The following is a 47035-nucleotide window of genomic DNA, read 5'->3' on the forward strand; positions in this document are numbered from 1 at the left end:
CTACACTTTCGTGACCTGATCAACCAGTATCCTCAGGTCACACCTCAATTCCGCGCGGGAACCCGTCGCAACTTCGGGCTAGACGTCGTGGTGTGTCGCCGCGGTGGCCGCTTGTCGATAGTGACCATCAGCGAGGTCGTGGTACCAGGTCGATTCCCCCGGCGCCGGCAGCCCGGCCTCTCGCAGTTCGGTCGACAGTGGCCGGTAGGAGGGCGTGAGCGGTATGTGGTCGACAATGTGGACGATGGCGGGACGCTGGTCGCGGGGGAGGCCGCCCAACGCGGTGGTCAGGCTGGCCCCCAGGCTAGCCCCAGTGAGGACGCCGTCTTTGCCAACCGTCACGGCCGCCACCGCAACATCGTGCGTTTCGGTCGCAACGGGATACACCACGGCCAGGTCGATCATGGTGATGTCGCCGAGCGCGTCGCAAATCGGCTGGCAGAAGACCGGTCCGCGCGCCGACTGGATCACGGTGTTTCTGTTGTCGACGAACCAGTAGTCGCCGGCGGTGTCGCGGCGAAACAGATGGTCTGTGGTGATCCACGTGTCTCCCTTGGCGAATACGCCACGCATTGAGACACGTGCGGCATCGAGTCCGGAGCGCGGCTTCGCCAGCAGCACGCCCACCTCTTCATCCGCGCAGGCGCGCACGAACCCGTGGTCGTCCTCGGTAAACCGGCCCGTCGCGGCGTCGTAGCCTCCGAGCCGAATCTCGGCGCTGCCCGGCAGCGGCCGACCCTTGGCCCCGGTCTTCGTGCCGGCAACATTGGCCAGCACCGCGTCCCCCTCGGTGGATGCATAGAATTCCAGCACGCGGGCGGGAGCGAATCGGTCGGTGACCTTGCGCCACAGCCCGATCGGCATTCCGGCTCCGATGAACAGCCGGATCGGATGATGTTCGGCAAGCTCGGGCGACGCCGCCTCCACCAGTTCGCCCAGCATGGCCCAGGTATAGGTCACCACCGTGACCCCGTAACGGTGGATTTCGTCGGCGAACCGCGTCGGGTTGACCCCCCGGGTCAAGGCGATTCGCGACCCGCCGGCGACCGCGCCGCCGAGGCCGACCATCAGACCCGACGGATGATGCAGCGGGGCCAGGCAATAGACGGTGTCACCGCGGCCGAGCACGGCGGCAGTGGCCGTGCCGTAGGCCGACAGCGCCCACCGATGATTGGTGACCTCCTTGACCACCCGGCGTCCTCCCGTCGTGCTGAAGAACACGAACGCGAGATCGGCTGCACGGCCCGGGTTGGGCCGATACCACTGGGGGAGCGGCGCAACGGACAGGTCGAGGCGGTCCATTTCGACGACCCGATCCGAATCCGTCCGGCCGAGGTTCGCGGTGCGGCCGTGACCGAGGACGAGCACCCTGGCGTCGGTCGCGGTAGCCGCCGCCAGATGGTAGGGGTCCGTGATGATATCGGCTACCTCGCACAGCTGGACGGCGGCGGTGAGGTCGTCGTCCGGGGGTAGTAGCACCGCCACCGCGCCGATCCGCGACAGTGCCGCGATCGCGGTCACGGCGTTGGGGCTGGTGTCCATCAACACACCGATGTGGGCTCCCTGCCGGACACCGACGGCGATGAGGCCGCGCACCGCGTCGTCGATGCTGCGCTCGGCCGCTGCGTTGGTGTGGACCCGATCCTCGAAGAGAAAGCATTCCTCTTCGGGCGCTCTGTTCGCCTGTTCGGCCATCAACCCGCCCAACGACACCCGGGTATGGGGTTGCAGCCGACCGAGTCGGGCGAGCCGGGGAAGAGTGCGTACGGCCTCCCCGGCCATCTCCCTGCCGCTGCGCGCCGCTCCCACCGCGGCATCGGCCAAACCCAGGCCCACGCCGATGCCCAGTTCGGCCAGTACACCGGCCGAGCGACCGATATGCGACGACAGCCCGACCGCGCCATCGACCCCGACGCCGGGGTCGGGCTCCATCGCATGAACGCCATCGGGCCTGGGGCCTCGGCCGTCTTGCCACAGCACCCATTGACCGACGGTGGGCCAGGTACGCGTGGCGGCGGTCGATCCGACAACGAGCCCAAAATGGCCTGCGCGCAATAACGCCTCGGACACCTCGGCCCGGGGGGCGGCCCGCAGGATTCCTCGCACGGACGCGGGTTGGCCGATGTCGTCGATCTCGCCGATGAAAGCAAGGACCGGACAGGTGATTTCCGCGAGCGTGATCAACGTGCCGTCGATCACGGCGCCGCCGGCCATCATGCGGTTATGCACCACGAACTGCCGTAACAGTTCGGCGACCGCAGGGCCCGACCATGCCACCCAGCCCTCCGCCTCAAGGAAGCGGCGTTGCTGTTCCCGGGGCAGCAACGCCTCCCGGTCATGGAGTTGCCGTAGAAAGTCCCATCTCGCCCGGACCGTCTTGACCGGGTCCAGAAGCTGAAACCCGGTACGGGCCATCCATCCGGATACCGAGAGACGGTTGAACACGTGGTCGGCGACCAGCTGGGCGGCACGGCCCGCCAGGGCCGCGGGAATTCCGAACGGCAGACCGCTGAGCGCATCGACGGCGCTACCCAGTGTGATGACGCTGGCCAGGCCCACGGAACGTCGGTAGGCCGCGGTTTGATAGCAGAACATGCCGCCCTGCGAGTAGCCCGCCAAATGCACCTTGCGGCCGGTGTGTGCACGTACCGAGTCGATGACCCGGCTCAGCGCGACGACATGGTCGCTCAACGTACGTTCGAGCCCGCCGGTTTCCCGATCCGGTGAGCCGAAGTCCACCACCCACGGGTCCACACCAAGATCGTGCAGGACACCGACCGCGCCCTGGTCTCTGGTGACGTCAAACACGTTGGCCGACATCATCATCGGCGGCACAAGTACTACCGGCGGCCGTGGCGCGTCGTTCGCCTTGTCGGGGAAGTACCTTCGTAGCCGGTACATGTCGGACCGCTCCACGATCTGAAACGGCGACGGACGGGATCCGGTCTGAAAGCCGCCGAACCGCAGCACCTCGACACCGTTCTGCACGGTGGCGATCACCCGGTTCGCGGGACCCGCTATCGAATCGCTACCCCATCTCACCGCTACCACACATCACCCGGACACTCCTGCTGATCACGCATACATTGGCGTCACCCACGCCCGACAGTACGCGCAGTGGCTGCCGTCGCCGCGGGTCCGCCGACCCCGCGAACTCACGCACTGCGACCCTTCGGCCAGCCGTTGACACGCCCGCAACATCGGCGCCGGTTCGCAGTCGAGATGACCGCGCTGGGGCCATTCTTCAAGGGGGAGATTCCAGACTGTGGTCTTTTCGGATGAGGCAACGGGCTCATGCCGCGTTATTGACCGCATTCATGACAGCAGCGCTCGCGCTGCCTGCGCCTATCCTCAGCCCCGCCCAATCCGGTGCACCAGTTCGTGGCCGCATGCCATGGTTGCGCAGAGGCACGCACCCGCGTCCGCCTTCTCGAGAGGCGGTCTTCTCGAGAGGCGGTGATGTCATGTCCCGACTACCCACCACGACCTACCCCGAGGCGGCCAGCGGTGTACTGTGACAAAGTAGGCATACAACGTAGACAAAGTCATTTAGCAAGCGTTTTGACAGAGTCGTTTTGACAGAGTTACGAACCCGAAATATTCGAAAGGCAGTGCCCACTCGAGTTTGCTGCCGTGGTCGATGCGGTTTGCGATTCTGTCCCGGACATCGGGTGCGGTCACTGCGCAAAGCCGACATGCATCGCGACAACCCCAACTATGCGTGCCCGAACCGCGTGCCCGCGCTGTAGTCAACGAAGAGCGGCCCCGATGGAAAAAGCAGCGCTCGGGTCCGCACCCGGCGCGATCACCGCAGCGGCAATGTCGCCGACTGCGCGACAACCGAAAACGAGACCGCCCGAAATGAGGCCACCCGAAATGAGACCACGATGACAAACTCTGAGGACGAACAACGAGATGTCTTCGGGGGCATCATGCTTCATGTGGGTGCGGGATTCAAAGAGAATGAGCGCCCCCACGTGGTGGAGGCATTGTCGACGCTCGCGCCGCACCTGGGAAGGTGGAATCCTGACGACGTGGTCGTGGATGTCTCCCTACAGGACCGCGGCGGCAAGGAGCAGCGCGTCACATTGCGCACGAGCCTGCCCGGCTTTCCGCCATTGGTAGCGGTTGCTGACAACCCGGACGTAACCCACGCCCTCGGCGAAGCAAAGCACGAGCTGATTCGCCAGATTGAACACCAGAAGGCGGAGCGGGAACCCATGCACAACCGCCGGCTCAGGAACAACACGGTCCGGCATCCTAAGACCCCCACGCCGTGAGCACGCCGTGAGAGAGCTCCCCATCCACAACCGCCTCATCCACAACCGCCCCATCCACAACGTGAGTCAGACACCGCTGCAGAGCGTTATCGACGCGGGCGACTCGGCGAACGCCGCGGGCCCGGCCAGCAGCTCGCTTATGTGGGCAGACAGAGACAAGATGACGCACATCGCCGAAGCGCGAGTTATCACCAACCAGCGGGCCATGGGCAGGTCGATGCCAGCAGCTACCGATCGGCCGTACCTCACCGCCGGGGAAGTCCTCCGGGCGGGCATGCGCCGGGCCGCCGGACGCAAAGAAATGGCTGCCGCGAAGTCAACGTGGGATTCCGAAGGCGGCGCTACGGATCGGCGAACGATCCACCGCTCGGCCGGGGCCGGGCCCGTGGTCGGCTAGGTGCTTGATGACGCAGTCAGCTGGACTATCAGGTTCCGGGCAGGCCGGCGAGCCGGATTCCCACGGCGAGGACGAGGAGGGCAGCCGAATCACCCGTGCGGCAATCTTGGTCAGTGCGCTGGAGATCATCGATCGTGATGGCGTCGAGGGGCTGTCGATGCGTCGCCTCGGCGAGGCGGTCGGCCGGGATCCGATGGTGCTCTACCGGCATGTGCCGAACAAGGCCGCCGTGCTCGATGGGGTGGTCGAGATGGTCTTCGAGCAATTATCGCTGGATACCGCACGTCCGGGCTGGGCGGCCGCCCTGCGGGACCTCGCCCATGACTTCCGTGATTTAGCGTGTGCACACCCAAACGTGGTGCCGCTCTTAGTCACCCGGCCCATTGCGACGCCGCTCGGGATGCGGCCACAGGGCATGCTCCGACAACTCGAAGATGTGCTCGCGCTACTGATTGGGGCGGGCTTCAGCGGGGTCGACGCGGTCTTCGTGTACCGGGCACTGTTCGGGTTCCTCTACGGTCATGTGCTCACCGAGTTGCAGGAGGTCCTCGAACGACCCGAGGAGACCGACGACGTCTTGCGTCTGGGCTTGCACCGGCTGCGGATCAGCGAATTCCCCCGGCTGCGCTCGCTCGCGCCGACTTGGGCCGCCTACGATGGGCTGATCGAACTCGACCGCGGACTTGACATCCTGCTCAGTGGGCTGTCCACCCGACTCGATTTACCCGATGACACAACCGGGTCGGCGCGCACGCCCGGGTCACGATAACTATGCCGCTAAGAACGGACATGACCATGATGGTGCCGCCGCCCGAATCCCGTCCGGCCGCGAGCCGGGCGAATACCCACCTCGTCGAGATACCCGGGATGCGTCGATGGCAATAACGAACGTAGCCGCATACGCCCATCTGAGCGACGCGGACCTCGAGGCGCTCGGAGCCGATTTGGAAGCGATCCGCCGCGACATCGAGGGTTCGCGCGGCAAAGAGGACAGGGCATACATTCAGCGCACCATCGCGTTTCAGCGATTTCTCGAGATCGCGGCGCGCCTGGTTATCGCCGGCACCCGCAGCAAGATGGGCTGGGCGCTCGGTACCCTCGCGCTCGCGGTGGCCAAGAGTGTCGAGAACATGGAACTTGGCCATAATATCGGCCACGGCCAATGGGATTGGATGAACGACCCCGAGATCCACTCCAACACGTGGGAGTGGGACATGGCGGGTCTGTCGTCGCAGTGGCGGTACTCCCACAACTATCGGCACCACATGTTCACCAATGTCATCGGGGTGGACGACGACCTCGGTTTCGGTGTCCTGCGGGTAACCCGCGACCAGGAGTGGCGGCGCAGCAATCTCTTCCAGCCCTTGCGAAACGTGCTGTTGGCCGTCATGTTCGAATGGGGCATCGCGATGCACGGCTTGCATTCGGAGCATGAGCGCGCGGCGACCGACGCGCAGAAGTCTGCCGATACCCGAGCGCTGATCCGCAAGATGGCTCGGCAGGGCGGGAAGGACTATGTATTCTTTCCCGCTCTCAGTCTTCGACGATGGCGCCGCACACTCACGGCGAACGTGGCCGCCAACCTGCTACGCAACGTGTGGGCGTATGTCGTGATCGTGTGCGGGCACTTTCCGCACGGCGCAGAGAAGTTCACCGCGGCCGTGCTGGAGGGTGAGACGAAGCCCGAATGGTATCTGCGACAAATGCTGGGTACCGCGAACTTTGACGCTGGGCCGGTGTTGGCCTTCCTGAGTGGAAATCTTTGCTACCAGATCGAACACCACCTTTTCCCCGATCTGCCGAGCAACCGTTATGCGGAGATCGCCCAACGGGTCCGGGCGGTGTGCGCCACCTACGACCTGCCGTATACGACCGGTCCGCTTGTTCGCCAGTACCTGCTCACCTTTCGCATCATTTCCACGTTGGCACTTCCGGATCGGTTCCTGGCCGGCAATGCCGGCGACACACCGGAGGCGGCGTCAGGAAGGCACATTCCGCGACGTCGACGCACCTTACGTGTCGGGCGAGGTCAATGGCGACACGCGGCGACGGGGATCAGTAACCGGGCGACCTGAGCCGTGGGCATTTGGCGTTGCACCCGCGCAGCGTTGGATTGGCCCGACGTCGGACCGAACTATTGGCGAGTCGGCCGCGGATCGGTAGGACCGTTCGGCCCCAGCCGGCCGAGTTTGGGCCCCGCCGGAACCTAACTCCCTCCACGATGAGGTATTGCGACCCTAGTACGCGGCGGCCTCGACTGGTCGACTCTGACCAGACGGCCGGGAGCGACCGGAAGGATCAATGGTGACGGGCGGTACGGGACCTGGGAGCGTGCGGGGGATTGCGCGACTGCGTCCGCTGATCGAGCCGGTCCTGGTGGTGCTCACGGTCGGCGCGCTGGCCGCCGGCGGGATCGCGTGGCTCACCGGGTGGCGCGAGGTCGCCGACGGTTGCTGGATCGCCGGGACGGTGCTGGCGGTGCTGCCGGCCTTGGTGTGGGTGGCGGTGGCGTTGCGCCGGGGACGGCTGGGCGTGGACGTCATCGCCGTGCTCGCCCTGGTGGGCACCCTGCTCGTCCACGAATATCTGGCCGGGGCGTTGATCGCGGTGATGCTGGCCGGTGGCCGTGCGTTGGACGCGGCGGCCACGCGGCGCGCCTCCCACGATCTGCGGGCCCTGCTGGAGTGGGCGCCACGCTTCGCGCGGCGACGCGACGGCACGCAAGTCAGCGTGATCCCACTGGCCGACGTGGTCGTCGACGACCTGCTGATCGTCGGGCCCGGTGAGGTGGTGCCGGTGGACGGCCGCGTGGTCGACGTGGTCGCGGTGTTGGACGAGTCGGTGCTGACCGGTGAGCCGCTGCAGGCCGAACGCGGTGTCGGCGAACTCGTTCGCAGCGGAGTGGTCAACGCGGGCAACGCGTTCGAGTTGCGTGCCACCGCGACGGCCGAAGACAGCACCTACGCCGGCATCGTGCGGCTGGCCCAGCAGGCGGGCGCGGAAAACGCCCCGATCGTGCGGTTGGCCGACCGCTACGCGGCGTGGTTCCTGCCGCTGGCGCTGCTGCTGGCCGGCGGGGCGTGGCTGGCCAGCGGGTCGGCCGTGCGGGCGGTGGCCGTGCTGGTGGTCGCGACTCCGTGTCCGCTGCTGCTGGCGGCGCCGGTGGCGATCGTCTCCGGCCTGTCGCGCGCGTCCCGGGCCGGGGTGATCATCCGCGGCGGTGGCGCTCTGGAAAACCTCGGGCACGCAACGACTTTGGTGATGGACAAGACCGGCACGCTGACGATGGGCCGTCCGGTGGTCGTCGACGTGATCGCCGCGCCCGGCGGTGATGCGACCGAGGTCTTGCGGCTGTCGGCCTCGGTGGATCAGCTCTCCCCGCACGTGCTGGCCGAGGCCATCGTGACGGAGGCCCTCGCGCGCGGCATCGAGCTGTCCTTGCCCGCCGATGTGCTCGAGGAGCCGGGCCGCGGTGTCACCGCCACCATCGACGAGCGCCGGGTGACCGTCGGCAAACTGCCCGCCGACTCCGTGCGTGGCGCGTGGGCGGGGGGAGTGGTCAACCGGGCGCGTCTGGACGGCGCGGCCATCGCCTGGATGTGCGTCGACGGCGAGCCTGCCGGTGCGGTGCTGTTGCGGGATCCGTTGCGCCGCCAAGCACCCCGCACGATACGCCGGCTGCGTGCGGCCGGCTTCAATCGGCTGGTGATGCTCACCGGTGACCGTGCCGAACCGGCGCGCGAGGTCGCCACGGTGCTGGGCCTCGACGAGGTCTATGCCGAGCAAAGCCCCGCCGACAAGGTCGCGGCGGTGCGCGCCGAGCGGGACCGCGCGGTGACGGTGATGGTGGGCGACGGTATCAACGACGCGCCGGCGCTGGCGGCGGCGACGGTGGGTGTGGCGATGGGCGCCCGCGGGGCCACCGCGTCCTCGGAGGCCGCCGACATCGTGCTGACCACCGATCGTGTCGACCGGCTCGCCGACGCGATGGACATCGCGCGCTGGTCGCGGCGCATCGCCGTGCAGAGCGCGGTGGCGGGTATGAGCCTGTCGCTGTTGGCGATGGTGATCGCCGCGCTGGGCTGGCTGCCGCCGGCCGCGGGTGCGTTGCTGCAGGAGGGCATCGATGTCGCGGTGATCCTCAACGCGCTGCGGGCCCTGCGCGGCAATCCGCACACGGAACTGGCGTTGCCCACCAACACCGAGCAGATGCTGCGGCGCTTCGCGGCCGAACACGACGAACTCCGCGACACCCTCGGGCTGCTGCGCGACAGCGCCGACCGCCTGGCCGAGGGGCCGGACGCCGCGGCACTGGAATCGCTGAGCACCGCGCACGGCTTGCTCACCGAGCGGATCCTGCCGCACGAACGCGCGGAGGAAACCCTGCTCTATCCCGCCTTGGCGCGGCCGCTGGGCGGCGACGAGGCCACCGCGACCATGAGCCGCACCCACGCCGAGATCCAGCGTCTCGCCGAACGCGTCGGCACGCATGTGGCGCTGGCGCAATCGGCCGGAGCGATCCAACCCGACCAGGTCGACGACCTGTTGGCCTGCCTGTATGGCCTGTACGCCCTGCTGCGGCTGCACTTCGTCCAGGAGGAAGAAAACTACTTCACCCTCGTCGAGGACGAAGCCACCGCGCCTGGCACGGGCCGGCGACCCGGCCCGGCGCCTCGTGCCGACTCGGCGGCGGGCTAGATGAGCGCGGTTTTGGCCGGCATCGTGGTGGCGATGGTCGTCACGGCCGGTGGGCCCGCGTGGCCGTGCTCACCGTCGGCCTGACGACTCTGTGCGTTCTTGCCGCGACGTTGGGCCGATGTGTCCGACAGCGTGGAGGAAGAGCAGGTAATCACCGTGGTGGACCAACCCAATTCGGGAACTCGGCGCAGCCGATCGACGACCACTAGCCGGGACAGCGGCAGCGCGGCGAGACGGTGAGGAATGGCATTGACTGAAATGGCAGCAGCACCCGGGCCCGGTACGGCGGAAGTCCGGCGAGTCGAACTCGACCTGAAAGGGTTGTCGTGCGGGGCGTGCGCGCGGCGCGTCGAGAAGGCGCCGAACAGGATCGACGGGGTGCGGGCGTCGGTTGACTTCGGCGCCCGGGTGGCGACCGTCGAGGCCGCTCCCGGCATCGCGGTGTCCGCCCTCTGCGCGGCCGTGCACAAGGCCGGTTATGGCGCTGCGGAACGCTCCGAGGGAGCCGGCGGAAACGATGACTGCGCTGAGCCTCAACAGCTTTCGCCGTTGCGGGCGCTCATCGTCGCCGCGACGCTGCTGCTGCGCTGGCTGATGTCTTCGTGGCATGCCCGTTGACGAAGCCCACCGGCGAATCGACCAGGGCACCGGCGGGACCGTCTGCCAACGTTTTTCGACGGCTCAGAAAGTCTTGCGCCAACAGCGACCGGATCGACGGTGGGCTCGCGGAAAGCTCGGCGACGTGGTCGAGTCCGAGCGCGATGGTCGGAGCCTCGGCAAGGTACTCGGTGTAACGGCGCCCGCCCCATTGCATGCCCAGGCTCACCCAGGCGTCGACCACCGACCACCGTCGCGGATTCATCCTTGCCCAATTGCTTTGGTCGAGCGTGCGCTTCCACTCCGTGACCTCGAGTTCGTCGAGCGCGTAGCCGCCGAGCAACTCCGTGTCTGAGACCTGCTCGCCGTGCACGACGGTGATGCCGCGTCCCGGTTCGGCCGGCCCCGCCGACTCCGGCAGCAGCCCGAGGATCGCCCTCGCCGCGGCCCGGGCCGTGGTGACTTCTTCGGTCAACGTCAGGGTGGGGTAGGCGCCCGACGCGATGCACGCATCGACAACCGAGACCAAAACATCCGCCGTGTCGCGCAATTGGTGGCCCTCGCCGAGGACCCGCGGCAGTCGAACGACGGTGAAGTCGAGCCCGTGCGGTGACCCGGCCACGGCCAACTCCGCGAGCGACCGCCGAGGGCCTGTTTCAGTACCTGCAGCGCGGTGCGGTGTTCGCGATCTGATCGCGGCCTGCGCCAACCGGTTTCGCTGCGGGCAGCTGGTTTTCGACAGCGTCCCGTGGTTGTTGAGCGCGTATTCTCGGCGCCGCGGCTTCAAGCTCAGTGAGGATTACACGGCCCCGCCGATGTCGTTTTCGTTCACCGCCAACCAGTACGACGAGTTGGCCGCGATACCCGGGATCCGCACGGTGCGCGAACTCCGCTACCCCCCGGGGCGCGGCAGGCTCCTGCGGTGGGTTACTCCGCTGTCCTACCGCCTGCCCCAACTCGACCGCCTCCGGGCTCCGGTGACTCTCGTCGAATTCGGCTGACCCGCAGAAGTATCCGACACGCGCACCCGATGCATGTCCCGGGCCGGCGGCCCGCTCAGCCCGTCTGGTCGTCGCGTTGCGCGGCCTCGAGGAGATCGTCGCGGGCGCGCGCGACGCGAGACCGGACGGTGCCGATCGGACATCCGCAGACCTCGGCTGCCTCGGCGTAGGTCAGCCCGAGCACCTGTGTCAGCACCAGCGCGTCACGGCGATCGGCGTCCAAGGCGTCGAGCAGCATCCTGATCTCGACCATGTCTTCGAATCGGGCCGTCCCGCGGCGGCTGTCGAGCAGACCCTCCAGGTCGGCGGCGTAGCTGGTGCGCGGTCGTCTCTGGTTGTGACGGATCTGGTCGATGACGACGCGACGGGCAATGGACAGCAGCCAGGTCCGCGCCGACGAGCGGCCGGTGAAACTCGGCAGTGACCGCAGCGCGCGCAGGAAGGTCTCCTGGGTCAGGTCGTCGGCGCTGGCGGGATCGGCCAGGAATGCCACAACACGCCAGACGTCGCGCTCGGTAGCCCTGACGAAATGATCGAGGGCCCCGGAGTCGCCGCGACCGGCCGCCAGCGCCCACGAGGTGACCTTGTCATCGTCGCCGCGCTCGCCCACGTCAACAACACTAGGTCATCGAAGGGCCGTTCCACGCCTCGGGAAGGCCGATCCGGGTCGCGCGGGCATCGGGCGGCGTTGCCGGCCGCGTCAGGACGGGTAGCTTGGTCAGGTGAGAGCGGTGAATTTCGCCCGGTCGGGAACTCATGACCCTGGAGACGCGACTAGCTGGAGTAGGGCAAAGCGAGCCCAAAGCGAGGAGGACCATGACGCTGACCGCTGCGGCTGGGTCCGACGCGCCGCAGGCTCGCCGGATCGAGCTGGACGTGTCGGGGATGTCGTGTGCCGCGTGCGCCGCCCGCGTGGAGAACAAGCTCAACAAGGTTGACGGCGTGCAGGCGTCGGTGAATTTCGCGACCCGGGTCGCCACCATCGACGCCCCTGAGACGATCGCCACCGCGGATCTGTGCGAGGTGGTGCGCCGGGCCGGATACGAGGCCGGGCCGCGGTCGCACCGGGCGGTTGACCGGGTCGATCCGGATGAGCTGCAGGCCCGCAGCCTGCTGCGGCGGCTCCTGGTCGCCGCGGTCCTGTTCATGCCGCTTGCCGATCTGTCGGTGGTGTTCGCCGTCGTGCCCGGCATGCGATTCCCGGGGTGGGCATGGGTGCTGACCGCGCTTGCCGCGCCGATCGTGACCTGGGCGGCCTGGCCGTTCCACCGCGTCGCGCTGCGCAACGCCAGGCACGGCACCACCTCGATGGAAACGCTGATCTCGGTGGGGGTCACCTCCGCCACGGTGTGGTCACTGTGCACCATCTTCGGCCCGAGCCGGCACCGCGAGGTCCACGGGTTGTGGCAAGCGGTGCTGGCCAGCGACGCCATCTACCTGGAGGTGGCCGCGGGTGTCACGGTGTTCGTGCTCGCCGGGCGATATTTCGAGGCCCGCGCAAAATCGAGGGCGGGCAGTGCGTTGCGCGCGCTCGCGGCGCTGGGCGCCAAGAACGTCACCGTCCTGCTGCGCGACGGCAGCGAGATGGTGATCCCCGCCGACGAGCTCAAAGAGCAGCAGCGCTTCGTCGTCCGGCCGGGGGAGACGATTGCCGCCGACGGCCTGGTGGTGGACGGCGCCGCGGCGATCGACATGAGCGCGATGACCGGGGAGGCCAAACCGGCGCACGCACACCCGGGTGCCAGCGTGATCGGCGGCACCGTCGTGTGCGACGGCCGGCTCATCGTCGAGGCCGCCGCGGTCGGCGCCGACACCCAGTTTGCGGGAATGGTCCGCCTGGTCGAGCAGGCGCAGGCGCAGAAAGCCGATGCGCAACGGTTGGCCGACCGCATCGCCGCGGTTTTCGTCCCCGCGGTCTTCGCCATCGCGCTGCTGGCAGCCGCGGGTTGGCTGCTCGGCGGAGCGGGGCCCGACCGTGCGTTCTCGGTCGCGCTGGCGGTGCTGGTGATCGCCTGTCCGTGTGCCCTGGGGCTGGCCACACCGACGGCGATGATGGTGGCCTCGGGTCGCGGCGCCCAGCTGGGCATCTTCCTGAAGGGCTACCGGGCGCTGGAGACCATCCGCGCCGTCGACACCGTGGTGTTCGACAAGACCGGAACGCTGACCACCGGCCGGCTCGCGGTGACCGAGGTCGTCGCCGCGGACGGATGGGAGCCCGGCGACGTGCTCGCTCTGGCGGCCGCCGTCGAGGCCGCGTCCGAGCATGCCGTCGCGACGGCGATCGTGGCGGGCACCGACGACCGCCTGCCGGTTGCCGACTTCGCGGCGAGCGCCGGGCGGGGAGTCACCGGGACCGTTGGCGAGCGTCGGGTGACGGTCGGCCGCCCGGCCTGGGTGTCCCGCCGGCTGCCGGTTCCCCTGGCTGCCGAAAGAGCGCGCCGGGAAGGCGAGAGCCGGGGCGAGACAGTGGTTTTCGTCTCCGTCGACGACGTGGTGTGCGGCGCGATCGCGGTCGCCGACGCCGTCAGGGATTCCGCGGCCGAAGCGGTCGCCGCGCTGCATCGGCGGGGGCTGCGCACGCTGCTGCTCACCGGCGACAACGCGGCCGCCGCGGGCGCGGTGGCCGCGCAGGTGGGCATCGACGAGGTGATCGCCGAGGTGCTGCCCGAGGGCAAGGTCGATGTCATCCAGCAATTGCGGGACCGTGGCCGGGTCGTCGCGATGGTCGGTGACGGCATCAACGACGGGCCCGCGCTGGCGTCGGCGGATCTGGGGCTGGCCATCGGACGCGGTACCGACGTGGCGATCGGGGCCGCCGACATCATCCTGGTCCGCGACAGCCTCGACATCGTGCCGCAGGCGCTCGATCTCGCCCGGGCCACCCTGCGGACCATCAGGATCAACATGGTGTGGGCCTTCGGGTACAACATCGCCGCGATACCGATCGCCGCCGCCGGGCTGCTGAATCCGCTCATCGCGGGCGCGGCGATGGCGTTCTCGTCGTTTTTCGTGGTGTCCAACAGCCTGCGGCTGCGCAACATCGGCTTGTCCCACGAGCCAAGCGACGACCACGGCGCAACCGACGAACCCGCGGTCAGCGGCGGGACCGCGACAGCTCTTTGAGCATCGCGTTGTAGGCGTCGAGGTCGTCGTCGTAGGACGCCTCGGCGTGACGATCGGCCCGCGACGCGGCGCGCCGATCCTGCTGCGCCCACTGCGTCACCAGTGCGATGATCACCACCAGAATGGGTAATTCGCTCGAGCCCCAGGCGATCGCCCCACCCATGTGTTGGTCGGCGACGACGCTGGACAGCCACGGCAGGTCGACATACGAGTAGAACCTGCCGCCCACCGTCGACGTCATCGTCATCAGCGCGATACCGAAGAACGCGTGAAACGGCATCACCGCGAACAGCACACCCAGACGGCCGATGAACGGTAGCCGGCGCGGACCCGGATCGACGCCGATGATGCCCCAGAAGAACAGGTATCCCGTGATCAGAAAGTGGGCGCTCATGAACTCGTGGCCCCAGTGATACCGGACCAGCGTGTCGAACATCGGCGTGAAGTAGACGACGTACAGGGAGCCGACGAAGAGCACGAAGGCGGTGACCGGGTGCGAGATGAACCGTGTCACCGGTGAATGCACGAGCCACACCAGCCATTCGCGCGGGCCGGGCGGATGACCGCCGCCTGCGGCCGGGAGCGCTCGCAACGCGAGGGTGACGGGTGCCCCCAGCACCAGGAACACCGGAACGAACATGTTGTCGGCCATGTGCTCGACCATGTGAACGCTGAACATCGCCGAGCCGTAAGCCCGGACACCCGACCCCGTCACGAACACCAGCGCCAGACAGCCGATCAGCCAGGCGACCGTGCGTCCCGGAGGCCAGGTGTCGCCGCGCCGCCGCAGGCGCACCACGCCGGCCACGTAGAGCACGGCCAGGACGAGCGCCGCGGTGCCCAGGAATGTGTCGAATCTCCAGAACGTCACCAGCCGCAACGCGCTCGGCGGGCGGGGTAGTTCATAGCCGAGAAAGACGTCCCACACGGTGAACTTGTGCGCCAGCAGCCCCGGTGCGGTCTGGACCGCCATGGCAGACATTGCCGCCACCGCCGTGATGGTCGCCAGCGCACTTGCCGCAGCAGTCCCGCGGCCCGAGTGCAGGCGGCCGGCCCGCCCGCCGATGAGGGCTGCCAGGTCGCCGAGCCAGACCAGGGCCAGCGCGACCGCGCCCAGCATTGCCAGCCGCCCGTAGTCGGAGCCGGTCAGCGAGGTCGGGGGCAGCATCACCCGCAGCAGTAGCGCGCCGTAGAGCAGCGCCACGGCCCCGCTGGTCAGTTCGAGCAGCAACACTCGCCGCTGCAGCGGGCCGCTCGGTGGCGCCAGCATCGCGCAGACCTTCACGCCGGTGAGCACACCGAGGGCAACCGCGAAGACGATCACCGAGCTGGTCGCGTAGTCGTGGTTGGGCCCCTGCCCGGCGTTGCCGCTGACGGGCACGGCGATCACGCCGATCAGCGAGGGAATCAGCAGCACGACATGCCACACCCAGCGCACGGTGAGCCGCAGCGCCAACGCGGTGACACCGGAAAATACGGCAACGGCGATCCAGCCCCGCGCCATCTCCGAGGCGCCGAGGGCGACGCGAAGCGCTTCGGGGTCGGCCAGCCGGGAAACCGCGATGCCCGAGTCGTCAGCCGCCTGGATCGGGATCATCGCCGCCGCGGAGGCCAGCCACACCAACGACACCCGCTCGGCAAAACGGTGGCGACCGAACGAGTCGGCGTCGAGGACGCCGCGGTCGTCGGGGTGTGCCGTCGTCACGACGTAGACGAGCGTGCCGATGACCAGCGCCCCGGCCAGCGTGGCGGTGAAATAGCCGACCGTCTCGGCCAGGGCGGTCAACCATCCCGGAAACGAGTCACCCGTCGCGACGAAACGCCGGCCTCCTGATGCCACCGCGTAGCCGGCGGTCGCGCCCGCCACGGCGAGATAACCGGCAAGTAACACGAATCCGCCCGTGCGCCGTGAGGCTGCCCGACTCGAGCCCATCGTCGTCGCCTTCCGCCGCCCGGCAAATTCAACGCCCAGTCTACGAGTTTTGGTAGTAGCAAAGTCGCGGCTGCCCGAAATCGCTGTGGGCCATGGCGACGCTTCAGGCCGCGGAGCCGTCCGTCGGGTAGAGATGCCCGCGGCGGCGCCCCCGAGTGGCGTTCGCGGGTAACACGAGGTCGTCGTCCGGTCCCGGCACGGCGCCCGACCGGGGACTGGGCTCGGTTCGACGTGCTGCGCGCCAGATGAGCAGCGCCAATGCGGTGCCGACCACGACCGGCAGGTGGGTCAGGATCCGCACGAGGGTCACCGCACCCGAGGTCAGGTCGTTGATCACGAATCCCGCCAGAACCAGGCTGAATACCGCCAGGACCGCGGCCAGCCCGGATGCGGCTGCCGGACGCAACGCCGCAACGATCATCGCCACGCCCAGCGCGGCCGACCATGCCGTCGACTCGTTGAGCAGATGTCCACTCGCCATCCCGTCCTGCCCCCGGGCCGGCATTCCCACATCAGCGCCGAACCCTTGCGCGGTGGCCAAACCGAGCTGAATCACGCCGACCACGCCGAGCGCCCACTGCAGCCCTCTCGCAGTCGCCCACGCCCGAACGGGTGCCCGGGCCGGCGATCGGTCGCGCGGCTCGGGCGCAGCGACGACTTGCGAACGGCCGACGAGCCGACGCAACTGCTGGGTCTGCTCGACGGCTCGGCAATGCCATTCGCGGCAGCCGGGACACGACGCGAGGTGCTCGTCGACCCGGCGAGCGGGGACGGGTTCCCGCTCGCCGTCGATCCGGGCCGACAGGGCCTCGCGGGCGACGTCACAGTCCACGTATCAATAGTCGCGTATTCGTGGCATGTTGTTCCAGCCACGTGGTGTGCCGGCGCCCCGCATCGCCGAGATCGGTGGTGTAGCCACCGCTGACGTGCAGGAACCGATCACGCCGGCGGCTGGGGGCTCATCGAGCCGATGTAATACGTTTCGTGACCGGTCGGGTATCCGCCGCCGTCGGTGGCAATGTGGACGTGGTCGTAGTGGTTGAGCGTTTCCGAGCCGTAATCCGCGGTCCAGCTCGGCGCGCCGATGCCCGGGTACAACTTCTGCCGCCAGATCACGTGGAGGATTCCCCATCGCTGGGCGTTCGCCAGGGCGTATCCGGCGATTTCGTTGCCGAGTTCGATGCCCTCGGGGCTGTGATAGTTCGGGATCATCACGTCGATGGCCAACCCGTTCGGATGCCACTTCAAAGGGTCCTGCCGGAAGCCGCCGATGGTCTTGATCTGCGGAAACAACACGCTGATGGCGCGGGCGGCCCAGACGGTCTTGACCTGAAGGCCCTGCTCGGGCGCGGCGCCGGGCGGCAGTGCGACCCGGAAGTCCTGCGCGGCGGCGGGCGCGTTCGCCGCGAGGGATTGCACCTCCGCGGGACTGGCGGTGCGCGGCGCGTCGGCGGGGGCGACGGTGGGCGACGCGGCCGCCGCTGCGGGTGGCGGTCCGGCCGCGGTGACCGTCGGATGCCGAACGCAGCACCGGTGTTCGGTGCTCTGGGCGTAGACCATGGCGGCCGATACCGCGACCGAGGCGGCGATCGCCAGCCAGCGGCCCCGCCCGTTGGCCACCACGTTCGTGCCCACGAGCAGGAGCTTAACCTTTTACGTGGCGCCTGACGTCGTCTTGGTGATACCGGCCCGCGAATGCTTGGGCAACCCGGAGTCCGCCACCAGGGCAACAACCGGGTCCGATGAGATCCGTTCAGCCGGAACCAGTTCGGGATCGTCGTGTAGCTGGCGGTAGGCCTTGTCGAGTTCGGCGTCCTCGGTCAGTCCTTGCCCTTGCCGCAGCGTCGAGGCCAACGCTGGCGAGCCCACCGGCCGGGCCGGGAAGCCCTCGGCGCGGACCCGGGTGCCGTCGCTGCCACCCGCACCGAGCGTGGCGTGCAGCCGACGCTGCTCCTCGGTCGCCTTCCTGGCATCCCTGGGCGCCTCGGTGGGTCGAAGCGTTACCTCGTCGCCAGCCGTGAGCGATCGCCGGGCGGTTGTTTGATCCCCGACGCCCGCACGAGCACCGCCAGCACCACGGCCACGAAAAGCAGTGCCAGCACGTCGCCCCAGAGGTGTCCCAGGTGGCCGTCGCCGAAGGATTGCACGGTCATGATCGCGGCGTGCACGGCGCTGGACCACGCCGTGAACCAGATCAGGCTCAGGTTGGTTTCCGGGCTGCGCGCCGCATTGATGAGGAACACGCCGAGGGTGGCGTAGACGCCGACGATCATCATGAAGTAGTCGGACTGGTACGGCGCACCGGAGTGCCACATCCAGCCCGACGGCCAGACCACCGCCAGGGGATAGACGAGGAGCATGACGGCGCCCACGAAAACCAGCGCCAGTTGCAGGAGTTTGTAGGGTGTTGCCATCGTGGCCTCCTGTCGGTGGCTGATGGCTTGTCATTATGCGCTTTTCCCGGCCGCCGCACAGCTATGCTCCGGCGGCGAACTCCGCGGCCACGGCGGCAAGAAATTGCTGTGTGCGGCGGCGTGATTCGCCCCGGGTTTGTGCGTTCGCGCCCGGCGGCACCGCGCGGCCTGGTCGGTCGGTGACACCGGCATCTGGGACAACCGCGGGGTGCTGCACCGGGCGGCGCCCTACGACCCGAACTCGGCGCGGGAGATGCTGCGCCCCACGGTGCTGGGCGACGAACCCATCGAATAGTCCGTGTAGCACACTTTCCGGAGAGGATCCCGCAGCCCGAAAGGACGCTCGATGACCCCAACGCTGGATGGCAAGGTCGCCATCGTCACGGGCGGCGCCTCCGGGCTGGGCCTGGGCATCGTGCGCAGGTTCGTCGATGCGGGCGCCTCGGTGGTCATCGCCGACATCGACGCCGCCGGCCGGCAACTGGCCGGCGAGTGTGGGGGCCGCGCGCGGTTCGAGCGGGTCGACGTCTCGTCCGCCGAGGATGTCAGCGCCGTGGTCGACGCGGCGGTGCGGCACTTCGGCGGGCTCGACGTGATGGTCAACAACGCCGGCATCTCCAGCACGATGCACCGCAGTTTCCTGCAGGCCGACCTCAGCGACTTCGCCAAGGTCATGTCGGTCAACGTCCTGGGCGTCATGCTCGGCACCCGGGAGGCGGCGCGATACATGGCCGGCCACGACGGCGGCAGCATCATCAACGTTGCCTCGATCGGGGGTCTGCAGGCCGGCGGGGGCGTGATGACCTACCGGGCCTCCAAAGCCGCGGTCATCCACTTCAGCCGCAGCGTGGCCACCGAACTGGCCCCCCTGGGCATCAGCGTCAACTGCCTTGCGCCCGGCGGGGTTCCGACGCCCATCCTCGCGTCGTCCGTCCCGGGCCTGGCCCCGGAAGCCGTCGACAAATTCGTGCAGAAGACGCGCGAGAAGATGCGCAGAGACCGCCCGTTGCCGCTGGAGGGGACCCCCGAGGACGTCGGCGAGGCCGCGCTGTACTTCGCCGCGGCCACCCGCACCGCCGGCATGGTGCTGGCAGTCGACGGCGGAACCTCGGCCCGCGAGTCTGCATGAGAACACCGCCGGTCCGCGGGTGATCCGATGACGTCGCAAATGACGTTCCTGTTGCTGTGCCTGCCGCTGGCCATCGCGTTGGCGGGGTGGCTGGCCGAGCGGTCCGGGGTGCCCTACCCGGTGGTGCTGGTCGGACTGGGGGCGCTGCTGAGCGTCTCGCCGTGGACGCCGGCGCCGGAGCTGGCGCCCTCGGTCGTGTTCTACGTGTTCCTGCCCCCTCTGGTCTACTTCGCCGCATACTTCATCGCCCCCGAAGACCTGCGTGCCAATGCCGGCCAAATCGGCCTGCTGGCCGTGGGGCTGGTCCTGGTCACCATGGCGGGAGTGATGGCGGTGATGGTCGGTGTCGCGGGGGTGCCGATCGCCGTCGCTGCGGTGGCCGGAGCGGTCGTGGCGCCGACCGACACGGTCGCGGCCACGTCGATCTTCCGGCGGCTGAACGCACCCGAACGGTTGGTGACCATCGTCGAGGGCGAAGGGCTCATCAACGACGGCACCGCGCTGGTGCTCTACGTCGGGGCCGTCGCCGCCGCGGTGGCGGGCGTGGTGCGGCCGGCACGGATCGCGGAGACGTTGCTCATCGCGCCGCTGGGCGGCGCGGCGCTGGGCCTGGCGATCGCCTGGATCGTGGTCGGCCTGCGCCGCAGGCTCGATCAGGCATTGCCGGAGATCACCCTGTCGCTTGCCACGCCCTACCTGACCTATGTGCTCGCGCAGGCGGCCGGTTTGTCGGGGGTTTTGGCGACCGTCGTCGCCGGGGTCTACGTCGGCGCCCGTTCCGGGTGGATCTACGCGCCCCGGGCGCGGCTGCAGGCATTCGCGTTCTTGGACGTGCTGGTGTTCCTGCTGAACGGTGCGCTGTTCACGATGGTCGGGATGCAGCTGGTCCGTGTGGTTCACCGCGTCCCCGGTGTGCCCACCTCGACGCTGCTGACCGTCGTCGCGGGGGTGCTGGCCGTCGTCGTGGGATCGCGGCTGGTCTGGATGCTGTTGCTGCGACCGGCGACGACCCAGATCCGGCGTGCCTCGAGCAGCCCTCGTCGCCGGCGGGAGCAGGCCGTGATCGGCTGGGCCGGCATGCGCGGTGGCGTCTCGTTGGCCGCGGCGCTGGCCATACCCTTACAACTCGACGACGGTTCGCCGTTCCCACATCGCGATCTGGTGATCGTGGTCGCGGCATCGGTCGTCGTGGTGACACTTGTCGTGCAGGGCATGAGCCTGCCGCTGCTGCTCCGCAGGCTCGGGGTGGACCGGGAGAATTGGCGCGACCAGGAGCGGAAAGCCCGGGTGGAGGCGGCCACCGCCGCGCTCGACTGGCTCGGCGATCAGCCCGAGGCGCGTGACGAGTCCGACGCGGCGGTCGCGTCGCTGCGCAGCCTGTACACGTCCCGGGTGCGACGGCTCAAGGCGCCCGACCCGGTCACGGCGGCGCCGCACGGTGAGGCCGACAAGTACCGCGGCCTGCGCCTGGGGATGCTCGCCGCGGAGCGGGCGATGGTCGTGGGGTTGCGGCGTCAGGGCCGCATCAGCGCGACGGTGTTGCGCGCCATCGAGCGCAGCCTCGATCTCGAGGAGGCGAGGCTGCGTGACCTGTGACCCGGCCGCTCGATTCACCCGCCGGGCGGGGGCACCGAGATTCCGGCGTCGCTCCTGTGCTCCGGGCAGTAGGAGGCCACCGAAGCGCCGATGAAGTAGCCCGCGTCACGAGCCGACAGCACCGTCGTCTTCGCGAGGGACAACGTCAGGCCCGCGGGCGTCTGGCCTTTGTCGAGGCCCGCGCACACGTTGCGGGCCGCCGCGACCGCGGCGCTGTCGCTCGAAAAGACGATCCCGCGCTTTTGCAGCGCCGCGACGAACGCGTCGTCGCTCTGATCCGCCGCGGCCGGGGCCGCGCAGAGCAGCGCCGCAAACGGGATCGCGGCGATCGTGGACCACGTCGCGGTGATTGCCCTGGTACGGGTCATGGGCTCCCTCTCGACGCGCGTGCGGAGGGCTCGGCGTCGAGCACGGCGGCAGGTAAACGCTAGCCGAAACCACGACGTCCGTCCCGCCGAACCGTCCCGGCGTGCCCCGCAGGCCGTCGCAGGGATGCGGGGTCAGTAACTTGGGAACCCTGCGTTTGCGGCGGCCGGCGGGCGGCCCACCCGTGTCGGACCCAGAACGGAGCAACGATGAGCACAGGCACGCAGATCGGGACGATCTCGACCCAGGTGCCGGCGCGCCTCGACCGGCTGCCGTGGTCGCGGTTCCACTGGCGCGTCGTGCTGGGCCTGGGCGGTGTCTGGGTGCTCGACGGGCTCGAGGTCACCATGGTCGGCAACGTCTCGGCCCGGCTCACGGAGAAGGGCAGCGGCATTGCGCTCGACCCCGCACAGATCGGGGTGGCGGCCGCGATCTACATCACCGGGGCCTGCGTGGGCGCGTTGTTCTTCGGTCACCTGACCGACCGCTTCGGGCGGCGCAACCTGTTCATGCTGACCCTGGTGCTCTACCTGATCTCCACCGTGGCGACCGCATTCGCGTTCGCGCCCTGGTATTTCTTCGTCACGCGCTTCTTCACCGGCGCCGGCATCGGCGGCGAATACGCCGCGATCAACTCCGCGATCGACGAGCTGATCCCCGCGCGGGTGCGCGGCCGCGTGGACCTGGTGATCAACGGCACCTACTGGGTCGGGTCGGCCGCGGGAGCGGCCGGGGCGCTGGTTCTTCTGAACACCGCCCACTTCCCGGTCGACGTGGGCTGGCGGCTCGCCTTCGGCATCGGCGCGATCTTCGGCATCTTCGTCCTGCTGGTCCGGCGCAACGTCCCCGAAAGCCCGCGCTGGCTGTTCATCCACGGGCGCGCGCAGGAAGCCGAGCGGATCGTCGGCGACATCGAGGCGGACGTGCGGCGGGAAACGGGTGAACCGCTGCCCGAGCCCGAAGGGCGGCCGCTGAAAGTGCGCCAGCGCAAGGCGATCTCGTTCGTCGAGATCGCCAAGGTGGCTTTCACGCTGTATCCCGGGCGCGCGGTCCTCGGGTTGGCGCTGTTCATCGGGCAGGCGTTCCTCTACAACGGCGTCACGTTCAACCTGGGGACCCTGTTGAGCGGGTTCTACGGGGTCCCCTCCGGAACGGTGCCGCTGTTCTTCGTCCTGTGGGCGCTGAGCAACTTTCTCGGCCCCCTGTTGCTGGGGCACCTGTTCGACTCCGTGGGCCGCAAACCGATGATCACCATGTCCTACCTCGGTTCCGCGGTCGTCGTGGTTGTCCTCGCGGTGCTGTTCGTGACCCGGACCGGCGGCGTCTGGACCTTTATCGCGGTGCTCGCGGCGGCGTTTTTCCTGGCGTCGGCGGGCGCGAGCGCGGCCTACCTGACGGTCAGCGAGATCTTCCCGATGGAGACCAGGGCGCTGGCGATCGCCTTCTTCTATGCGATGGGCACGGCTATCGGCGGCATCAGCGGGCCTTTGCTGTTCGGCCAGCTGATCAATTCCGGACAACGCGCGCAGGTGATGTGGTCGTTCCTCATCGGGGCGGCGGTGATGGCGATCGGTGGCCTGGTCGAACTGTGGCTCGGCGTCGCGGCCGAGCAACGGTCACTGGAAGACCTGGCCATGCCGTTGACCGTGGCCGACGCCGAGGACGAAGGCGGAACGGCGGACCGCTGAACGCCGCCAGGCCGGGCGTCGGCACATCTCGTCAATGTCGGCATCGCGCGGCCCTCGACCATGGCGACTGCCTCTCCCGGCGGCGACTGACGACCGGTCACGCAGGGGGACGCGCCGATTCGCCGGGGCGGCGCGTCTGATTGACTGCGGCCATGCGCAGGGAACCGGAATTGGCGCGACGCTTCTTCGACCGTTTCGAGCCGGTGCACGCGGTGACGTACTTCGCGCCCGAGGCGCGGGCGGCGCTGGACGGGCTGGGTTACCGGGGCTTCTGGATGGGCTACTTCGCCGCCCGTTCGGCGCCACTGGGCACGGTGCCCCCGGAGGTGGTGGCCGCGATCTTCTACAACTTCGCCCCCGAGCGGGTCGCCAAGGCCCTGCCCGCGGCCTGGGAGATCGCCGGCCCGGAGGCCGCGCTGCGCGCACGCGAGGAATCCGCGCTGGCGGCGCTGCGGCGCTACGGGCTGAGCGCGGACGAAAATGTCACGGTGGCCGCGGAATTGGCCGGCAAAGCGGCGCGGCGGGCGCCGCTGGACGGGCGGCCGCTGTTCGCCGCGAACCGGGCCCTGCCCTGGCCGGAGGATCCGCTGGCCGCGTTGTGGCACGCCACGACGTTGCTGCGCGAGCAGCGCGGCGACGCGCACGTGGCGGTGTTGGGCGCCGCCGGTGTCTCCGGGCGCGAGTCCAACGTGCTCCACGCCGCGGCCGGGCGGATCCCGCGCGAGGTGATCGCCCGCACCCGCGACTACGACGAGGCGGCGTGGCGTCACCACGAGCAGGCGCTGGCCGAGCGGGGCCTGCTCGACGGCGACGGGGCGCTCACCGACGCCGGCCGTGACCTGAAGGGCCGCGTCGAGGCGGCGACGGACACGCTGTCCCTGTCGGCGCTCGAGGCGCTCGACGACGGCGAGGTCGAGGCGCTGTTCCGGGCGCTCACACCGATCACCCGCATGGTGGTCGCCGCCGGCGACGTTCCCGCCGTCACCCCGATGGGACTGCGGCGCGACGACCTGCGCGACGGCAGCGCGCATCTGGTGTCGTAGGGGGTCCCGGGCAGCGCTCGACGCACGGTGGAAACGTTTGCGGACGTGCCGTTGACAGCGGCGTAACACGTTTGCCATCGAAAGTTCCTAAGGTGAATCGGTCCACCTTCCGCACCGGAGCAGCGCGGACCCTCAACGATTGGAACTTTTTTGAGCGGCAACTCCGTCCGACTGCAGGCGATCAACAACGTCGAGGCATACGTGCCCCCCGCGGTCAGCTTCGTCCCCGGTGAGACCCCGGGCGGGATGTTCGGCAGCAACGTCTTCACCAAGGCCGAGATGCAGGCCCGGTTGCCCAAATCGGTGTACAAGTCCGTGGTGGCGACCATCGACAAAGGCGCCAGGCTCGACACCGCCGTCGCCGACGCGGTCGCGGTCGCGATGAAGGACTGGGCCCTGGAGCGGGGCGCCACCCACTACGCCCACGTCTTCTACCCGATGACCGGCCTGACCGCCGAGAAGCACGACAGCTTCTTAGAACCCGTCTCGGACGGGCAGACGATGGCGGAATTCGCCGGCAAGACCCTGATCCAGGGCGAGCCCGACGCCTCCAGCTTCCCCTCGGGCGGGCTGCGCAGCACGTTCGAGGCGCGCGGCTACACCGGCTGGGACGTGACCAGCCCCGCCTACATCCTGGAGAACCCCAACGGCAACACGCTGTGCATCCCGACCGTGTTCGTCTCGATGACCGGAGAGGCACTGGACTACAAGACGCCGCTGCTGCGCAGCCAGCAGGCCATGGGCGCGCACGCCGAGCGCATCCTGAAGTTGTTCGGCCACTCCGACCCCGACAAGGTGGTGTCATTCTGCGGCCCCGAACAGGAGTACTTCCTGGTGGACCGCCACTTCTTTTTGGCCCGCCCGGATCTGGTCAACGCCGGCCGCACCGTGTTCGGCGCCAAACCACCCAAAGGGCAGGAGTTCGACGACCACTATTTCGGTGCGATCCCCGAGCGCGTCCTGGGCTTCATGATGGACACCGAGCGGGAACTGTTCAAACTCGGGATTCCCGCCAAGACCCGACACAACGAGGTGGCGCCCGGCCAGTTCGAGGTGGCGCCGATGTTCGAGCGGGCCAACCTGGCCTCCGACCACCAGCAGCTGCTGATGACGGTGTTCAAGACGCTGGCCAAAAAGCACGGCATGGAGTGCCTGTTCCACGAGAAGCCGTTCGCCGGAGTCAACGGGTCGGGCAAGCACGTCAACTTCTCGGTCGGCAACGCCGAGCTGGGCTCGTTGCTGGTGCCCGGCGACACCCCCCACGACAACGCCCAGTTCCTGGTGTTCTGCGCGGCGGTGATCCGTGCCGTGCACAAGTTCGCCGGCCTGCTGCGCGTCTCGGTCGCCTCGGCCACCAACGACCACAGACTGGGCGCCAACGAGGCACCGCCCGCGATCATCTCGGTCTTCCTCGGGGAACAGCTCGCCGACGTGTTCGAGCAGATCGCGAAGGGGGCGGCCACCTCGTCGAAGGGCAAGGGCACCATGATCATCGGTGTCGACACGCTGCCTCCGCTGCCGACCGATCCGGGCGACCGCAACCGCACCAGCCCGTTCGCGTTCACCGGGAATCGGTTCGAGTTCCGGGCGCCGGGCTCGGGGCAGACGGTTGCCGTGCCGATGATCGTCCTGAACACGATCATGGCGGACTCGTTCGACTACGTGGCCACGATCCTGGAGAAGGCCGTCCAGGACGGCGAGAACTTCGACACGGCGGTGCAGAAGCTGCTCACCGAGATCATCACCGACCACGGTGCGGTGGTGTTCAACGGGGACGGCTATTCGGAGAACTGGCAGATCGAGGCCGCCGAACGGGGGCTGCCGAACCTCAAGACCACGCTGGACGCCATCCCGGAGCTGATCAAGCCGGAAGCGGTCGAAGTGTTCGCGAAGTACGGGGTGTTCAGCGAGCGCGAGTTGCACAGCCGCTACGAGGTGCGCCTGGAGCAGTACGCGCTGACCATCGCGGTCGAGGCCAGGCTCACGCTCGAGATCGCAACGACGGTCATCCTGCCCGCGGCGATCCGCTACCAGACCGAGCTCGCGCACAACGTCGCGACCCTGAAGGCCGCCGGCTTGGAGCCGAGTATGGCCGCACTGCAGGCGGTTTCGGGACCGCTGGCCGACCTCGAGGCGGCGCTGGCGACGCTGAAGGCCGCGTTGTCGGACCACCGGGGGGCCTCGGCGCTCGACGAGGCCAACCATGCCCAGCGGGCGCTGCTGCCGGCGATGGAGGCGGTGCGCGGTGCCGCCGACACGCTGGAAGGCGTCGTGGCCGACGATTTGTGGCCGCTGCCGACCTATCAGGAGATGCTCTACATCCTCTAGCGGTGCTCCTCGTCGCCGGCCGCGCGTTCGCTGCGCCCCTCCCGGGACAGCGCCCTGACGAATCCGTACGCCTGGATCCCGGCGGTGCCCGGGTTTGCGGCGATCCAGTCGTTGATCTTGTCCAGCGCGCTGGCCAGGTCGTCGCGCCTGACGCGCACCAGGTAGGTCTTCCTGTCGTCGGCGGGATCGTCGCTGGATTGGGCGACGGCGATGGGATGCCGGAACGCGTAGGCGATCCCGTGCACGGCATCGTGGTTCAGGGCCCACTGCAACTCGCCGGGCCGCAGCCGGTTCACCGCCAGATTGCGGTAGTCGTTGTCGTCGTGTGCACTGCTCACCTGGCCGGCGGTCCTCCTCTGCGAACTCGGAGAATGTGAACGGCGATGGACTCAAGACGCTGTCGCGCAGGTGATGCGATGCAAGCTCCGCCCGGACCTTCTCATCATAGGAAGCGGATTCGCCGGTTGCATGCCGAGCGATTGCCCGGCGAGGTCAGCGGCGGTACTTCAGGTAGAGGTACTCGTCGCACACCAAGGCGTGTTCGAGCCGCATCGTGACGGGCGCGGGCAGCCGCGACGGCAGCCGCCGGCCCACCGGCTGGCTGGCGGCGAGGCTGGGGGCCAGGGTCACGCAGATCTCGGCGACGGCGTCGGCGTCCACCAGCTCGTCGAGCAGCGTGGGTCCGCCCTCGCACAGGACGCGGCGCATGCCGTGTTCGCGCAGCAGGTCCAGGGCCCGCGTCACGTCCACGGAGTCCTCGCCGGCCACAAACATCCGCCAGTGCCGGTCGTCGCGGAGCCGGGCCACCGCCTGTGCGCAGGTGAGCAGGATCGGCGGCCGGTCGGGCTCGTCGAACAGCCGGGACGGCAGGTCACCGCTGCGGCTGATCACGGCGATCGGTGGCGGTTCCGGGCGCCCTTCGGCGTGTCGGCCGGCGCGCTGCGCCTCGGAGAGCCGCACCGGGCCGTAGTTCTCGGCGCGCGCGGTGCCGGCGCCGACGAGCACCACGTCGGCGAAGCCGCGCAGGGTCGTCAGCAGCTGCTGGTCGGTCGGACACGACAGCGGGCCCGCGCGGCCGCCGAAGGCGGCGGCGCCGTCGGCGCTGAAGATCATGTTGACGCGCACGCCCTCGGGGGGCTCGGCGTAGTAAGCGGCCAGTTCGGTGATGCCGCCGACGGCGCCCACCCGAGGAGAGCCCACCGGTCAGGCCTCGTGGCCCGGCTGCAGGTCCCGGACGTCGCCGTAGGACACCCAATGCTCCAGGTGGTGTGGCGCGCTGCCGTCCACCGGCTCCAGCAGATGCCCGACGTGGTCACCCAGGGTGAATCGGTCCAGGATCTGGCCGGCGAACCAGGCGGCCGCATCGTCGAGGATGGGCAGGTCCGCGGGGCCGCGGTGCCAGGAGCAGCGGTCGAACTTGTCGATCTCGTCGCCGGTCTGCCCGCCGAAAAGTTCGACGACGCCGAGGTGCTCCCTGTCGAACACGTGGACCGCCAGGTGGGTGGCTCCGCCGGCCACCCGGAACGTGTGGTTGCGCTTGGACAGGCCCACCAGGAAGCGCGGCGGATGGATGCTGGTCTGGCTGGCGAAGCCCACCAGGCAGCCGGCCGACACACCGTCGGCTTCCGTGGTGACGACGAACATCGGGTAGTTCAGCCGCGCCACCAGCTTCTCGAACGCATCAACCCCAGGCTCGCTCACCGCCGCTTCCCCCGCTCCGATCCGACCCGACTCGCCTTGACGCGATGGTAGCCGTACCCCACCCCGGGGCCGAGCAGACGCAAAGGCGCCGCGACACGCCGCAAACAGGGGACCTTTGCGTCTGCTCGCCGGGAAATGGTGAGCCGCGACGCCTAGATGAGCGGGTCGTTCGCGCGGATCCCGCGGTACATGCCCCACCGGACGAACCCCGGCATCACCACCCGTTCCACCGACCACGGCGGCAACCGGAAGGCCTGCCCGCTCGGCAGGAACACCTCCAGTCCGTCGGGCTGGATCCCCAGCAGCGAGCCCCACCGCCGGCCCGGCGCCCGGTAGCCGCGCAGCCGCCGGCCCGCGAATTCGGCGCGGACGTTGTGGGCCACCAGCGCGTCCCCGCGGTTGCGGGCCGAGCTGCGCAGCGGGTCGGTGGCCGCCACGTCGCCGACGGCGAAGACACCCCGCTGACCGGGCACCCGCAGTTCCGGCGTCACGCGCACGAAGCCGTACGCGTCGAGCAGTTCGGGCGGCAGCCAGCCGGTGTTGGGCCGCACCCGCCCGATCGCCCATAGCACCGCGGCGGCGCAAGCCGGAGGTTGCCCGGTGCTCCACCGGACCGGTTCGGCGCTGATCTCGTCGCCGGCGAACCCGTCGGGCACCTCCGCGCGGTGTCCGGGATGCAGGCCGACGCCGAGGTCGGTCAGCCGGCCCTGGATGCGGCGCCAGGTTCGGGGGTGGTAGGCGGGCAGGGCCCGCTCGCCGGGAAAGTAGAGGTCGATGCGTTTGCCGGGCCACGTGGTTGCCATGTTGGCGGCGCTGCTGACCGCGGCCACGCCGCCGCCGACGACGATCACCGACCCGGCGGCCGCCAGCCGGGCGTGCGCGGCGCGCAGGTCCGCTTCGATCTCGGCGGCCGACTGCAGCGTGGGCCGGCGCCAGAAGCCGTTGGTCACCCCGGTGGAGATGACCAGCGCGTCGTACTCCACGGCGATCGGCGTGCCATCCTCGCGCCGGCCCGCGACCGTGCGGGCCGCCAGGTCAACTCCGGTCAGCGCGGCCTGAATCGTCCGCACCGATTCCAGACGGCGGAACCGGTCGAACGGGATCCAGTAGTCGCGGGCCCAGTCGGCGGGGCGGGAGAGCCGGACACCGAGTTCCTGACCGCTGACCAGGCCGGGTTTGACCGAGATCCCAGTGACCTCGGCGTGGCGGGAGAGGCGGATCGCGGTCAGCACACCGACGTCGCCCAGGCCGGCGATCACGACGCGCCGGCGTTTCATGTCGCCGCCCGGTGCGGCGGCATGGGCACGAATCGCGACACCCGGTCGATGACGCGCTGGTAGTCCGGCCGGCGTTGCAGGCTGCGCTGTTCCATCATCGGGATGCTCGCGCCCAGGAACATCGCCAGCATCGCCAGCGCACCGCCGAACAGCCACCACGCGTCCGCCGGCGCGGCCGCGACGCCGAACAGCGCCAGGGCGACCCAGAAGGCGAACTCGCCGAAGTAGTTCGGGTGCCGCGACCACCGCCACAGCCCTCGGTCCATCACATCGCCGGGCCGGCGGCTGCGCACGAACCGGTGCAGCTGCACATCGGCGACGGACTCGAAGGCCACCGCCGCGACACCGACCGCGAACGCGACCGCCGTGAGCCATCCGAGGTCACCGCCTCGGCGCGTCACGCAGACGTAGACCGGCAGCATGCCCGCGAAGACCTGCAGGGTCGGGATGAGGTGGATGGCGATCAGATCGACGCCGAATTCCCACTTTCCGGCCCGCTGCCGGAACATGTGGTAACGCCAGTCCTCGTGGTGCAGTCCCGGGAATCCGTAGACCCAGTTGGCGGTCAGCCGCACCGCCCACACCAGGACGAGCGCCGCGACGAGCCAGCAGCGCAGGTGATGCGTCCCGGCCTGGCTCCACCAGTAGAACGTCAGCAGCGGCGGGATGACGCTCCAATAGGCGTCGTAGCAGCTCGAGTTGCGGCATCCGCGACTGAAGGCGAACACCACCAACGTGGCCAGGATGTCGGCCACGAGCGTGTCCGACCACAGCCTGCCCGTCGTCGGACCCCAGGCCAGCCAGGCGGCGGCGACCGCGACGGCGACGGCGTAGGCGACGCCGACGACGGCCAGCGACCGCGACTTCGTCATCGCGCTCATCGACGCGGCCAAACACGCTCGCCGACGGCGCAATTCATGCGTGGCCTCCTCGACGCGATGCCGGGGTGCCCGTACCGACGGCCGCGATCGGCAAACTGTAACACGTTCTAGTGAGCCGTCCGGGACCGGCGGCGGCTACATGACGACGTGGCCCGCGTCGACGGGTATCGACACGCCCGTCACGTAGCGCGCCCGGGGACCGACCAGCCACAGCACCGCGTCGGTGACGTCCTGCGGCTCGACCAGCGACGCGTCGGGCAGCAGGGTCTGGGAGAGCGCGGGATTCGGGTTCTCCGTCATCTGCCGGACGACGAAATCGTTGAGGATCATCGGAGTCGCGACGCCGCCCGGATGCACCGAGTTGACCCGGATCTTGTGCGGCGCATACGCATTGGCCGCCGAGCGCATGAGCCCGACCACGCCGTGCTTGGACGCGGCGTAGGCGAACATGGCGGCGCTGCCGTCCCCGCCCCGCCCGGTCAGGCCCTGCGACGAGCTGATCAGCACGACCGACCCGCCGCGGCCCTTGCGGACAATCGACGGCACCGTGGCCGCCAGCGTGTTCCACACGCCCTTGAGGTTGGTGTCGACGATCGCGTCGAAGACCGGTTCGGCGCGGGTCCGGGTGTCGCCGATCGCCACCACGCCGGCATTGGCGATCACGATGTCGATCTCGCCGAGTTCGTCGACACCGGACCGCACCCCGGCCTCCAGCTGCTCGAGGTCGCGGACGTCGGCGACGACGGGCACCGCCCTGCCGCCCGCGGCCCGGACCAGCCGCACCGTCTCGTCGAGATCGGCTTTGGTGGCCAGCGGGTAGGGGATCGCGTCGATGTCGGCGCACAGGTCCACGGCGATGATGTCGGCGCCCTGCCCGGCGAGCGCCACCGCGTGGCTGCGTCCCTGGCCACGCCCCGCGCCGGTGACGACGGCGACGGCGTTCGCGAGTTGCCGGTCGGATTCACCCATGGCTAGACCTCCAACGTTGTGCCGGTTGCTTTTTCGGCGAAGCCCACCAGGCGGGCGGCCGCGTCGTAGTCGCAGGCGAGCACCGAGCGGCCGATCAGGACGGGGCCGCCGCGCAGGCCGAACCGGCCGCTGACCCCGACGTAGCTGCCCGGCGGCACCGGCTCGCTGATGCAGTACAGGGTGGGCGCCGCCCCCGCGTCGATGTCGTTGCCCAACCGGTCGGCCACGGCCTTGACCGTGCGGTGCGCCAGCGCCATCAGCGGCGAGTCCGACAGGTGCGACAGGTTCGAGGCCACCCAGCCCGGATGGGTGAGCTGGGTGACGACCGGCGATCCGGCGGCGCGCAGCCGGCGGTCCAGCTCCAGTCCCCACAGCATGACCGCGAGCTTGGACTGCGCATAGGCGCCCAGCCTCGTCCAGCCGCGGCGCAGCTGCAGGTCGTCGAGCCGCAGCGTCGCCGCTCGGTGCGCGTCGGAGCCGACGTTGATGATCTGCGAGCGCACCCGCGGCAACAGCAGGTTGGTCAGGGCGAACGGTCCGATCAGGTTGGTGGCCAGCGTCGTCTCGAATCCGTCGGCGGTCTCGGTGCGGTGGTCGGTCAGGGTGCCGGCGTTGTTGACCAGGATGTCGACGTCCCCGTCGATCCGGTCGGGGAACGCACGCACCGAGGACAGGTCGGCCAGGTCGAGCTCGACCACCGACGTCGAGCCGCCGACCTCTTCCGCGCGTTGCGCGCCGAGTTCGGTGTTGCGCACGGCCAGGATCACGTGGGCGCCGGCCCTGGCCAGGGCGCGCGTGGTGCCCAGGCCGACGCCGTTGGTCGCGCCGGTCACGATCACCCGTTTGCCGGTCAAGTCGCCGAGCCGGCCCGGCGTCCACGGTGCTGCCACGCGATCAGAGTAATGGTTGGTTCTATGAAAGTAAGGCCGGCTCTGCCACGATGGTCTGCGACGGTCGCCAGGCAGGAGTGAGCCCGAACGTGAATGACAGCGCCATTGAGATCACCAACCTGATCTACCGCTACGCCGAACTGATCGACGCCGGCGACCTCGACGCGGTGGCCGGCCTTTTCGCCCACGGCCGAATCTGCGGAGTCGAGAACGGCCCGCCCGAAACGGTGTTCACCGGGTCGGCCGGGGTGCGCAAGATGTACGAGATGGCCACGCGCATCTACTCCGACGGCACCCCCAAGACCAAACACAACACCACCAACGTGCAACTGCACATCGACGAAGCCGCGGGCACCGCCCGCAGCACGTCCTACTACTGCGTCACCCAGGCCACCCCCGAACTGCCGCTGCAGGTGATCGTGACCGGGCACTATCACGACACCTTTCACCGGCTCGACGGTGTGTGGTGGTTCGACACCCGCACGATGTTCGTCGACCAGGTCGGCGACGTCAGCCGACACCTGAAGTTCTGATCGCGTGCCTCACCCGGGCGCGTTCGATGCCGCCGGCGTGCTGGCCGACGCGCAGCGCAAGGAGCCCCTGACCGACTGGGGCCCGGGGGATTTCGAACGCCCGCTGGGCGTGCTGCTGGACGGCTACGCCCAGGCCGTTTCCCGAGCCGACCTCAACGCCGTGGGGACCCACATCCTGCGATCGGGCATCGTGCACAGCCTGCGCATGCGGCTGCGCGCCCAGGAATGGATCCGCCGCCATCCCGAGATCCTCGAGGAAAGGGTGGCCGCGCCCGTCGTCGTGGTGGGCATGATGCGCAGCGGCACCACGCTGCTGCAGCGCCTGCTGGCCGCCGACCCGCGTTTCCACTGCGCCCACGGCTGGGAGGTCATCGAGGTCGCGCCGCGCCTCGACCACTGCTTCTCCGGTGTCGACCCGCGCATCGCGATGGCCGAAGCCCGGGAGGCCAAGTCCCGGGAACTGGCGCCGGAGCTGTTCGCCATCCACCCGATGTACGCACGCGAGGCCGAGGAGGAGATCGTCTTTCTGGCCGACGCATTCCTGTCGCACGTGCCCGAATCCGGTGCGCACCTTCCGGTCTACCGGTCCTGGATCGACGAGCAGGATTTCACGCCCGCCTACCAGTACCTGTACCGCATGCTGCAGTTCCTGCAGTGGCAGCAGCGGCGGACCGGCGTGACCGGTCAGCGCTGGGTGCTCAAGTCGCCAGCGCATCTGGGCTACCTCGACCTGCTGCGCGCCCGATTTCCGGACCTGCACATCGTGCACATGCACCGCGACCCGCGCACCACGATCGCGTCGGGGGCCGGCCTGAACGCGACCCTGCACGCGATGCACGCCGACTCCGTCGACCCGCACCGGGTGGGCGCGCAATGGTTGCAGCGGATGGGCTGGACCAACGACCGTGCGATGGCGGTCCGTGACGGGTGGCGCGACCGCGAAACCGGAAATACTCTGCGCGTCACCGACATCGCGTTCGACGACGCCGTGGCCGACCCGATCGGCCAGGTCGCCCGCGTCTACGAGGCCGTCGGGCTGCCGCTGACCGCCGAGGCGGAGACGGCGATGCGGCGCTGGCTGGCCGAGCGTCCCCGCGAGGCGCCGCGACCGCCCTACGACCTGGCGGACTACGGCCTGCGCCCCGAGCAGATCGACGAACGGTTCGCGTTGTACAACAAACGGTTTCGGTACCAGCGAGGAGAGATGCATGCCTGACGACCCCGTCGCGACAACATCCCAGCACGAGCAGGAACTGGCCGCGCTGGAGCTGATCGAGCATCCCACCGTCAAGGCGGCCTACCGCCGCGTCGCGCAGAACTGGCTGGGCCGGGCCAAGGCGTCCGACGCCATGCGGGAGCGGTTCGACGACGCCTTCGCCGAGGTGATGTTCTCCGCGGCGCTCTGGTCCTCCAACCAGGACAAGCTGCGGCCCAAGGTCAGCTGCATCACCCGGCTGGCCCACCCGGTGAACGGCCGCCGCATTCCCGGATCGCGTTGGGGCATCGACAATCCCGACAGCGTGTACCGGGTGATCCCGATATCGGGAGACGAACGCTACGAGATCCACGGCCGGGTCGGCGCGCACCGCATGACCGAGAACTACTTCACGCTCTGGGACGCCCACATGGGCACCGTCGACGTGCTCAACGGGCGGACCATGCGGGTGGACTCCGACGGCGGCTTCACCATCACCGTCGACGCCTCGCCCGCCGGCGGGCGGCCCAACCACGTGCAGACGTCGCCCGCGGCACACGAGTTCTACATCCGCGATGTGCTGCTGGACTGGGGGCGCGACGACCCCAACCATCTCGGCGTCGAGCGACTCGGCGGCCCATCACGAGCGCCCGCACGTACCCTTGATGAGCAGGCCGAGGCCACCGCGGCCATGATGGCGTACTTCGCCGACTTCACCGGCAAGCTCAGCCACGGCGTGTACAAGATGCCGCCCAACCGATTCGACCTGGCGTGGTCGGCCGACAAGGTCGGCGCGATGCGCAACCAGGTGTACGTCATGGGCCGCTTCGACCTCGGCCCCGACGAGGCCTTCGTCGTCGACCTCCGCGACGGCGGCGCCGAATACTTCACGGTGCCGCTGAGCAACATCTGGGGCACCACGCTGGACATCGTCGACCGCACCGGCAGCCTCAACAAGGCGCAGTCGGTGGCCAACGAGGATGGCAGCTACACCTACGTGATCGCGCCGACCGATCCCGGCGTCGCGAACTGGATCGACTCCGACGGGCTGCGCGAAGGCATCCTGACGCTGCGGATGGCCGAATTCGGCGAAGCGGGCCCGCGGGAGACCCTGGGCGCGCGCGGCAGGGTCGTCAAGCTGGACCGGCTCGACGCCGAAGTGCCGCACCTGGCCCGGGTGAGCCCGCAGCAGCGGGCGGCACAGCTAGCCGAGCGGCGCACGGCGTATCTGCGTCGCCTGCCGGAAGGGACGGCCTAGATGGCGCGCTGGCTGATCACCGGGTGTTCCACCGGTTTTGGACGCGAGATCGCCCGCGCCGCTCTCGCCGAGGGCCACCGCGTGGTGGTGACCGCGCGCCGGGCCGAGTCGGTGGCCGATCTCGTCGACGAGTTCGGCGACCGGGCGCTGGCCCTCGCCCTCGACGTGACCGACCCGGCCCAGATCGCGGCGGCGGTGACCGCGGCCGGCGAGGCGTTCGGCGGGATCGACGTCCTGGTCAACAACGCCGGTCACGGCTACCTGTCCGCGGTCGAGGAAGGCGAGGACGTCGAGGTCCGAAAGTTGTTCGACGTCAACTACTTCGGCGCCGTCGACATGATCAAGGCGGTGCTGCCGGCGATGCGTGCCCGCGGCTCCGGGCACATCGTCAACATCTCGTCGATGACCGGCCTGGTGGCCAACCCGCCCAACGCCTACTACTCGTCGACGAAGTTCGCGCTGGAGGCGCTGACCGAGGCGCTGGCCACCGAGGTGCGCCCGTTGGGCATCAAAGTCACCGCCATCGAACCGGGCGCCTTTCGCACCGACTGGGCGACGCGGTCGATGAAGGAGTCGGCCACCACGATCGCCGACTACGCCGACGTGGCGGCGCGCAAGGACCTCATCAAACAGTTCGCCGACCACCTGCCCGGCGACCCGCGCAAGGTGGCCGAGGCGGTGCTGATGGTGACCGGGCTCGAGGAGCCGCCGCTGCGGCTGCTGCTGGGCCGCGACGTCCTCAAGGCGATGCGCGACAAGATCGCCGCGACGACGGCGTCGATCGACGAGTGGAAGTCGGTCACCAAAGATGTGAACTTCCCGGCCTCGTGAACCCGGCGCATCCGCGTTGCCGCGTGCGCCGCGCCGGACTCGCGCGACCTGATCGGCCGCCGGAATTCGACCACGCCGGTGGCGGAGATCGCCCTGCTCAGTCAGGCCCCGCGTCGATAACCCAAGTGCCCCAAACAGCTGGCCGCTTGGGGGGTGGCCGCGGCGTCCCGGCCAGTGGTCGGTGAACGCTGACCGCCGGGCCCCCATTGTTAGCCTGACGACGTGAAGGACGCCGGCGAGGACCCCACCAGGGCGGGACTTGGCGCCACCAGCTGGGCGCTGCTGGGCATGCTGTCCTACGAGGAGGAGGTCTCGGGCTACGACCTCAAGAAGTGGATCGACTGGGGCGTGGACCTTTACTACTGGAGCCCCTCGCACAGCCAGATCTACACCGAGCTGAAGAAACTGGAGAGCCTGGACCTGGTCGTGTCGCGCGTCGAGCGCGACGAGGGGACCCGCAGTCGCCGGCTGTACAAGATCACCCCGGCCGGCATGGAGGCCGTCACCGAGTGGACCAACGACGCACCGGTGGATCCGCCGGTGCTCAAGCACGGCGTGTTGCTGCGGGTGACGTTCGGTCATCTCAGCAATCCGACCCGGCTCAAGGAACTGCTTCAGGAGCATGTCGCATACGCCGAAGCCCGCCACCGCAAAGCCGTCGCGGATGCCGAGGGGGCCGAGGCGGAGCCTGCGTGGGCGTATTCGGTGCTCGCGCTGCGCTGGGCGGCCAAATACCACGCGGCGGAGCGGGAGTTCGCACTCGAGCTGATCAAGGAGATCGACGAGGCCGACGCCGTCCTGCAGAGGGCGCCCAGGGGCGGGCTGGGCAAACCCCGCACCACCCCGGGCTCGTGGCGCGAGGTCGAAAGGCAGATCACGGCCAAGCGCGAAGCCGATTAACCCCGGCCCGACTCCGCCGCGTCCCTGGCCGCGACGTAGCCGTAGACCAGGCCCTGCGCGATCGTCGCACCCGCACCCGGATACGTCGTGCCGAATGCGTTGGCGGCGGTGTTGCCGATGGCGTAGAGCCCGGTGATCACGCCACCGTCCTCGCGCAGCACCCGGGCGCGTTCGTCGGCCTGCAGCCCGCCGCACGTGCCCAGGTCGCTGAGGACCATCTTCACGCCGTAGAACGGGCCCCTGAGCAGGGGGCGCAGGTTGGGGTTCGGCGTGACCGTCGGGTCGCCGTAGTAGCGGTCGTAGGCGCTGCGACCGCGGCCGAAGTCGGGATCCTGCCCGGCAGAGGCACTTTCGTTGAATCGGGTCATCGTCTGAGTAAACGCCGACACGGGCAGGCCCAGCTGCGAGGCCAGGCCGGCGTGACTGTCGGCGCGTACCGCGATCCCCGCGTCGTACCACGCCCGGGGGATGCGCATGCGCGGAAACAGTTGAGCGCCGAACACGTAGCTGTTGCGGTACTGCTGATCGAAAACGATCCACATGGTTTCGACCGGGCTGCCTGACCGTTCCAGTTCGAGCAGGCGCTGCCCGAAGGACATGTAGTCCGTCGACTCGTTGGCAAACCGGTGGCCGTTCTGGTTCACGATGAGGCACCCCGGCAGCGATCGCTCGGCCAGCATCACCGCGGGCGGCTTGCCGGGCAGCGGAGCGACGGCGGGAAACCACCACGCCTGATCCATCAATGCGGTGCCCGCGCCCAGTTCCTGCCCGGCGCGAATCCCGTCGCCGGTGTTGGATTCCGCTCCCAGGCTGAGGTTGGCGCCCAGCGATTCGGACTGGAATTTCCACCGCATGTCCATGCTGTGGTCGAAGCCGCCCGTGGCCAGCACCACCCCCCGCCGCGCGGTGATCCGCACCTCGGCGCCCTGGTGGTCGACGACCGCGCCGCTCACCCTGTCACCGTCGCCCTCGAGGCGCACCAGGGCGGTGTCGGTCCATACCGGGATGCCGGCTCGCAGGACCCCGGCGAAGAGGCCGGCCGCCAGACCCTGCCCGCCCGCGGCGTAGTGGCGGCCCAGCAGTTGGCCGCCCAGACCCTGCGCGATCCGCTTGCCGAACGTCGGAATGCCCTTACGCGGCACCCGGGCCACCAGGTTCATCCAGCGGTAGTCGGCGCCCGTCGTCGGTATCGACACACCGGCCTCCATCACACCGGGCCGCAGCCGGGCGCGATACCCGCCGAGCAGTCCGGTGTCCAGCGGGTGGCACTCGCAGGTGCGTCCGGCGGCGCTGCCGCCGGGCTCCTCGGGATGGTAATCGGAGTAGTCGCGGGCCCAGAACAGCCGCAGAGGCGTTGTGCGGCGCAGCATCTCGACCGTCGCCGACGAATGGGCCAGGAACCCCGCCGATCGCTGCGGTGGCGCAGACGCCGCGACCACCGAGTCGAGGTAGGTGGCAGCGCGGTCGGCCGTGTCGTTGGCGCCGGCCTCGTCCAGCACCGGGCTGGCCGGCAGCCACAGCGCGCCGCCGGACCGGGCCGTAGAGCCGCCCACGTGCGTCGACTTCTCCACGATCAGCACCGAGAGCCCCCGCTCACGGGCGGCCAGGGCCGCGGCCATGCCGGTACCCGAGCCCACCACCAGCAGGTCGACGCAGGTGTCGGCCACGGGAAGTCCGGCGGGGAGGGTCGTGCTGAGCGAACTCACGCCCAAAACGCTAGGCGGGTCCGGCGTCAGCGCGAAAGAGTCGTCCTGATCAGTGGAACAGGCCGCCGCCACCGGCGGGTCCGCGGGGGTTGAATTCGGCTATGACGCCCCAGCCCGAGGCCGACGAAGTCCGGTTCATCGAAGCGCAGGCCGCGCCGGCGCGGTTCGCCCGCGGCTGGCACTGCCTGGGTCTGATCCGGGACTTTGCCGACGGTAATCCACACGCGATCAATGCCTTTGGGCAGAAGCTTGTCGTCTTCGGCGGCGCCGACGAGCAGATCAACGTGTTGGACGCTTATTGCCGGCACATGGGCGGCGACCTGTCGCAGGGGGAGGTCAAGGGCAACGAGATCGCCTGTCCGTTCCACGACTGGCGCTGGGGCGGCGACGGGCGGTGCAAGCAGGTGCCCTACAGCAGGCGCGCACCCAAGCTGGCGCGGACGGCGGCCTGGACCACGCTGCAACAGGACGGGATGTTGTTCGTGTGGCACGATCCCGAGCGCAAGCCGCCCCCGCCGGAGGTCACGATCCCGCGCATCGAGGGCGCCACGAGCGACGACTGGACCGACTGGCACTGGTACACCACCGTCGTGGGAAGCAACTGCCGCGAGATCATCGACAACGTCGTGGACATGGCGCACTTCTACTACATTCACGGCGCGTTGCCGACGTACTTCAAGAACATCTTCGAGGGCCACGTCGCGACGCAGTACATGAACGGCGAGGGTCGGCCCGACATGGGCGGAACCGAAGGCGCCGAGATGTTGGGCAACACGTCGGTGGCATCCTATTACGGCCCGTCCTTCATGATCGATGACCTGACCTACCACTACCGACACGGCGACGCCCAGACGATCCTCATCAACTGCCACTACCCGATCGACTCGAACTCCTTTGTGCTGCAATACGGCATCATCGTGAAGAAGTCGGACTCCCTGCCCGGCGACCAGGCCATGCAGACGGCGATCAAGCTCGGCGACTACGTCAAGCTGGGATTCGAGCAGGACGTCCAGATCTGGCGACACAAGGCGCGCATCGACAACCCGTTACTGGTCGAGGAGGACGGGCCGGTCTACCAGTTGCGCCGCTGGTATCAACAGTTCTACGTCGATGCCGCCGACGTGCAACCGGATATGGTCGACCGATTCGAATTCGAACTCGATACGACCAGGCCCTACGAGGCGTGGATGCACGAGGTGGAGGCGAACATCGCCGCCCGGGCGGCCGGCACGGGATGACCGTGGACAACCGGTTGCAGGACATGCCCATGGTGCCCGTGGCGTGCCGCGTGTGCGGGGCGCGGGTGCTGGCCCGCAAGAGCAGCTGGCACCAGACGAGCGTGCAGTGGAACGCCGACGCGGCGGCCCGGTGCCCCGAGCGCGCCGAGGCGCGCAGGTTGGAAGCGCCCGGCGGCCACAACGTCTTTCTCGCGTGCTCGGCGCTGAGCGAGTCGATCGTCGACGCGGTGCGTCACGGCGACCTGCGTGTCGTCGACGAGGCCGTCGGCCTGCCGAGGTCAGGCGTACTGAAGAGCCGGCCGCGGTTGCGCGGGCCGTAGTGGCCGCATGGGCTGCAGGGTCGGCGCAACCCGTGGCGGCCCGTCCTCGACATTGCGCCAGACGCGCATCGCGGTCATGCGGACCGGGGCCGTCAGCCTCTGGTCGAATGACAGCTGATTCATCGGCCCACAGACCGACACCGCGGCGACCGCCTTGCCCGGGTTGCCGATCGGAGCTGCGACACAACCGAATCCGAGCAGCGACTCCTCGCGATCGAACGCGACGCCGTGGGCGCGAACCTTGGCCAATTCGACGTCGAGTTGGGCGCTGGTCGCGATCGAGTACTTGGTCTTGCGGGGCTCGAAAGCGAGTGCGGCGGCACGGTTTTCGTCGGCCAGGATCGCCTTGCCGACGGCCGTGCAGTGCGCGGGCTGTCGACCGCCGATCCGGGTGGGGATTCGCTGGTCGCCGATCTTTTCGAGGTAGACCACGTCGGGCCCGTCCAGGATCGCGAGGTGCACGACGAGACCCGTGGCGCGGTGCAATTCGCCCAGCAGCGGTCCGGCCGCGCGCACCAGCCGGTCCTGGTGTACGGCGAGTGACCCCAGTTCCACCAGGCGCATGCCGAGTTCGTAATCGCGACCGCTGCGGCGCAGCCAGCGCAACTGCACCAGCCGCTCGAGCATGCGGTGCGCCGAGGAGCGTGGCAGCCCGGTGCGCCGCACGATCTGCGCCAGCGTCAGCCGTCCGGGCCCGTCGAACGCGTCGAGGACCAGCGCGATGCGGTCGATGACGGCCGTCGGGGTGGGGGAGTCGGCGGTCCCTGACATCGGCCCTCCAAGGCTGCGGCATACCGGACTGCGATATTCCTAATAGGAAGACCTGTTTAGCACATCGTGTGGCCGTTGTCACACGCCTCACCCCGGCGAGCAGACGCAAAATCCCCCGACATGCCGGGGCGTGTGGGGATTTTGCGTCTGCTCGCGCGGAGGGGGGTCAGCCTTTGGCCGCCGAGCGGCCGGCGCGGCGCCCGTAGAAGCTGCCGTCGCCCAGCGAGATGCCGCTGGCATACCCCCAGGCGGCCAGCCCGGCCGTCGAGCGACCCGCGGCAAACAGCCCCGGGATCGGCTCGCCGCTGACGTGCAGCACCTCGGCGTCCAGCGTGGTGCACAGCCCACCCAGCGTGAACCCGCCGGTGTTCTCGCGCAGGTCGATCGCCCCGACGGGGGACCCGATCGGCCTCAGCCACTCGGGCTTCTTGTGCAGCAGCGGGTCCTCGCCGCGCGCGGCGCCGTCGTTGTAGGCGGCCACGGTCGCCTGCAGCGAGCCCGGCGCCAGCCCCATGTCGCGTTCCAGGTCGGCGACGCTGTCGGCCACCCAGGTCGCCTCCCGCAGCATGAATTTCGGCGACCATGAGTTCATCGCCTCGTCCTGGGCGTCGCCGTCGATGATCAGGTAGGCCGTGTTGTCCTGCTGGTACAGCGTGAGCTGCCCGATCCGGCCGGGGTAGGTGTCCTCGGCGACGTAGCGCTGGCCGCGGCCGTTGACCAGGATGCCGCGCACCAGTTGCTGAGGGTCGATGAAGATGGCGACCTCGGTGGCGTCCATGTGGGCCAGGTCGGCGCCCAGTGCCTGCGCCATCCGGATGCCCTGCCCGTCGTGCTGCTCGATCGAGGCGGCCGGCCGCCCGGCGATGCGCGGGGCGTATCGGGTGACCATCGCGTCGTTGTAGGCGAAGCTGCCCATCGCCAGCACCACCCCGCGGCGCGCCCGGACGTTGATCTCGGCGCCGTAGCGGCGGGCGCGGATCCCGGCCACCCTGCCGTCGGACTCGACGATCAGGCACCGCACCCGCACGTCGTAGAGCGCCCGGGCGCCGGCCGCGGTGGCCGTCTCGACGAGCGGCTTCATCAACATGTAGCCCGCGCTGGCCTCGCCCTGCTTCTTGTTCGACATCTGCGGGACGTGTCCCCGCGGGGCGGGGGAGGCGATGGTGTTGAACGGGTACGCGTTCTCGCCGCCGCTGTACATCAGGCCCTGATCGCCCATCGGCTCCCAGCCGGGTTCGGAGAAGAACTCCGCCTTGAACGGCACACCGCAGCCGACGAGCCAGTCGAAGTGGGCGACGCTGCCGGCGCAGTAGTCGGCAATGCGTTCCCCGTCGGCCCCGGGGCCCATCGCGACGTTGAGGAAGGCCGCCATGTTCTCGACGGAATCATCGAAGCCACAAGCCTTTTGCAGCGGCGTGCCGCCGCCGAGGTAGATGAAACCGCCCGCCATGGCCGCCGCGCCGCCCCAGGAACCGCTGCGTTCGAGCACCAGGACGTCGGCGCCGGCGCGGGCCGCCTCGACCGCCGCGGCGGCTCCGGCGATGCCGTATCCGGCGATCACGACGTCGGCCTCGTCGTCCCAGGAGCTGATCGACGCCGCCGGGACCGGGGTGACGTCGGTATCGGGTGTCATAACCGCATCGCCGCGGGCATCTCACCGATCCACTGATGGCCCCAGTAGCTGTCGGCGGTGATTTCCTCTGCGGTGTAGTAGTTTTCGTCGACTCGCATGCCGTCGGTGCCGAATTCGATGTCCCAGTCGCCGGGGGCGCGCACGTAGAACGACACCATCTTGTCGTTGGTGTGCCGTCCCAGCGTGGACGAGAGCCGGAATCCCTCGGCGTTGACCCGGTCCAGCGCCCGACCCACGGCATCGAGGGTGTCGACCTCGACCATGATGTGCACCAGGCGGGGGTCACGCTGATGAGCGGCCGGGACGATCGCCAGGCTGTGGTGCCGCTCGTTGATGCCCAGGAAGCGCACTCGCACCGGACCGAACTCCGGCGGGACCGGGACCCGGAACGCGCCCCGGGATCGGAACCCCAGCACCTCGGTGTAGAAGCCGAACAGGCCGCCCGGGTCCGTGCTGGGCAGCACGACATGGCCCAAGCCCTGGTCGCCGGTGACGAACTTCGCGCCGAACGGGGTGATCACCGGGCTGTGGTCGAGCACCGCGCCGTGAAACACCTCGCACGTGGTGCCGGCGGGGTCCTCGAAGGTGATCGCCTCCTCGACGCGACGGGCCTCGGCCTGTGCGTCGGAAAGTTGCTTGAACGCCACCCCGGCGCCGTCGAGGGCGACCTTGACCCGGTGCAGGCCGGGGTGGTCGCGCACCTCCCAGCCCACGGTGCGGACCCGTTCGGTCTCCCCGGGCACCACGATCAGCCGGGCCGCGCGTTCGTCCATCCGCAGATACAGCGCCGAGGGGTCGGGGCCCTTTCCCTCGGCGAAACCCAGGACGCCGAAGGCGAGCTGCCGCCACCGGTCGATGTCGTTGGTCGAAATAGTAACGTAGCCAAGGCGTTTCAGATCGGACACAGCGGCAAGCCTCTCAGATCAGCGCCCGCAGCGGCCCCTGGGGCGGATCGACACCCAGCGAACTCAGGGCCGACGCATGGTAGATGGTGCCGGGGACGTGGATGGCGTGCATCTGGCCGACATGCACATCGCGCCAGTAGCGCTGCAGCGGCTTGTCCATCCGCGACGCGTTGCCGCCCGAGCGGGCGAAGATCTCGTCGACCGCCGACACCGCGCGCCACACCGCGCGGACCTGGGTGCGCCGCCCGGCCGCGCGGTCGGCGAACGACACCTCCTTGCCGGCGGCGACCATGTCGTAGATCCGGTCGGCGTTGGCGAGCAGTTCCTGGCGGGCGGCGTTGATGTCGGCGGCCGCCTCGCCGATGGCGTACATGACGTAGGGGTCGTCCTTGATCGCGGTTCCGGTGGCCCCGACCCGCTCCCGCTGATAGTCCAGGTGTGCGGCCAGCGCCCCCTCTGCGATCCCGATGGTCGCCGCGGAGATCCCCAGCGGGAACATCGTCGACCACGGCATCAGATACAGCGGCTCGGTCATCCCGGCCTCACGCTGGGCGGTGCCGTCCATCACCTTGGTGGCGTCCATGGTCCGGTAGGCGGGGACGAACGCGTCGGAGACGATGACGTCCTTGGAACCGGTTCCGCGCAACCCCACCACGTTCCACGAGTCCTCGACGATCTCGTAGTCCTTGCGCGGCAGGATCATGTGCAGCATCTGCGGCGGCATCACCGGAATGCCCTGCTCGTCGCCGAGCATCGCGCCCAGGATGATCCAGTCGCAGTGGTCGGTGCCCGAACTGAACTGCCAGCAGCCGTTGAAGATGTAACCCCCATCGACAGGCTTGGCCACGCCCTGCGGCGCGTACGGGGAGGCCATCCACGTGTCGACGTCGTCGGCCCAGACCTCGGCAGCCACCTTCGGGTCGGCGTACGCCAACTGGTAGGGGTGCACACCCACCACCCCGACGATCCAGCCGGCCGCCGGATCGAGTGCCGCGGTGGCCATCACCGTCTCGGCGAACTCGCGGGGGTGCGCCTCGAAGCCCTGGTAGCCCTTCGGTTGCAGGAGCCGGATCAAGCCGGCCGCCTTCATCAGCTTCACGGTGTCGTCGGTGAGCCGGCCGAGCCGTTCGGCCTCGGCGGCCCGCTCTCGCAACTGGTCGGCCATCGCCGCCACCCGGTCAATAACCCGCTCGCTCATGGTGTCGTCCTTACGTGTGTGGGGTCACTACATGATGTACCGCAGCCGGGCGTGATTGCGGCCGAAACCGCCCGTTGACCGGGAGGGGCAGCGGGCCCTCGCGACGGGGGTCCCTACCGTGAACGGGTGTGAGCATCACCGGCGAGCGGGTGGCCCTCGACGTCATCGTGGTCGGGGCGGGATTCGCCGGTCTCTACGCCCTGCACAGGCTGCGCGCTCAAGGCCTGTCGGTGCGGGTTGTCGAGGCCGCGCCCGAATTGGGCGGAACCTGGTACTACAACCGGTATCCGGGCGCGCGCTGCGACGTCGAGAGCGTCGACTACTGCTACTCGTTCTCCGATGCCCTGCAGCAGGAATGGGACTGGACCGAGAAGTACGCCTCCCAGGCAGAGATTCTGCGCTACCTGAACTGGGTGGCCGACAAACTCGATTTGCGTCGTGACATCGTGTTCGACGCGCGCGTCGTCTCCGCGGTGCTCGACGAGACGGTCCTGCGCTGGACGGTCACCGCCGACGGCGGTCAGGTGTACTCGGCGCGGTTCTGCGTGCTGGCCACCGGCCCGTTGTCGGCCGCGATGACCCCCGACTTCCCCGGCCTGGACACCTTCGCGGGGGAGATCCACCACACCGCCCACTGGCCGCACCGCCCCGTGGATTTCACCGGCAAACGGGTGGCGATCATCGGCACGGGATCGTCTGGCATCCAATCGATCCCGATCATCGCCGAGCAGGCGGAACACCTCTATGTCTTCCAGCGCACTCCCAACTACAGCGTTCCGGCCGGCAACAAGCCGCTGTCCGCGGCCGAACTCGACGACATCAAGGCCGGCTACGCCGAGCGACGTCGGCTGTCGTGGCGCAGCGGCGGCGGGTCGCCGCACATCACCGCACCCGGGCCGACTTTTGCCTTTACGCCCCAGCAGCGCCGCGCGGCGTTCGAGAAGCGCTGGCGGCTGGGCGGCGTGCTGTTCTCCAAGACTTTCCCCGATCAGATGACCGACCAGGCAGCCAATGACGAAGCGCGCCGGTTCTACGAAGAGAAGGTCCGGGCGATCATCGACGATCCCGCGGTGGCCGATCTGTTGATCCCCACCGACCACCCGATCGGGACGAAGCGCATCTGCACCGACAGCAACTACTTTGAGACGTTCAACCGCCCCAACGTGTCGCTGATCAGCGTGCGCGCCGCCCCGATCGAGTCCGTCGACGCCACCGGGATCACCACCACCGACGGCCATTACGACCTCGACATGATCGTGCTGGCGACCGGTTTCGACGCCATGACGGGGGCGCTGGGCAAGATCGGCATCACCGGACGCGGCGGCGCCACGCTGCGCGACGGCTGGGCGCACGGCCCGCGCACCTACCTGGGTTTGGGCGTCGACGGATTCCCCAACCTGTTCATCGTCTCGGGTCCCGGCGCACCGGCGGTGCTGGCCAACATGGTGCTGCACGCCGAAGCGCACGTGAACTGGATCGCCGACGCCATCGCCTACCTCGACGGCCACGGCTACACCGCGATGGAACCGACCCGCGATGCCGTGGACGCCTGGGGCGCCGAGTTGGCCCGGCGTGCCGACGCCTCGCTGTTCACCAAGGCGAACTCCTGGTACATGGGCGCCAATGTGCCCGGAAAGCCAAGGGTTTTCATGTTGTTCATCGGCGGCTTCGCCGCCTACAACGACATCTGCGCCGAGGTCGCCGACGCCGGGTACAACGGGTTCGACCTGATCAAGGCGCCATGATGAGCGGATTGCCCGACAAGGTCGTGGTGGTCACCGGCGCGGCGCGGGGTACCGGACGCGTGCACTGTGAACCGTTCGCCGGCGCCGACGCGATCGCCCTGGACGTGCCCTCGGTTGCTGCTGAGTTGGCCGACACCGCACGCACAGTGGAGGCCCGCGGGCGCCGTTGCGTCACGGCGGTGGCCGACGTCAGCGAACTCGGCGCCGTGACCGCCGCGATCGACGCCGGGGTGGCCGCACCGGCCCGGCTGGACGTCGTCGTCGCCAACGCCGTGGTCCATTTCCCCGGCGCGCCCGCCCGGGAACTGGACCCGCGCGGGTGGCAGCCCACGCTCGACAGCAAGGTGAGGTCTCTGTGCCGTAGGACCGATTCCTAAGCGAACGTGAATCCACTGCGAGATTTGTTGCGATTTTTGGCTCTATTGCCATGAATGTGGATGACCTCATGTGTGGTATGGGAGCTCGAGGGTGACCGGCCCGCAGACGAGCAT

The 47035-nt window shown here is 69.2% G+C and carries 41 protein-coding genes and 3 pseudogenes; 22 read left to right on the forward strand and 22 right to left on the reverse strand.

Annotation, left to right across the window (positions count from 1 at the left end; all coding sequences use genetic code 11):
• Window positions 1–78: 78 nt before the first annotated feature.
• Window positions 79–3042 (reverse strand): AMP-binding protein, encoded by a 2964-nt coding sequence (locus FPZ47_RS08340; protein WP_144950578.1) that lies wholly within the window; start codon window positions 3040–3042, stop codon window positions 79–81.
• Window positions 3043–3887: 845 nt separating this feature from the next.
• Between FPZ47_RS08340 and FPZ47_RS08345 the strand changes: the two genes are divergently transcribed.
• The 4 genes from FPZ47_RS08345 to FPZ47_RS08360 all read left to right on the forward strand — a co-directional run bounded on the left by FPZ47_RS08345 (window position 3888) and on the right by FPZ47_RS08360 (window position 9375).
• Window positions 3888–4280 carry a hypothetical protein gene (locus FPZ47_RS08345; protein WP_246133349.1) on the forward strand — a complete coding sequence of 131 codons (393 nt, stop codon included), beginning with the start codon at window positions 3888–3890 and terminating at the stop codon, window positions 4278–4280.
• Window positions 4281–4684: 404 nt separating this feature from the next.
• The gene (locus tag FPZ47_RS08350) at window positions 4685–5446 is read left to right on the forward strand and encodes a TetR/AcrR family transcriptional regulator C-terminal domain-containing protein (protein ID WP_144950659.1); all 762 of its coding nucleotides are present in this window, start codon (window positions 4685–4687) and stop codon (window positions 5444–5446) included.
• Between the two features lie 106 nt (window positions 5447–5552).
• Window positions 5553–6752 carry a fatty acid desaturase family protein gene (locus tag FPZ47_RS08355; RefSeq protein WP_144950580.1) on the forward strand — a complete coding sequence of 400 codons (1200 nt, stop codon included), beginning with the start codon at window positions 5553–5555 and terminating at the stop codon, window positions 6750–6752.
• 226 nt (window positions 6753–6978) lie between these two features.
• Window positions 6979–9375 carry a heavy metal translocating P-type ATPase gene (locus FPZ47_RS08360; RefSeq protein ID WP_144950582.1) on the forward strand — a complete coding sequence of 799 codons (2397 nt, stop codon included), beginning with the start codon at window positions 6979–6981 and terminating at the stop codon, window positions 9373–9375.
• Here FPZ47_RS08360 and FPZ47_RS08365 read toward each other — a convergent pair.
• Window positions 9372–9581, reverse strand: a complete 210-nt coding sequence (locus FPZ47_RS08365; RefSeq protein ID WP_144950584.1) for a hypothetical protein — start codon at window positions 9579–9581, stop codon at window positions 9372–9374. The two genes, FPZ47_RS08360 and FPZ47_RS08365, sit on opposite strands and share 4 nt — an antisense overlap.
• A gap of 52 nt (window positions 9582–9633) precedes the next feature.
• Here FPZ47_RS08365 and FPZ47_RS08370 point away from each other — a divergent pair, with 52 nt between their 5' ends.
• Window positions 9634–9993: a cation transporter gene (locus FPZ47_RS08370; RefSeq protein WP_144950587.1), complete on the forward strand. Its 360-nt coding sequence runs from the start codon at window positions 9634–9636 to the stop codon at window positions 9991–9993.
• Here the strand turns inward: FPZ47_RS08370 and FPZ47_RS08375 are convergent.
• Entirely contained in the window at window positions 9935–10594 is a 660-nt protein-coding gene (locus tag FPZ47_RS08375; protein ID WP_144950589.1) for a hypothetical protein, read from the reverse strand. The two genes, FPZ47_RS08370 and FPZ47_RS08375, sit on opposite strands and share 59 nt — an antisense overlap.
• Before the next feature lie 17 nt (window positions 10595–10611).
• On the opposite strand from FPZ47_RS08375, the pseudogene FPZ47_RS08380 reads away from it, so the two are divergent.
• Window positions 10612–10973 (forward strand): annotated as a pseudogene (locus FPZ47_RS08380) (class I SAM-dependent methyltransferase); the annotation flags it as partial.
• 55 nt (window positions 10974–11028) lie between these two features.
• Here the strand turns inward: FPZ47_RS08380 and sigC are convergent.
• Entirely contained in the window at window positions 11029–11583 is a 555-nt protein-coding gene (gene sigC / locus FPZ47_RS08385) for an RNA polymerase sigma factor SigC (RefSeq protein ID WP_144950591.1), read from the reverse strand.
• 206 nt (window positions 11584–11789) lie between these two features.
• Here sigC and FPZ47_RS08390 point away from each other — a divergent pair, with 206 nt between their 5' ends.
• A complete protein-coding gene (locus FPZ47_RS08390) occupies window positions 11790–14096 on the forward strand; it encodes a heavy metal translocating P-type ATPase (RefSeq protein WP_144950593.1) in 2307 nt (768 codons plus the stop codon).
• On the opposite strand, the gene FPZ47_RS08395 is transcribed toward FPZ47_RS08390, so the two are convergent.
• The 5 genes from FPZ47_RS08395 to FPZ47_RS08415 all read right to left on the reverse strand — a co-directional run bounded on the left by FPZ47_RS08395 (window position 14068) and on the right by FPZ47_RS08415 (window position 18443).
• Complete coding sequence (locus FPZ47_RS08395) at window positions 14068–16029, reverse strand: cytochrome c oxidase assembly protein (protein ID WP_144950595.1); 1962 nt, start codon at window positions 16027–16029, stop codon at window positions 14068–14070. The genes FPZ47_RS08390 and FPZ47_RS08395 overlap by 29 nt on opposite strands.
• Before the next feature lie 103 nt (window positions 16030–16132).
• Window positions 16133–16861: a DUF2275 domain-containing protein gene (locus FPZ47_RS08400; RefSeq protein WP_144950597.1), complete on the reverse strand. Its 729-nt coding sequence runs from the start codon at window positions 16859–16861 to the stop codon at window positions 16133–16135.
• Between the two features lie 107 nt (window positions 16862–16968).
• Window positions 16969–17664: a VldE C-terminal domain-containing protein gene (locus tag FPZ47_RS08405; protein ID WP_144950599.1), complete on the reverse strand. Its 696-nt coding sequence runs from the start codon at window positions 17662–17664 to the stop codon at window positions 16969–16971.
• An 18-nt stretch (window positions 17665–17682) separates the two neighbouring features.
• Complete coding sequence (locus FPZ47_RS08410; protein WP_144950601.1) at window positions 17683–17883, reverse strand: hypothetical protein; 201 nt, start codon at window positions 17881–17883, stop codon at window positions 17683–17685.
• A 146-nt stretch (window positions 17884–18029) separates the two neighbouring features.
• Complete coding sequence (locus FPZ47_RS08415; RefSeq protein ID WP_144950603.1) at window positions 18030–18443, reverse strand: DUF6632 domain-containing protein; 414 nt, start codon at window positions 18441–18443, stop codon at window positions 18030–18032.
• A 160-nt stretch (window positions 18444–18603) separates the two neighbouring features.
• On the opposite strand from FPZ47_RS08415, the pseudogene FPZ47_RS08420 reads away from it, so the two are divergent.
• From FPZ47_RS08420 to FPZ47_RS08430, 3 genes and pseudogenes are all read left to right on the forward strand, one after another.
• Window positions 18604–18738, forward strand: a pseudogene (locus tag FPZ47_RS08420) (TauD/TfdA family dioxygenase); the annotation flags it as partial.
• A 51-nt stretch (window positions 18739–18789) separates the two neighbouring features.
• Entirely contained in the window at window positions 18790–19572 is a 783-nt protein-coding gene (locus FPZ47_RS08425) for an SDR family oxidoreductase (RefSeq protein WP_144950605.1), read from the forward strand.
• Between the two features lie 27 nt (window positions 19573–19599).
• On the forward strand, window positions 19600–21168 hold the full coding sequence (locus FPZ47_RS08430) for a Na+/H+ antiporter (protein WP_144950607.1): 1569 nt from the start codon (window positions 19600–19602) through the stop codon (window positions 21166–21168).
• Between the two features lie 14 nt (window positions 21169–21182).
• On the opposite strand, the gene FPZ47_RS08435 is transcribed toward FPZ47_RS08430, so the two are convergent.
• On the reverse strand, window positions 21183–21536 hold the full coding sequence (locus tag FPZ47_RS08435) for a DUF732 domain-containing protein (RefSeq protein WP_144950609.1): 354 nt from the start codon (window positions 21534–21536) through the stop codon (window positions 21183–21185).
• A gap of 207 nt (window positions 21537–21743) precedes the next feature.
• Here FPZ47_RS08435 and FPZ47_RS08440 point away from each other — a divergent pair, with 207 nt between their 5' ends.
• The 3 genes from FPZ47_RS08440 (at window position 21744) to FPZ47_RS08450 (ending at window position 26593) form a co-directional block, all read left to right on the forward strand.
• The gene (locus FPZ47_RS08440) at window positions 21744–23222 is read left to right on the forward strand and encodes an MFS transporter (RefSeq protein ID WP_144950611.1); all 1479 of its coding nucleotides are present in this window, start codon (window positions 21744–21746) and stop codon (window positions 23220–23222) included.
• Window positions 23223–23374: 152 nt separating this feature from the next.
• Window positions 23375–24265, forward strand: a complete 891-nt coding sequence (locus tag FPZ47_RS08445) for an SCO6745 family protein (protein ID WP_144950613.1) — start codon at window positions 23375–23377, stop codon at window positions 24263–24265.
• A gap of 150 nt (window positions 24266–24415) precedes the next feature.
• The gene (locus FPZ47_RS08450) at window positions 24416–26593 is read left to right on the forward strand and encodes a glutamine synthetase III family protein (protein WP_144950615.1); all 2178 of its coding nucleotides are present in this window, start codon (window positions 24416–24418) and stop codon (window positions 26591–26593) included.
• Here the strand turns inward: FPZ47_RS08450 and FPZ47_RS08455 are convergent.
• From FPZ47_RS08455 to FPZ47_RS08485, 7 genes are all read right to left on the reverse strand, one after another.
• A complete protein-coding gene (locus FPZ47_RS08455; protein WP_144950617.1) occupies window positions 26590–26931 on the reverse strand; it encodes a hypothetical protein in 342 nt (113 codons plus the stop codon). The two genes, FPZ47_RS08450 and FPZ47_RS08455, sit on opposite strands and share 4 nt — an antisense overlap.
• Window positions 26932–27085: 154 nt before the next feature.
• On the reverse strand, window positions 27086–27793 hold the full coding sequence (locus FPZ47_RS08460) for a pyrimidine reductase family protein (protein WP_144950619.1): 708 nt from the start codon (window positions 27791–27793) through the stop codon (window positions 27086–27088).
• Window positions 27794–27796: 3 nt separating this feature from the next.
• Entirely contained in the window at window positions 27797–28294 is a 498-nt protein-coding gene (locus FPZ47_RS08465) for a flavin reductase family protein (RefSeq protein ID WP_144950621.1), read from the reverse strand.
• 152 nt (window positions 28295–28446) lie between these two features.
• Window positions 28447–29571: an FAD-dependent oxidoreductase gene (locus FPZ47_RS08470; RefSeq protein WP_144950623.1), complete on the reverse strand. Its 1125-nt coding sequence runs from the start codon at window positions 29569–29571 to the stop codon at window positions 28447–28449.
• Window positions 29568–30443: a DUF1295 domain-containing protein gene (locus FPZ47_RS08475; protein ID WP_246133351.1), complete on the reverse strand. Its 876-nt coding sequence runs from the start codon at window positions 30441–30443 to the stop codon at window positions 29568–29570. Before FPZ47_RS08475 ends, FPZ47_RS08470 begins: the two co-directional genes overlap by 4 nt.
• A 144-nt stretch (window positions 30444–30587) precedes the next feature.
• The gene (locus FPZ47_RS08480; protein ID WP_144950626.1) at window positions 30588–31421 is read right to left on the reverse strand and encodes a mycofactocin-coupled SDR family oxidoreductase; all 834 of its coding nucleotides are present in this window, start codon (window positions 31419–31421) and stop codon (window positions 30588–30590) included.
• Between the two features lie 2 nt (window positions 31422–31423).
• Entirely contained in the window at window positions 31424–32311 is an 888-nt protein-coding gene (locus FPZ47_RS08485) for an SDR family NAD(P)-dependent oxidoreductase (RefSeq protein ID WP_144950628.1), read from the reverse strand.
• A gap of 89 nt (window positions 32312–32400) precedes the next feature.
• Here FPZ47_RS08485 and FPZ47_RS08490 point away from each other — a divergent pair, with 89 nt between their 5' ends.
• From FPZ47_RS08490 to FPZ47_RS08510, 5 genes are all read left to right on the forward strand, one after another.
• Window positions 32401–32844, forward strand: a complete 444-nt coding sequence (locus FPZ47_RS08490) for a nuclear transport factor 2 family protein (protein ID WP_144950630.1) — start codon at window positions 32401–32403, stop codon at window positions 32842–32844.
• Window positions 32845–32848: 4 nt separating this feature from the next.
• On the forward strand, window positions 32849–34060 hold the full coding sequence (locus FPZ47_RS08495) for a sulfotransferase family protein (protein ID WP_144950632.1): 1212 nt from the start codon (window positions 32849–32851) through the stop codon (window positions 34058–34060).
• On the forward strand, window positions 34053–35297 hold the full coding sequence (locus FPZ47_RS08500; protein WP_144950634.1) for a DUF1214 domain-containing protein: 1245 nt from the start codon (window positions 34053–34055) through the stop codon (window positions 35295–35297). The genes FPZ47_RS08495 and FPZ47_RS08500 overlap by 8 nt, the downstream gene beginning before the upstream one ends.
• Window positions 35298–36128 (forward strand): oxidoreductase, encoded by an 831-nt coding sequence (locus FPZ47_RS08505; protein ID WP_144950636.1) that lies wholly within the window; start codon window positions 35298–35300, stop codon window positions 36126–36128.
• Between the two features lie 288 nt (window positions 36129–36416).
• Window positions 36417–37028 carry a PadR family transcriptional regulator gene (locus FPZ47_RS08510; protein ID WP_145039402.1) on the forward strand — a complete coding sequence of 204 codons (612 nt, stop codon included), beginning with the start codon at window positions 36417–36419 and terminating at the stop codon, window positions 37026–37028.
• Here FPZ47_RS08510 and FPZ47_RS08515 read toward each other — a convergent pair.
• Window positions 37025–38734 (reverse strand): 3-ketosteroid-delta-1-dehydrogenase, encoded by a 1710-nt coding sequence (locus tag FPZ47_RS08515; protein WP_144950638.1) that lies wholly within the window; start codon window positions 38732–38734, stop codon window positions 37025–37027. The genes FPZ47_RS08510 and FPZ47_RS08515 overlap by 4 nt on opposite strands.
• Window positions 38735–38835: 101 nt before the next feature.
• Here FPZ47_RS08515 and FPZ47_RS08520 point away from each other — a divergent pair, with 101 nt between their 5' ends.
• Both FPZ47_RS08520 and FPZ47_RS08525 read left to right on the forward strand, forming a co-directional pair.
• Window positions 38836–39972, forward strand: a complete 1137-nt coding sequence (locus FPZ47_RS08520) for a 3-ketosteroid-9-alpha-monooxygenase, oxygenase component (RefSeq protein ID WP_144950640.1) — start codon at window positions 38836–38838, stop codon at window positions 39970–39972.
• Window positions 39969–40292, forward strand: coding sequence for a ferredoxin (locus tag FPZ47_RS08525; protein ID WP_144950642.1), 324 nt, complete (start codon window positions 39969–39971; stop codon window positions 40290–40292). Before FPZ47_RS08520 ends, FPZ47_RS08525 begins: the two co-directional genes overlap by 4 nt.
• On the opposite strand, the gene FPZ47_RS08530 is transcribed toward FPZ47_RS08525, so the two are convergent.
• From FPZ47_RS08530 to FPZ47_RS08545, 4 genes are all read right to left on the reverse strand, one after another.
• Window positions 40251–41063 (reverse strand): IclR family transcriptional regulator, encoded by an 813-nt coding sequence (locus tag FPZ47_RS08530; protein WP_144950644.1) that lies wholly within the window; start codon window positions 41061–41063, stop codon window positions 40251–40253. The two genes, FPZ47_RS08525 and FPZ47_RS08530, sit on opposite strands and share 42 nt — an antisense overlap.
• A 166-nt stretch (window positions 41064–41229) precedes the next feature.
• Window positions 41230–42696, reverse strand: a complete 1467-nt coding sequence (locus FPZ47_RS08535) for an FAD-dependent oxidoreductase (RefSeq protein WP_144950646.1) — start codon at window positions 42694–42696, stop codon at window positions 41230–41232.
• Entirely contained in the window at window positions 42693–43601 is a 909-nt protein-coding gene (gene bphC / locus FPZ47_RS08540; protein WP_144950648.1) for a biphenyl-2,3-diol 1,2-dioxygenase, read from the reverse strand. The genes FPZ47_RS08535 and bphC overlap by 4 nt, the downstream gene beginning before the upstream one ends.
• A gap of 13 nt (window positions 43602–43614) precedes the next feature.
• Entirely contained in the window at window positions 43615–44799 is a 1185-nt protein-coding gene (locus tag FPZ47_RS08545) for an acyl-CoA dehydrogenase family protein (RefSeq protein WP_144950651.1), read from the reverse strand.
• A gap of 128 nt (window positions 44800–44927) precedes the next feature.
• On the opposite strand from FPZ47_RS08545, the gene FPZ47_RS08550 reads away from it, so the two are divergent.
• On the forward strand, window positions 44928–46544 hold the full coding sequence (locus tag FPZ47_RS08550) for a flavin-containing monooxygenase (RefSeq protein ID WP_144950653.1): 1617 nt from the start codon (window positions 44928–44930) through the stop codon (window positions 46542–46544).
• Window positions 46544–46891 (forward strand): annotated as a pseudogene (locus FPZ47_RS08555) (SDR family NAD(P)-dependent oxidoreductase); the annotation flags it as partial. The gene FPZ47_RS08550 and the pseudogene FPZ47_RS08555, both read left to right, overlap by 1 nt.
• Window positions 46892–47035: the final 144 nt, after the last annotated feature.

Source organism: Mycobacterium helveticum, assembly GCF_007714205.1.
Lineage (GTDB): Bacteria > Actinomycetota > Actinomycetes > Mycobacteriales > Mycobacteriaceae > Mycobacterium > Mycobacterium helveticum.

Bases quoted from the DNA above. Each gene is read 5' to 3' on its own strand.
- FPZ47_RS08480 (WP_144950626.1), bottom strand. From the start codon at position 31,421: ATGGGTGAATCCGACCGGCAACTCGCGAACGCCGTCGCCGTCGTCACC.
- FPZ47_RS08360 (WP_144950582.1), top strand. From the start codon at position 6,979: ATGGTGACGGGCGGTACGGGACCTGGGAGCGTGCGGGGGATTGCGCGA.
- FPZ47_RS08500 (WP_144950634.1), top strand. From the start codon at position 34,053: ATGCCTGACGACCCCGTCGCGACAACATCCCAGCACGAGCAGGAACTG.
- FPZ47_RS08505 (WP_144950636.1), top strand. From the start codon at position 35,298: ATGGCGCGCTGGCTGATCACCGGGTGTTCCACCGGTTTTGGACGCGAG.
- FPZ47_RS08370 (WP_144950587.1), top strand. From the start codon at position 9,634: ATGGCAGCAGCACCCGGGCCCGGTACGGCGGAAGTCCGGCGAGTCGAA.
- FPZ47_RS08425 (WP_144950605.1), top strand. From the start codon at position 18,790: ATGACCCCAACGCTGGATGGCAAGGTCGCCATCGTCACGGGCGGCGCC.
- FPZ47_RS08435 (WP_144950609.1), bottom strand. From the start codon at position 21,536: ATGACCCGTACCAGGGCAATCACCGCGACGTGGTCCACGATCGCCGCG.
- FPZ47_RS08345 (WP_246133349.1), top strand. From the start codon at position 3,888: ATGACAAACTCTGAGGACGAACAACGAGATGTCTTCGGGGGCATCATG.
- FPZ47_RS08395 (WP_144950595.1), bottom strand. From the start codon at position 16,029: ATGGGCTCGAGTCGGGCAGCCTCACGGCGCACGGGCGGATTCGTGTTA.
- FPZ47_RS08525 (WP_144950642.1), top strand. From the start codon at position 39,969: ATGACCGTGGACAACCGGTTGCAGGACATGCCCATGGTGCCCGTGGCG.
- FPZ47_RS08355 (WP_144950580.1), top strand. From the start codon at position 5,553: ATGGCAATAACGAACGTAGCCGCATACGCCCATCTGAGCGACGCGGAC.
- FPZ47_RS08510 (WP_145039402.1), top strand. From the start codon at position 36,417: ATGCTGTCCTACGAGGAGGAGGTCTCGGGCTACGACCTCAAGAAGTGG.
- FPZ47_RS08350 (WP_144950659.1), top strand. From the start codon at position 4,685: ATGACGCAGTCAGCTGGACTATCAGGTTCCGGGCAGGCCGGCGAGCCG.
- FPZ47_RS08545 (WP_144950651.1), bottom strand. From the start codon at position 44,799: ATGAGCGAGCGGGTTATTGACCGGGTGGCGGCGATGGCCGACCAGTTG.
- FPZ47_RS08475 (WP_246133351.1), bottom strand. From the start codon at position 30,443: ATGACGAAGTCGCGGTCGCTGGCCGTCGTCGGCGTCGCCTACGCCGTC.
- FPZ47_RS08415 (WP_144950603.1), bottom strand. From the start codon at position 18,443: ATGGCAACACCCTACAAACTCCTGCAACTGGCGCTGGTTTTCGTGGGC.
- FPZ47_RS08430 (WP_144950607.1), top strand. From the start codon at position 19,600: ATGACGTCGCAAATGACGTTCCTGTTGCTGTGCCTGCCGCTGGCCATC.
- FPZ47_RS08470 (WP_144950623.1), bottom strand. From the start codon at position 29,571: ATGAAACGCCGGCGCGTCGTGATCGCCGGCCTGGGCGACGTCGGTGTG.
- FPZ47_RS08445 (WP_144950613.1), top strand. From the start codon at position 23,375: ATGCGCAGGGAACCGGAATTGGCGCGACGCTTCTTCGACCGTTTCGAG.
- FPZ47_RS08390 (WP_144950593.1), top strand. From the start codon at position 11,790: ATGACGCTGACCGCTGCGGCTGGGTCCGACGCGCCGCAGGCTCGCCGG.
- FPZ47_RS08535 (WP_144950646.1), bottom strand. From the start codon at position 42,696: ATGACACCCGATACCGACGTCACCCCGGTCCCGGCGGCGTCGATCAGC.
- FPZ47_RS08520 (WP_144950640.1), top strand. From the start codon at position 38,836: ATGACGCCCCAGCCCGAGGCCGACGAAGTCCGGTTCATCGAAGCGCAG.
- FPZ47_RS08440 (WP_144950611.1), top strand. From the start codon at position 21,744: ATGAGCACAGGCACGCAGATCGGGACGATCTCGACCCAGGTGCCGGCG.
- FPZ47_RS08530 (WP_144950644.1), bottom strand. From the start codon at position 41,063: ATGTCAGGGACCGCCGACTCCCCCACCCCGACGGCCGTCATCGACCGC.